Here is a 57,671-nt window from a genome sequence, read left to right as displayed (position 1 = left end):
CAAGGCTACGTTCCGTGTCCTCCGACATGAACTGAGGGAAGAGCAGATGGGGAGCAATCGGGATAGCCCTCTTGACCACGGCGAAACGGCTATAGTTCCTCGCCCTGCAGGTGTTCTTCTCCACGTCCCCGGCATAAGGGGAGCAGATATACACGAGCGGACGGTAGTTCGCCGCCTTTCTCGCGGCTCGTTCCTCCTGCTCGATCTTCATGAGCGCCTCATAGGTGGTGGGATCGTAATATCCCTCGCTGTTGTACTTCATTTCATCCATTCGTCGTCTACCTCCAATTTGCAATAAAGCCTGTAGTTACTGTCAGCCCGCTTATAGAGCGACTTCCGCTCCGTCACGCTGTATGTGACGAACCTGCTGCCGTACTCCCAATCAGGCGGCACGCCGGAAAAGCCGTCTCCCGTTTCCATCTGCGCCTGCAAAAAAGCCCGGAGAAGGAACAGGTAACGGCCGAGAGCCGCCCTGTCATCCCCGGTGCAGTAACGCTTTATCAGTGGGAAGAGCTTCCTTGCGTGTTTCTGGAGGCATGGGAAATACACAGGGACATTGATCGTCATGTGTCCGTTCTCGTAGCGAATCTCCAATACATCCATCTGATAGTCCTCCTTCCGTGAATCGTAAGGAGCCATTGCCCCTTCAAGTCACAGTCAAAGAAAAAAGGCGGGATTTTAACCCCGCCCGAAAAAACTATCAGTCTTTTTTATAAAAATCGGTCTCGTACCCGTCCGCACGGAGCAGCAAGCCCTCCGCCCAGGGCGGCGTCCGTCCCATCTGTTCACATACAGCGTCAAGCGACATCCGCTTGTCCGCCTCTATGATCAGTTCGTCATGCACATGGGCAACGATGCTGCAACACCGCAGTGTCTTCATGGCATACATGAGGATGTCCCTGGAGATCGCCTGCACAATGTTCTCCACGAACTTGGGACCGTAGCTTTCCAGCCGCTCCCACTTCTTCGTCCCGCCGACACCCATGTAGGTCACGCAGTCGCCGCCGAACTGGTTCTCGCCGATCCTCGGTTTCACATAGGCAAGCTGCCTGCCGGACGGGAGCATGATAAACAGCATCCCGCTCTTCCAAGAAAATCGGATATTCTTCACCCTTGTGGGGACGTGTTCACGGACAGTCTTCATAACCGCACGGTCGACATCCCACCAGAACTCTACAATCTTCGGATTCGCCGACCGCCATGCATCCACCAGCGGTTTCAGTTCGTCCTCCTGCATTCCCGCCTCCAAAGCGCCCATCGCTTTCAATGCGCCGACCGAACCGCCGTATCCGCAGGACAATTCGCACTGCTTGCCTTTCTGGCGCAGCTCGCCGTTCTCGCCATGCTTTACCACCTTGCAATGGAACATCCTCTCCGCCGTGGCGCAGTAAATGTCGCCGCCCTCGGCAAAGTTCTGCATCCGCCACTTCTCCCCGGCAAGCCAGGACAGCACACGAGCTTCGATAGCGGAGAAGTCCGACACGATGAACTTGTATCCCGGCTTTGGCACAAACGCTGTGCGAATCAGTTCCGACAGCACCTCCGGCACGTTCTCGTACAGAAGCTCCAACGCCTCGTAATCGCCGCACTTCACAAGGGAGCGGGCTTGTGTCAGATCGGGGATGTGGTTCTGAGGCAGATTCTGCAACTGCACGATACGCCCCGCGAACCTGCCCGTCCTGTTGGCCCCGTAAAAAGCAAACATCCCTCGGCACCTGTTATCGGCGCAAACAGAATTTTGCATTGCCTGATACTTCTTTACGGAGGACTTGGCAAGCTGCTGCCGGAGCGTCAGCACCTCTGCCAGTTTCGGAGGAGCGGTCTTTAACATGGCGGCTACCTCTTTCTTTCCGAGGGAGTCCACCTCCATGCCGTTGTCCGCAAGCCACTGCTTCATCTGCACCACGGAATTTGGATTTTCAAGATCGGTCAGTTCCTGCATAGCTTCAGCCAGTTCGCTCTTGGAGCGTTCATCAAAGTCAATAGCGTTTGTGACCACGTCCATATCGAGCATGATACCCCTGTCGTTGATCTCCTGGTCAATATGGAACTCATCCCATACGAAATCCGGCACGGGATAATTGACAAGCCGCTTCTGTATCGCCATCTCTGTCTCCACATCACGCTTGTTGTATTTCTTGAACATATCCCATTTGTCTGGATCATGGGCAGGGAGGTTCCTTGTCCTGCCGCCGTTCGCCTTGGTCGGCTTGCAGGGAACGCAGAAATAACGGATTAGATCCTTGCCCTCCTTTAGCTTCTGTTCCTCAAGACCGAGAACGGCACCGACCGACTCAAGCGAACGGGGAAGCCCCATGTATGCTGACCAAATCATGGAGCAGCGCCAGCATTCAGGATTTAAGTACCTCGCCATCTCCGTGGACAGTTCGTGGCGGTCATAGAACGGATCGAGGATTACGCCACGGTCGGACAGATAGCGGGAGAGGCAGACGCGCTCGAACTGACAGTTGTACGCCCACTTGATGACGGAATCATCCGTGAGCGCATCAATGACATCCTGCGGTATCTCCTCGCCGCAGGCAAGGTCAACCACTTCCGCAGGACCGCCGTCTACGGAATAACCGAACAGCAATATTTCAAAATCTGGAGCCTCCGCATACTTGTAAACACCGCATTTCTGCAGGTCGTAGCTACTGTAGGTCTCCAGATCGATACTCAATGATTTCATATGCACCATCCTTTTCAAAAGGGCGGCAAAGGTAACTAACCCCTGCCGCCCCGTCCGCATTACTTGTCGTTTTTCTGATTGCGCTTGTTCCTGTAGTACCGTCTCATCTGCTTCCGCTTCTCACGGAAAGACTCATGTACACTGACGAATACCAGCGCGGCAATCTCCGCAAGCAGTAGAACCACGAGCGCGGAACACAGGAAATTGAACACTTCACTAACCATCTTCGTTTACCTCGCTATGTGGCAGACGGCGGTTCCCCGCCGCCCGCCGATATTCAGGATCAGTCGAGGAAGTCCTCGTCATCGTCCGCGAAATCATCCTCCGCACGAGTCTTGCCGCCGAGAGGCTCGCCGTCACGCATCTTCTGGAGATTGTTCAGGCCGCAGGCGATACCCTTGTTGCCGTTGGAGTTGAAGGCATAGAAGTTGATGCTGGCGCGGCCATATACACCGGAATACACCTCAGAATGGTCAATGATTGGCTGCCTGTCCGCATCCACGATTCCGGGAGCCGTGCCGGAGTTGGCGTTTACGAAGTAGCTGTTAGCATACGCCTCGTCATCGGGCCTCTCAAGGTCGCCGTCACGAAGAGGCGTCTTCAGCACGGAGAGTGCGGGTACGGTCTTGCCGTTGCCCTTCAGCTTGGACTCGCCCTCCTCATAGGCTGCCTGGATTGCCGCCTTGATCTTCTCGATGGTCTTGGTGTCGGACTTCGGGATGATAAGGCTCACGCTGTACTTCGGCGCGCCGCCGTTGATGCTCTTGGCCTCCCAGACATTCGCATAGCTCCATCTGGTACCCGCTCCTGTGATAACCTTGGTGGGATTTACAAAATTCTTTGACATGGTATTGTCCTCCTTAATCTTCTTTAAAATCTTCTGCTGCCGTATTCATGACCGGACGCTTGTCCGTGATCGGCACTAATGTCGGTTTGCCCTGCGGCTTATAGGTAAGCCCACCGAGCAGTTCTTCAAATCTGCCCTTGCCGAGCAGCTTGGTCATTGCCGTGATTCCCAGAACCTTGTGTTCATAGGGATCGTATCCGGCATTCTGTACCGTCTGCGCGACGGCGTCATCGTTTGTGTACTTCCTGTTGGAACGACCTTCGACCACTTTCCAGTCCTTCCACTGCTTTCCCTGCAGCGCCGCCTGGAGAGCGAACTCCTTCACGTCGCCCGCCCAGGAGATCAGCTCATCCGCCCTTGCGAGAACAGTCTCGATCTCGGCGTCCTCCAGATTGGTGGGAGGCTCGAAGTCATATCGGGCAAGCTCCAGGTTGTACTCAGCCCGTTTCCTGCAGGTGGCTTTCACCTTGCAGAACTGGCAGTGTTCTCCGGCGCAGTATTCGCCCTCGCCCTTGGCGGCAAGTTCTGCCGTCGGCGCAAGCACCTCCTTTGCCCAGGTGAGCAGTTCCTCCTTGGGGATGGCGAATGTGCTGACATTTTCGCGCCTCGGCTGGAAGATGGTCATGGATACCGTGTCGATATCGTAGATCCCGTCAAACAGCGCCAGCGCGCCGAGCGCATAGCACATCATCTGCGGATTCCTTTCGGCTTCGACCACGATCCCCACACCATACTTGAAATCGATCACCGAGAGCGTCCCGTCGCCGACGATAACGCAGTCCCCGGTACCGAAGCCCTCCGGCACATACTCCGAGAAGTCAAGCTGCTGCTCCACCAGAACGATGGGATCGGCGCATTTCTGCTTTGCCGTCTCGACCTGCTCCTGCACGAACTCCGCATAAGCATTGGTGCAGCCCGCCATCTCCTCATCAAAATAGGTAAGGTTCTCGGTCGGGTCCTTCGCTTTCTCCCCCAGGGCTTTTAGCAACTTGTACTCGCAAAGACTGTGAGCGTCCGTGCCCTGTTGGGCATACTCGCTTGCGGTATCCTTCACTCTGGCACAGGCCAGAGCGGAAGGCGGGCAGGCAAGCCACCTGTGCGCCGAGGATGCGGAAAGCACCGCGTGTTTCTTCTCACTCATCCCAGCACCTCCGCATCCGCAAGCAAAGCGGCGTACTCAGTCTCCGGCACTTCCGACAGCCTGTCTGCGCCGTGCTTGGCAATCAACGCCTTGACCTCTTCCGTGAACCCGGCTCTGGACTTCTCGGCAAGTACCGCCCTGACATCCGCAAGGGTGAGCTGCTTTTCCAGCTCTGCGGGTTTATCAGGCTCCTTTGCGGGAGCGGCCTTTGCCGCCGCCTTCGCCTTGCCCTTCGTTTTTTCGGCAGGTGTTTCCTGTGCTTCCTGCGTTTCCTCGCTGCCGCTGAACATCTCGCGGAGCGTGTCGGAGATGCCGATCAGGATTTCACCGCAGTGGCGCAGTTCATCAAGTTCTGCTGCAAGTTGGCTCATGTTTGACATCTGTTTTTCCTCCTTCCTTGACCTCACTGATGTTCACGGATTCGACTGTCTGCCCCGGAGAGAGGAGATAGACCTGCTGGAAGTCCCCGAAGAGGAACCTCACGAGCCTTGCAGGGAGCCTCATATCCGCCCCGCGAAGCACGGCAGCCTTCTTTCCGTTCGGATCAGTGACATTGATGGTGATTCTGTGTTTCATTGCCATGTGTCACCTCGCTTTCTGTAAGGTCATCTGCCTTACAAGTCACAGTCAAAGAAAATGGGCGGGATTTTAACCCCGCCCGGAAAAATCACATTTTTTCTTTCTGTTCCTCAATCCGAGCCATCGCTTTTTTTAGATGCTTATTGATGTTCGGAATGCTTGTCCCTAGAATGTCCGCCGCCTCTGTCTGCGTGTGTCCCACAATCTTCACCAGGCGGTAAACCTCCCGCTGAATGTCGGTCAGGAACCAAAGGATTCGGTCAAGCATCTCCTTTTCGGTCTCGTCCTCAGTCTCCATGTAGGTGCAGGTTTCGGAAAAAATGCGGCTTTTGTCCAGCTTGTCCTCGTCACCGTCGTCCCCGGCCATGTGGTCAAAGGACAGGTTCCAGTTTGCCGGATACCGCTCTCCGGGATGCTCCGCCTCCCATCTCTTTTTCTCCTCTTTCTCCGCCTCTGTCATCGGCGGGTGGCTGTTTTTGATGTTGTTGTAAACTTCGGCATCGTCCAGAGAGTGCAGGACTTTGATGTCCGCCTCGGTCACACCGTCCTCGCCCGGACGCAGGGTAATGCTTGTGCCGTCATCGAACTGGAATGTGTAAGTGCCTCGCTTGTCCCATCTTGTCTTCTTGGTTTTCATTGATTGTCCCTTCCCCTGATTCTTGGGAAAGGGCATCAGATACAGATAAAGGCCGGAGTGCCCCAGGAGCCACCCCGACCTTACAGCCTGTAAAAGAGTATAAGGAAGAAAGGGTACTCCATATCGCACTATCGCTGCCGCAGCAGCTCGTCCGATATATGTATCCTTTGCCCTTATACGTAATCAGGCATTGAAATATTTTGTTATGTAAAAGCGGTCTGCCCGCTTGTTACCTTGCTTGTCCGGCTCCTATCAGGTAGCCTTGGGAGAAGGGTAAATCTGACGATTTCCTTCTACTTCCTTCCGAGAAATTCAACCCTGCACTGTTCAATGGAAATGAGCAGCCGGTTTTGACGAGAGGATTTTGATATTCCTCAAGTCACAGTCAAAAATATCTACCGCATTTTTAACCTCTGAAATAATTTTTTCCATCTTCGGAATATGTGGTCGCACCGCACTGCTCATCGTCCTACCACATCCTTTTTGCAAATAATTTATTTGATTTTTGAACCCGTTTGTGTTATACTGTTTTTGATATCTTTTGACCCTGCACGCCAGTCGTTTCAGAAGTCGCTTTCATTATAGAAAATGCACCTTGCCGATCTGGGGATGGCTTGGTGCATCATGGTGCGTCGTGGTGCAAATCTTGGTAAAGGAGTGTCAGGCCAACGTGGAATTTAAAACGCTGTTTCCTATCATGAAAAAGCATTTAGCCGATGGCGATGATGTTCCGTACTTCTTCCGCGAGCTTATGGCGATGCTAACGACTGTGACTGAGGACGAGTGGGGAACCGGCAAAGACCCATCTGTGAAGCTGAGTGACGAAACGATTCGAAGCTATACAAAAAGAAAACTGCCCAAGAAACTGGCAAGCTCTATCGTGTATCGACTCACCCCGGAAGTCATGGTTGAGCGGATCAACGAACACAGCGATGCTTCAAGGAGGCTTCTTGCAGACGATCTGAAAGGCTATGACGCAACTCTCAATGCGGATAATGTAGCTGAAGCAATTTCCGGCTGGATGGTCGAAATCGTCCAAGAATCCGCAGGGCTTGTGCCACAGGATGCATTGCAGAAACAGCAGCAGCAACAGCTTGCGTCTGATCTGAAAATCCGATACGGCGATTATCTATTGAGCGAGACAGACGGCTACTGTCCATTCCCCGGCTGCGGAAAACAACTGACCATCACCAACAAAGGCAAGGCGGTTCACACATACGAGGTAAGCCTGATTGACAAGGGCAAGCCCGCCGTGCCGGATAATCTGATAGCGATGTGTCCGCAATGCTATGCTACATATCTCCTGGACGACAGTAAAAAGCTGTCTAGGGAACTGAAAGAAATAAAGAACATATTGTCCACACACAAGCAGAGCGTCCATCTGCTGGATGACCTGCCGCTTGAAAAGGGCATCGTAGGCGTTATTCGAAAGGTCAAAAAACTCGGAGAGAAGGAACTCGTGGGCACATCCTTCGATCCTAAAGAGATAAAGCAAAAGCTCAGTCCCTCACAGGACATGGCTCTTTACATTGCCGTGAACAGTTATGTTACCACCTACTACCCACAGATAAAAGAAATCATGATGAACCTGGACAAGCGCGGAGAAATCGACTATGACGAGATACAGGATCAAATCCACGCTTTTTACAAGAGGCTGAAAAAAGCAAACAAGTCACGTTTGGAGACCTTCAACGAGATTGCTGGCAAGATACACCGCGTCACCCTGCAAGATGAACTGTACTGCCAGATTGTTGTCTCCTATTTCGTGCAAAGCTGTGAGGTATTCGATGCAATTACCAAATAAACTGTATTCATATAAAGCAAGCACCCTGGCGCTGATTCCCAAGGTGCTGACAGAACTGAAAAACGGTCCCGTGGAGGTGAAGGATCTATTCCTCGTGATGAGACCGTCATTGTCCGACGCTACGGATTTCCTGTCAGTCATGGACTGTCTGTATGCGCTGCGGGCAGTGGACATCAATGAGGAAGGAGAGGTATTCTCATGCTTATAGAAATGACCTCGCCGGTCTTTAAGGAAAAAGGGAAAGAGCGGCCTCCGATCCGCTTCAAAAAGGGATTGAACGTCGTTCTTGGAAAAGAGGATGGCGAGAACTCTATCGGCAAGTCCTCAGCCATGCTTGCCATAGATTTTGTTTTCGGCGGCAACACTTATCTTGCCAGCGATGGCGTAAAGCACATAGGCGACCATACGATTTTCTTCACCTTTGCTTTTGATGGAAAGCCATACTACTTTGCCCGCAACACCGCATCACCCGATGATATCCATGTGTGTTCCGAAGGATATCAGCTGACTGGGGATGTCTGGACAAAGCAGGAATTTGCCAACTGGCTCAAAGAGAAATATCACATTGATTTCGCCGGACTTTCCTTCCGTGAAACCATGAGCAGCTTCTTCCGCATTTACGGAAAGGAAAACACGGACGAACGCCGTCCGCTCAAAGGACTCCCCGGCGAGAGTATGCAGAAGTCTATCGACATTCTCGTGAAGCTGTTCGACCGCTACAAGGACGTAGAGGTATTCAACGGGCGGCTGGAGAAGCAGAAGAAAAAACTGGCGGCATACCGAGAGGCAAGAAAATACCGCTTTGTTCCCGACCTGGTAGGCGGCAAAACACAGTATGATGAGAATGTGGCACAGATCCGCAGTCTTCAGGTCGAACTCGATAATCTGACCGCAGAGCAGGTCGAGGATCAGAAGGATGTGGATATAGAAAAAAGCCGTATCAAGTCCCAGCTGCAGGCAAGCAAGCTGCGCCTTGAAACTGAAATGCAGTCCAAGCAGCGTAGGCTGAGCCTGCTGAACATGAGCCTTGAATACGGCCTATACCCAACGGAAGCAGATCTGTCCGCCTTGCAGGAATTTTTCCCAGAGGTGAACATCCGCAAACTGTATGAAGTTGAAAAGTACCACCAGAAACTGGCGGCTATTCTTGACGAGCAGTTTACCGCCGAGCGGCAGTCAGTCGAAGAAGAAATCGCCAATCTGCAGGAGCAGATAAAGGCTTTGCGGGCACAAATCAGCCAGCTTGGTTTTGTCGGAAACCTCTCCAAAGAGTTTCTGGACAAGCATTCTGAAATCAAAGGCCGCATTGACGCCCTGAAAGCGCAGAATGAGGCATACCTCACGCTGACAGACTTGCAGGATGCCCGCAAGAAGGCAGACGAGATGCTGAAACGCGCCATCGAAGATATCCTTGCGGACATCGAGCGTTCCATCAACGAAAAGATGAAAGAATTCAACGACTCTCTTTTCACTGAGTCACGCAAAGCCCCTCATCTGCACTTTAACGAATACAACAGTTACAGATTTGAAACGCCGGACGATACCGGAACGGGCTCCAACTACAAGGGCATGGTGGTTTATGACCTCGCCGTTCTGTATCTTACGGCACTCCCGGCTATCGCACACGATTCCCTTATTCTGAAGAATATCGGTGACGGAGCGGTTGACGGTATTATGAAAATATATGCGCAGAGCAGAAAGCAGGTGTTTATAGCGTTCGACAAGCAGGCGGCTTATATGCCGGATACTCAAAAAATATTAGCTGACAACACCGTGTTGAAACTGTCTGACGGTAACTGTGAACTTTATGGTGAGTCATGGAATAAAGAGGTATCTCAAAATGAAGATGAGTTATAAGAAACTGTGGAAGCTACTGATTGACAAAGATATGAACAAGACGGATTTGCGAAAGGCGGCGGGCATCAGTTCATCTTCCCTTGCGAAACTCGGCAAAGATGAGAACGTCACAACCGATGTACTGCTCCGCATCTGCAAAGCACTTGACTGTGAGCTTGATGACATCGTGGAGATTGAACGAACAGAGGAATGAGGGATGATGCCTCAGACGGCATTGTCGTAACGATAGAAAGGATTGGAAAAGGCTTATGATGAACTCTATTGAACTCTTCAGCGGGACCGGCGGTCTCGCTCTCGGACTTCAGTTGTCCGGGTTCGATCATACAGCTCTTTACGAATGGGATAAGGATTCCTGCGATAATCTGAATTACAATATTCAGCACGGGTATCCTGCCATCAGAGATTGGAAGGTATATCAGACTGATGTACGCACTGTGCATTATGATGGTTATACTGGTAAGATACAGCTTGTTGCCGGAGGACCGCCATGTCAGCCGTTTTCTCTTGGCGGCAAGCACCAGGCATACAACGATAAACGGGATATGTTCCCGGAGGCTGTCCGTGCCGTTCGTGAGGTAAGACCGAAAGTGTTTATCTTTGAGAATGTGCGAGGTCTGCTGCGGAAATCCTTTAGTGAGTACTTCAACTATATACTCCTTCAGCTCCAACACCCAGAGATCATAAAAGCTGAGAACATGACCTGGATAGAGCATCTTGCTCTTTTGGAAAAGCACCATACAGCTGGACACGAGGATGGACTGTCCTATAATGTGGTCTTTCGTTTGCTGAATGCAGCGGATTACGGTGTTCCGCAGATCCGTCAGCGTGTTATCATTGTCGGATTCCGCAGTGACTTCAATGCAAGCTGGGCATTCCCGGAGCCGACACACTCGCAAGATGCTTTGCTGTATTCCAAGTGGATATCTAAGGACTATTGGGATGAGCATGATATGAAAGCACCCTCCGATGTCCCACTCACAAAGGCAAAGATAAAAGCAGTACAAAAATCTGTTGAAGAAGGACTGTGCCCCACTCTGCGGTGGCAAACAGTTAGGGATGCCATTGGCGACCTTCCTGATCCGACCAAGCCGTATGATATTGCACGGTTTCATAATCATGAACATCGTCCTGGCGCAAAGACCTATGCGGGGCATTCCGGCAGTTTGCTGGATGAACCCTCAAAAACTATAAAAGCCGGAGCACATGGCGTCCCCGGCGGTGAAAATATGGTTGTTTTGGATGACGGCAGCGTCCGCTACTATACAGTTAGAGAAAGTGCAAGAATACAAACATTCCCGGATGATTATCTGTTCAGCGCATCCTGGACGGAGAGCATGAGACAAATAGGAAATGCTGTCCCTGTCAAACTTGCTGCCGCTGTCGGCCAGTCCGTTTATGATCAAATGGAAAGGATGATGAAGAATGGCTCCAAGAAATAATAACAAAGTCCCTATTCTGACACCCTACAATCCTCTGGATAAGCGTCACCTTGGCGAACAGGTAGCAGAGGCTCTTCTTGAGCAGGATGTTCAGCCTCTTCCGCCGAGCCGCTTCATCGGAGCCGGCGTATATGCACTCTACTACATAGGTGACTTCCCGGCTTACGCCGCTTTGACCGAAGTCAACAAGGATGATCAGTATCTCTGCCCAATTTATGTTGGCAAAGCAGTACCGGAAGGTGCCCGAAAAGGTGGTCAGGGCGAGGATGTTGATCCCGGCACTGCACTATACAAACGGCTCAATGACCATGCCAAATCCATCGAAGCTGCCACCAATCTTAATCTCGCTGATTTCCGTTGTCGATTCCTTGCGGTCGATGACATCTGGATTCCACTTGCGGAGTCAATGGTCATCGAACGGTTTAAGCCTGTGTGGAACTGTCTACTTGAGGGCTTTGGAAACCACGCACCCGGTCGCGGCCGCAGTAGCATGATGACGCCCTCTTGGGACTGGTTTCATCCAGGAAGAGCGTGGGCAGCAAATCTACAGCCGTTCACGAAATCCAAGGAGCAGCTTGACGCTGAGATTAGGAAATATCTTTCAAATACACTTCTATAATAAGCAATTCATATGAATCGGGTCATTCCACAAACAAAGTGGGATGGCCTGATTTTTTCCTTTATTTGCCTCATTCAATCGTAGGACTGTCATTGCAAGCGCCATATTGCTCTTCTCACATAAGTATTCTGCCGACATAATTAGGTATTTCTCTCCAGTGTGGACAATTCAGTTTCTATTTGTTTTTTTGCGAGATCTGCGATATTTTGCCCATCGCGACATTCACATTCGGTATACTTGTATGTATAGGTTTTTACTGCGCTATCTTTATCGTCTTCACCAAAAGGGAAATATTCCTCATCCACAGCAACCTCTTAAACCTTCTCTATGACTACAGAGCAATTCATACAAGAAAAGCAGTTCCTAAACTCCGGTTTGAATTTGCACCGATGCCTGTTCGTGGTGTAGAATACTGTACCGCAGTAAGTACATTGATACATTTTCAATTCTTTGAAATCAGCCATAACTAGCCTCACGGGCATCTTTATGTTGAAAGTCAGGTCTACTCAATTTATGTAAGACAGGATTCTTTGAGTTTCCTCTTCCGCATATTGTCGCGCTGCAACTTCTAACGGTTGATTCTCGTAGATGCCGAACCCGTATTCCCATGCGCTTTTATAACTATCCTGATTGCTCATCCAGTCTCTTAATTCCTTAAAATACGCAGTATTCAGAGCCGGATTATCCCAATCAAGTGTGCTAACGAGATAATACTGATTTGAGTGATACACCTCATGGCACACGGTTTGAATGACTTCTTCGACAGAAGCGTTTGCCAGATGTTCAGTATTGATCCACATTTCGTTGGATTCATTGTCATATGCGCCAAGTGTGGCTGTGCCGATCATGGCGGAAGCTACGGGAACAGTCGGGATACCGAGTATATTCGATTCAAAATCAACAAGTTCCTGTGTTACGGTTATTCTCTCCTGTATGGATAGCCGACTCCAGTTTTTCTCATTCAGATAACCCCAAAGTTCGGATTTTTTCTCATACAGATTATCCGGCTTGTCACCTTCAGCAACAACTTCGGTCTCGGAAAATAGTTGATTCCACAGTTCTTCCGTAGCCTTATATGTAGGCGACTCAAAGCCGTATACAAAGATTGAGAGCAAACATGGAATAGCACAAAAAACGGCCATTCCGAGCACCGAACATCTCCTGAAAACGAACTGGTATCTCCGGTGCCGCTTTCGTGAGAATATATGCTTCTGCTCATCTTTTTTCAATACGCAGAACAGTGCGATTTCTCCTACAACCACAGTCAATGTAATCAATAGTGCAATTATGAAATGCCACTGAGCAAAGACGAGCATAAGCACAAATTCAACGGGGACTATGTTGAACAGCATCTCCGTTATTGTGCCGTTGCAGGTGCCTCGTCTGAAAGGAGAGCAGCAGAGCCATACTACCGTAACCATAACAACCAATACTATCGACGACCATGTTTCCATATAGAGTCCAATTTCCGGCACACAGAATGCGAACGGCTCTATGAAACTATAGAAAATCATCGCAAGCGGTATGATGATAGATGACTTGTAGATTATTTGTTTCATGCTGCTCCTCCTTGGCAGGTTCGTTTTACTCGTTTACTTCTTCAATATGGATATCGTTCAATGTGCCGGACACCTTGATATGAGTGTAGTCGGGATGATTCCAGGAGAATCTCACAAAGGCATCGCCAAAGTAAGAGTTGGCGTATTGTTTAGGATTTCTTGCGCCAAAAGAACCGGACGAGTTATTTGCTACGACATTGATAAACTCCTGAAGAATCGGCGTATCAATCTCGGTAATATAAAGCTTGCTTTTCTTTGTAGCAAGCTTTTCAATACACTTGACGCAAATCTGAATAATGGCCTCTCCGGAGAGCTTATTGAATTTCAGAACTGCATCCATTCGCCCAAGCACCTCTTTGCGAAACGCACCGGCTTCGGCGAGTTTCTCCTTTGCCGCATTGGAAAGCTGAATAATTTTCAGAGGAGTGCTTAAGTTCTCGGGTTCTTCCTGCTGTGGTTCGGTTGCAACATCAGACGACATAAATCCGAGGTTCTTCTTGTCATCAACGGAAATATTGCTTGTAAAGATCAAAATGCAGTTAGAAAGGTCATAATAGGCTTTCCCGTTGCTGAGAGTCTTTCCGTTTGTTGCCATTCTTCCGGTATCCATGGCTTCCATCAATGCGGTAGCAATCTCCGCATGAGCTTTTTCAATTTCGTTGATCCCATAGATAACATACGGATTGTCTTCCGTTACCGCAAACGGTCCGTCTTCATCATGACCGACAAAACCGGGAGCTGCTCCCGTAAGCCTTGAGATATCGCCTTCGTGTGTATAATGGGTGCAGTCGATGTCGCGGTAGATATAACGCTGCGCTTCCCTAGGAAGCTGACGGTTTATCATGTCTACCAACTGAATGGCTGTCTCGGTTTTTCCTGTTCCGCTGGAACCGTAGAGGAAGATGGAAAGGGGTCTGTCTTTACCCTTGGAGCCAAGGAAGATATACACAAGATGCGCAATCATCTCAAGAACATCCTTTTGACCGAAAATCTCACTTGTCAGATCCAAAAGGAGCTTGTCCTTATCAAGCTTGACAAAACCTTTATAAGGCTCGGGAATCGTGAGAGAGTCTCTGTCATACTTCATTCTCGGAGGATTCGCTCCGAATTCGGTTTGATTGTCCGTTGAACAGGGGGCTTCGTTCGATACGGGCTCTCCTTCCGGGACACAGTCAGTACGGAATTTCAAGAGGAAATCCTTCATGTCATCGAAAGAGTCAAAATCTGCGGTGCCGGAGGAAAGCCAGCGCCCGATTTGAGGACAGGATCCTGTGTAATTTACAGGAGCCTCCACACACCTGATCGATACATGATGTTCATCATAATACCGGAATTCGATTGTGCAAATCGCATTTCCGCACGTGTCGGGCATCTGAACATCATCGAGAATATACAGACCGTTTCCGCTTGTCATCTCCTCGTAGAGTCCGTTGAAGCCGTTGATATTAGAGCATTGTTTCTTCCAATTCAGCATATCTGTTTTTCCTCTCCTTATTCTTCGGGTTTATCGTAAGGGTTGATAATAGTTCTGGTATCCGGAATAATTCTGTCGGGAGCGTTTTCATTACTGGTTCCTCCGCAAAGCGGACAGCCTTTTTCAGGGGTCTGACCGATCGCAATTGTCACGAAGGGGAATGTTAAATCAGTTTCGTTGGCTTCAACGAGTTTTATCGGTTCAAAGGCAGGAGCGTTGAACTCGGACGAACATTTCGTCATGAAATAGTTGCGGTCGGCAAACTTATCCAGCTCATGATAATACGGAGTCAGGGGTTCATCGTAGCAAAAGATTTTAAGTGCCGTATAGGATTTAATGGAATTCAAATAATCCGTTACGCAGACAGCCGCTCCTTCCGAGGAACCTGTACCGGACTTTTTCACCGTCAGTATCTTTTTGTACCTGGACTCCAGGATGCATCTGGGGCAGGAAGCAGTCAGTCCGGGATAGTAGAAAAGCACTTCGTGACCTTTGCCTTTTTCAAAAATCTGTGCCGCAAGATAAGGGATTCCATATTTGACGCTGAGCTGTGCACATCTGTCCTGCGCAAAGAAATTATCGGTACATCCGCAAAGGAGCGTATCACGGAAATCTCCGTTCTTCAGCATAGCCATTTTGAAGAAATCTTCATCCGTAATGGCGTTGTCAAGATATTTCGGGATACAAACAACATGCGCAAGCGGATTGATGTCAAGAATGCGAGTTTTGATAACATCAACCTTAAGTTTCCCGAGCTCCGAGATAAAGGTGCCCTGCGTGGCGATATTGGTATCTTCAACGATATCTCCGTCGAAGAGGATGAATGTGCCTACTCCGCATCTCGCCAGCGTCTCCAAAAAGGGACGTGAACCACCGCATCCAATGCAGATTACTTTCTTCTTTGCCATGAGATTGTTCGGAAAAACGCGTTTAATTCTCTCGAAACGGTTCGGCGCTTTTTTGTCAAGAGCCGCAATGCGGCGCTCCTCTGCAGATTCTGTCTCGATCTCCATGAGCGGCGTCTTCATCTCGACAGATTGTTCGAATGAATAAGGGTAGATTTTGATCTCGCCGTTCAGTTTGGGAGATACCTGCACGATCGGGGTAAAGAATCTTCCGTGAACATTGATGGATTCGATGATGTTCTTTGCCATCAGGAGATCGCCGTGGGATGGACGTGTTACCCCGTTCGGATGGGAATGAATGACTCCGACCAGTTCGATGTCATTATCGTTCCATTCGTGGATCACTTTATTGCACGCCGGAATGTCCATCATGTAAACACCTGCGGAACGCTCGGAGGTCGCATCGAAATAGTAGTGATCAATGTGCACTCCGTCGCTTGAACCCAGCAGACCTCCATATTCGGGTCTGCGGCATCCTATGGTTTTACAGATTTCATCGTATACCTCCGCAGTGAAGGTCCACTTTGTATTCTGAACATTAAATTCGCTCTTTTTCTCTTTGTTTTTCATCTTGGCAAGACACTCCTTTATCTTCATAGTCTTATGATTCCTTTTCTTTTGAGTTTCGGCTGGATGGATTTAAAACTGCCGCCATTTCTGATGTAGTAAGCGGTAATCTCAGACCACGTTTTTGCAATCTCCCGCGCACGCTCGAGACTGTCGATTTTGTATTTCCAGCATATATAGTGTACAGGTGCGGAATCGGACGCAGCCCTTCCTTTATTCCTTTGAAACGCATTGATTTTCCTTAGCATATCGCTGTTAGACTCCGTAAGCCGGTGAATCGTTGTGATGGAATCGGATCTCGATGCTGAAAACTGCTTATAGTCAATATCCGACAGGATGTAAATCCTCCATCCGGTTAATGTTCCGAGGTCGACAAACAGAAACTCTATGTCGAGCAGATAATCGGAGGTGCGGTAATAGTTGTTCTCAAACAGCATCATAATACTCCCTCCTCCTGAAGCTTGACCTGGATGTCCCTGAATGAGCCGCCGTGCTTGATATAGTAAGCCGTGATTTCGCACCATGCACCGGCAACGCGGCGAATAACATCAAGATCGTAGATGGGATCCACACGGCAGACATAAGGCCAGTCTTTCGTCTTATCAATATATCTGTGTGTTCCGTTATCGAGATACAGGTGCGTATCTCTGTAGTCATCAGACCTTTGAGCGGAAACACGCTTATAGTCGATATCGGACATCACATAAGCCCGCCAGCCTAACGGTTTGCCTAAATCAAGCATAAGGAACTCTATATCTAGAGACTTGTCCTTCGTCCTGTAATAGGCGTGTTCGTATCTCATTTGCATCACCCTTTCTAACTTCCGAATATTGCGACAACCAGTGCGATGGCGCCGATTATGAGCAAAGCTTTCAGGATCCATAAGATCACCGCCGCAACGATTGCTCCGGACAGATAAACTCCAACTCCGCCCGCAGCCAGACACAAACTTCCTGCGATCCCCGTTGACAGTTTCTTAAACTTGGTGATCGCCCATACGGAAAACACACTGTATGCGATCAAAAGAATGACCGTAATGATAATCTCAAATGTATCCATAACTCTATCTCCTTACGAAGGCAGGCAGCGGTTTGCCGGTATCGATAAATACCTGCGTGGCATCCGCCCATTTCCTGCATAATGTCTTTGCCTGCTCCGGATACTTGATGCTTCCGGTCCAGCATATCCACCGTTTGTTTGTTGTCTTGTTGTACCATATATGAGGCATATAGTTGGAAGTGTCTCTACCGCGATAAGAAGGAGTACGGCAGATATAGCACTTATACAGATTATCGGATTCTTTTCTGATATCAAAGGTATACATATGATCCTTCGACGGACAAGACGTCTGTGCCTGATATTCATATGAAAACTGAACCGGATCACGCATGGAACGGTATCGGACAGCAAAGGTTACTGCTATTACGATAATCGGTATAAAAGCCAAAATAAACATGCCGTACTCCTCCTATTTATACTTGACGGTTAATTTGGTTATCAGGGCGGCATTTCGCCGTGCCAGCCGTCGCCCTGTTCGTTGAGGTCTCCCTGGCGACCGCCGTGCCAGCCATCTCCCTGTTCGTTAAGGTCGCCCTGTCTGCCGCCATGCCAGCCATCTCCCTGTTCGTTAAGGTCGCCCTGTCTGCCGCCGTGCCAGCCGTCGCCCTGCTCGTTGAGGTCACCCTGGCGACCGCCGTGCCAACCGTCACCCTGTTCGTTAAGGTCGCCCTGTCTGCCGCCGTGCCAGCCTTCAAGCTGATATGTTGCGTTTATCATAAAACTAAGATTACCTTGCATAACTGCACACTCCTTTTCAGTATTATTGTTGATGATAATGTTGCTGCGATTGAGGGAATTAATCATTGTGAAGCTCCTTTCAGATTTTTATCAGTTGATTGTAACGTATGATCTGCTGTCCGCAATATCCATCGCTCTCACATCCTTTCATTCAGCCGGAGCTGTTATTTGATAGGTCTTGTATGTTTCAACCCCTCTGTAAAATTCTGCGGTATTTACCGTCCGCTCCCTACAAATAAAAGTATAATCGATAAATTGTCCAATAAGCAATTCTGAATCTTTCCAAATATTCCAACAACAATCCAATTGAGCTGATAATTGAATGTACATATCCAACGCTTCTTGAATGTGTTGAGTATTATTTGGTACAGCAATCATTTTTTAATCGTCATCATCTAAGTTTGAAAAAAGCTCATCGAATTTTGCCTCCAGCTCTTTCATCAATTCTTCACTGCATACATCGTCATCGCTTGAGTCAGTGCCTCCTGTACTTAAAGAAGAATCATCAGATAAAACCTGTTTCTTAAGTCTTTCAATAAAAGCTTTGTGAGAGCTGTTTTTAATTGGAACGGTTTCACCTTTGAGTTTTCCGAGTTCGTCTTGAAATCTTTTTCTATGCACTTCGTAACTCACCCTTTTCTTCACCGGCTGCCATAAGTTTCTGGTACAGCGGATCTTTTAATGTTTCATATCGGGGAGCTATGACAGGCTGTTGACCGGACTGAAACACAACGACATTTCCCATAGGCATGAACATCACATCGTTCAACGGCAAGTCGAGCATTTTTGCGATATAGGCTGCTGTTTGCTGGTTCATACCTCCGGGGAGATACACAAGAGAAGCGCAGTTATCCAAGATGACGGTGGCATTTTCCTGCCCATAAGTTGCGTCCAGTTGCGACAAACTCTGGCAAAGCATCAGCGATGAAATTCCTGCTGCGCGGAATGTCGAGATGGATTTTTCGTAGTTCTGAATAGCAAAACCGCAGCTGAAGTCGTCAAATACAAGCTTTACAGCACGAGGAAGGTGATTATCTTTTTGTGTTTCGGCAAACTCCATCAGGTGACGGATAGCAATGCTGAACAAAAGATTTGCAAAACCATACTGCGCTGTGCGTACAGGGCTCGTCAGAATAAAGATTGCCGTGCGGTCCGTGGAAAACTCCTCGAAATTTACAAAAGCATCTTCACTCATTGCTTTCTGAATAGATACGGGAAAAATATTCTGAATTGCCTTTTCCAGATCGTCGCGAACACACCCTGCAGTTGCATAGGGCAACTGAGCAAAGGAACTCAGCTTTCTTGCCGCAATAGAATTCGGTGCTTTATTTTGAAGCCACTCAAAGATATAGTCTACGGAGGTACTGATTGCGCGTCCGTCTTCCTTGATTTTTACCTGATAGAAAAGGTCAATTACCTTTTTCATACTCGGAGAATCCGCCGTCATCAGTACATAATAGATCAACCCGGTCATAAGTGACTCTGAAGCCTCGCGCCAGTAGGGATCGAACTTTGTGGCTCTGCTGTATTCCGGATTGCCGTTGGCTATCTGTCTCGCAAGTTCCTGGACGTCATCATCGGAATTTACATAAGATAAGGGATCGGGAATTTTATCACCCTTTTTCGGGTTTGCGAGATTCCATACATGCGTCTTGTAGCCCAGATTTTGAAAATACGCCACTGCGTTGGAAACAACACTCTTTTTGGCGAATGTGCCAATCAGGCTGCTGTCCCTCATGTGACACAATGTGGGAAGGACGATGCTCATCGATTTCCCGGAGCCTGTGCCGCCGAGGATCATCTGATTATCGTTCGGCCGTGTGTGTCCGAGTTCGCTGTCAAGAATTATATTTTTAGCGAGAATGACTTTATCCATGCTTTCCCTCCTCACACGATAGTTGTTTCGATACTGTCGGCAATACCGAATTCAATGCATTCCTCAGCGTTCATGTAGTTATCGTAAGAAATAGCCTTTTCTATTTCTTTTTTGCTGCGACCGGTGCTGTTTGCAAGAAGCTCAACGGTCATTGCTTTTGTTTCGAGAATACTTTCGGCGGTTCTTTTGATGGAAGATGCACTGCCTCCGACACCCCCGGCAATAAGAGGTTCGTGGATCATGATTTTCGCATGGGGACTGACAAATCTGTGTCCCTTTTCGCCCGCCGAGAGCAGAATCGCTGCCATAGAGGCCGCCATACCGATGCAGTGAAGATTGATCTCTGCTTTTAATCCTTTCAGCGTGTCAAGAACCAGCATGCCGGACACAACTTCACCGCCGGGTGAGTTAATGTAGACATCAATAGGCTTTTCAGCATCCTCTTTGATCAGCAGCATCATACATTTCACAAAGTCACACGCCGACGCCGAATTGATTTCTCCTTCAATAAACAGCTTGCGGTCGGTAAGCAAACGGCTTTCAATCGGAACAAGAGAGATCCCGTTACTGCTTTTGATAATGGTGTTCATCAGTCATCATCTCCTTCCGTGCCGAACAAGTCGGTTTTGATCATTGCAGGAACACAGTCTGTGTCGGAGGATTCGTCATTGTCCTCCTCTGGCACACCCAGGCGCTCAGCGAGTTTTGTGAGCATTTCGCTAAACTCGCTTCCGCCTTCACCTTCCATCAATTCGCTCAGGAGAGAACGCATCTCATCTTCCGTCGCTTTCTCGCACTTTTCAACCGCCTCCTTCGCGGTGGCATTGCCATAGATGATGTCAACGATTCCAGCTCCGTAGCGTTTGAACATTGCCGCAGGGCAGTGAATACTATGACGCACCATGTCTTCGGTGGGAGTAATGCCGTCACAGTCGACAAAGCATTTGAAGCGTATTTCGCCATCTATCATGTCAAGTTCGAACTCAGCCATGTTCGCTATCATTTTTTTGTCTTCCTCATCGGCACCGATCGGAGCGATGGCATACACGATGTAATTGCTTTCCTTCACGTCAACGATATAGCTGATTTTCTTGATCTTGCTCCTGAGAGAAAGACCGTATTCAAATAATCCGGATTCCTCATCAAAAGAAAAGTGCCAGTCATCTTCCTTGAGATAGGACTTGATTGCGTTTGCGATTACTTCGGAATAGGTTTTTTCTTTCATTTTCATGTCCTCCTTATGGACGGCGGATTGATATCCACTTGTTTTTGTTATCTTTATTGTACGCCGTATCGTATCCAACCGTAAATAGATTAAATATACATTTGTTCCAACGTGATGTCCAACCAAAAGAATTATCATTGTGGATTATCCAACTGTTCATATTGTTCCTCCGTTCTTATATCAACTGAGCAATGAATACGGTATTCTGCCCGGCGTTATATACGAGCATATATCCCGCTCCGAATATTTTCTGTAAATCATCCATTTCAAAGACATCCTTCTTGAATTCGAGGGTTCTTGATTGGTTGGCGGAAAAGCCGTGCCCGCAGTGGCTGTGAAAAGGATGGAAGAAGGAGCGGCTTCTGAATGTGTTGATTCCCGTGGTATTCGTCACTCTTTCGTACTGGTACTTGGGAAGGAGCTGAATCAACTCGCCTGTTTCTGCACCGGAAGAGAAAACGAGAAGGTAATGCATCTGTTTCATAAACTCCAACGGAGTTATAGTCCGCATATCACTGCTGCGGAGACTTTGAGGAACCGACTCGCAGAAAAGAAGTGATTGTCCGGTTGCATTGAGGATGTTCATTAATTCAACACCGGCCTGCAGGCCGTTCCCGAGATGCAAGATGATGAAATGGTCCTGCGCCCAGCCCTCTATGTATTCGCAGATTTCCAGATAGGCTGCGTAAGGTTTGGTGAAATACAGCGCGCCATTTCTGCGGGGAAGTGTTTCCTGTGCGGAGTTTCTGGTCCATTCGGGATTAAAGGACGAGAACACCGAATTACTATCCGTTGCTGTTCCCAGGAAGAGAAAGGGTTTCTGACTGCGGCGGATGAGCGCTTTGGCGGTCCCGATTCCTCTTGCAGGATTTCCGATGATGCATACCGTTCCGTTTGGAGACACCCCCGTGTTCTCAAAGAGCTGAAACGGGGTACAGCTGCCAAGGTTAACTGCAGGATGATTTCTGGCATTTCGAAGATTTGATGATGTAACCGGTGCGCTGAGTGCCGGTATTTCGGACGGTCTGAATGTATTTTTCATATAGTTTCAAGCTCCTTTCTGTAGCCGTGATAGAAGAACGGTGAATCGCTCAGGTTCGGTATGCTCATAAGGGCGTCGCCTTTATTCTGTATCATTGTAAAATCGTAATCGGCAACTACCTTTCTGTGTTCGTCGTGCTGAATTACCTTCTGCATGGGTGCGTTAAAGCTATAGGATGTAAGGCACTCACCGTATCTGTCCGAAAGAATCGACCGGCTCATAGCATCCTGCACTTTAAGGCAAATGATGTTGGGGAAGAGGCTGAGAAGTGCTTTGGCATCATCCTTTTTATAGCGTCTGGTCATCAGCTGAGCCGACTGGATGCAGGCAAACAGCCTAAATCCCGCGCCTCTTCCGAGGGACATAGAGTCGATGATTCCCGTTTCGGGCAACAGACTGAATTCATCAAGGAAGAACCAGGACCTTCTGCCGTTTTCCTCATCAACAGAGTGTTTCAGAAGAAGATTCAGGATTGTTTGGAATATCTTTATGGAAGCCTCCGAAGCATTGGCGTGGTCGTAGTACAGGAATATCCGTTTTCCGCCCGATTTGAGAGCATCAATTGCCGAGAACTGTCCTTTGTCGGAGCAAAAGCTGCCCCAGAAGCACTCGTGGATAAGCGTGCGGATTTCCGATATGATACCGTAGCCCTGATCCAGACCATCACCGAGATAATCAAGAATGTGTGCAAATCTTTCCGGTCTGGTTCTCGCAACGTCATACCAGGAAACTTCCGCATCTCTGTTCAATGAAACCTTGTCGAGGAAATCAAATAAATGCCAGTTGGTATATTTAACACCTTTCTCTAACCCGTCTTCGTAGACAGCCATAATCGCATTGAAGAGAAGGTCGTTACAGCTGTTTTCAAAGAAAGGTTGAAGATCCGACCGCTGGTCTTTTGTAAGACTTTTCGCAATGTCCCTGGCGGTAAGTTCCGGATTCTTGCTGACAGCAACCTCCTCAATGATATTCCAACAGGAGTTTGGTGCGGTTGCGTCAACCGATATAACTATATCCTGAGGACGTTTGAATTTCAGCAAGTCCTTCTTGGCGCAGAAGATGAACACATTCTCATTCATTTCTTCGGCAGTCCTCAGAATCGGCGTCATGATTTCTTCCATCAAATAGGTTTTGCCTGATCCTACCTGTCCCATTACAAGGGTAGGACATTCGAATACGCTGTCATCTAAAATCAGCCCGTCATTCAGCCTGACGACCGGCGCTCTGAGTCTGCCCTGGAGCTGAGGCGGTGACTGTAATATTGAAAGTCCTTCTAATGTATGCTTGATCATATCAGTGCCCTCCATGGCCGCCGGAAGAACCGTGGCCTCCGCCACCTTGACCGCCCGAACCGTGTCCGCCCGTTCCTGAGCTGCCCGAGCTGTGTCCACTACTCGAACTCGAGCCGGCGGAGCCGTGTCCTGAAGAAGATGCTTGACCTCCGGAGGAATGTCCGTGAGATCCGCCCTGACCGTTTGAAGAATGACCTTCGCTGGATGAACTGTGAGGAGACGGAGCGGGACCGCCTTTATTGCCACTCTCGCGACCGTGGCTCATCGGTCCGATATCGCCCCTCTCGCGGCCTCCGTTATCAAGTCCGCCTTTCTTGCCAGATTGATTATTCATGTTTTTGGCAGCGTTCTTTGAGACTTGATTTGTCTTATCGATAGTTGCCTGGTCAACCTTTATACTGTCCAGAAATTCGTTTTTACCCACTGTTGGTTTTCCTCCTTTATCGGCATTATTATGGGCTTGTGTATTGTTGTTTGTTTGAGCCTTTGGCATCTCGTGGGAATGCGACCTGTTTTCGTGCGGGCTTTCAATATGATAAAGATCGGGGTTGTTCATTCTGTTGTTGAACTGTTCCTGGGTCAGTCCTTCTTTTTCGGCCTTTTCCGCTTCCCTCCAGAATTCGTGCCCGGGTTTATGACCAAGGTCGTACTTGCCGTCAATCGGCTTACAGGTATTAGCATCCAAAAACTGCCCCTTACTATTCTTTTGAGCCCTGTTCTCGACTTCCTGCCGCACTTCCTGCCGGATATACGGTCGATGTAGCATAATCAGTCGTCCTCCTCGTCGAAAGCGAAGTCCTTCGATACCTCGAACGGTGCATTCTCATCTTCACGTTCGAATGCCGTGCCGAAAGGACTGTTGAGAAGCGGCAAAATGCTGTCATCGATTTCAAGAATGGTGTTGATGTCGAAGATAGCGATGTTATCGGGATTATCTGCATATTCCTGATCTTCATCGCCGCAGAAGAATCTCCACCCGCTGTCATTGTGGTCGTCAGGCTGTTCACGATACATAAATCTGACTTTTCTCCTGCCCTCCACGAGCATCTTTGTGGCAAAAACGAAACCGAAATTATTCATCAGATGTTCCTCCTTCAATTTCTATAAGTTGATAATACGGTTATATTTTCGGGATCTTGCTTTGGACCATGATATGTCATAGCGCTTATCCTCCTCTTCGATATATTCCGTCGATGAAGTATTCCGCCTCTGAGGCTGAGCGTGCGCGAACCGGAAAGTAAACACCGAACCGGTCTTTCTTTGTCGCTACCGGGCAGTAACCGAACACATATGCCTTATACAGAGAGCCGAAGACATGACGGACCCGGAGTGTCTCACCGCTTTCGGTATAATATTCATACCCTCCATTCTGCGGAGTATGGTTCCTGCCGATTCTGCCTTCCTTGATTTCAAAAACTATGAGAAGTATGACAAGAACTGCGATTCCGCCGTATGCGAGAATGTTTAATGTGTCGTCCATAACTCTCCTCCTATCTGAAAATTGATTTTACCATCAGACCCATGCCGCCGATAATAACAAGCAGGAACAAACCTATACTGAGCAGCGAAGTCAGAAGCTCACATAAGAACCCAGCGCATACGGGGCAGAGAAGAACTCCCGAAACTCCGAGGCCGGCACTCAATCGCCTCGATGACGGTATCTCTCTGTATCGGATCAGATGCGTCACCGAGGGGATAAGCACAGCGAGATAAAGAATTAACAATATTGTTCGGTACATAACCGGCACCCCTTTCGTCAATCTTGATTTATTTTCCGAACTGATTACGATACTATTGTAAATCCGAGATTGTCCAACCATTAACACGTGAGATGTCCAGACAATACAACCGGATATACAATAATCTCTTGTTTTTGTTTGTTGTATCCAACAGAATAGTATAACTGTCTGCCGGATGGAGGTTAATGGCTGCTCAACTCAAGAATGGATACGGCTCTTGCCGACGATGCATCAAGCAGTACCACCTTTCGGTTCCCGGATGCTGCCGCTCCGTCATAACCGGCAATTATAAGCCCGAGTTTTTCAAAGAAGCCGATGCGTTTGACCTTTCCCTTTTTTAGAATAGAAAGGCGTGTTGTTTTCTGCTGATTGTTTTTCATAGTGTATACCTCCCTTAAGCTGCAAGTTCACGGTCTTCATAAATGACCTTGTTTGCATTGTTGACTCTGTTGTTGTGCTTGACCTGTTCTTTCTGCTCGACTGCCTCACGAAGCACATAGTCGATCATTCCGGGCAGACGGTCGAAGATCTTCCCAATCCTGGGATTGCGGTACATCTTGCGGTCTTCATAGAGTTCCTTAATGGTAAGACTGAAGCCGCAGTCGCCCATACATCTGCCGTTATCACGGAAGTATGCAAAAACCGAGCCGGAGAAGTCCTCTGTTGTGAAAAGGTAAAGACGTTCTTTGGACTTGCTGGATTGATAGTAGAACTTATGCGCTCCCGTCACTGTAACGCACACGATTCTGTCTTTGAGATTAACTTGGGATTTGATTTTCTTCATGAGAAAAACCTCCTAATATTTTTTCAGCAGTTTGCTGTTTACATTTATGTTGTATCACAAAAATCGTCCAACGATCGATAAGACAATTTCCGAAACATTCCAACAAATCAAGCTATCAGAGAGAAATCTCATAATATTTTCCAATATATTTATTTGATACCCACAAGTCGATATCTTGAGTTGCAGTGTACAAGAGAGTTGGCTTTGCCCTTTAAGATACTTCTTTCAGTTTGTATCATCCCATGAAAGACTGAGTTTTTTACTCCAATCAGAATCTTGAAAATAATAGTTCAAAAACTTAAATGAACCGTCATCAATTGAATTACACAGTCCAAGAGTACATCTCGCTCCATCAAAGCAGGTTGTAAGCTCTGACCCTCTTTAACTGGGTCATCTTGTCAAACTCCGATATATCTTCACTTATTTGCTTCCGACCTATTTCGCTGTTATTTTTTAGTCTCCCCCGTTTATTAACTATGTTTATATTCTTAACCTTCCACCAGTATTGTATGGGATATTTAGAACAATATGGAATTGATGTTCTTGGTTTGTTGTCCAATAGATTCGAGATTAATATATATTAAAGCAAAAACATTTCCAATATATTGACAACTGCGAGTTTTTGTATTACAATTAATTTGTAAGGGGGGTGTAACATGAAGTTCGAATCTAGAGCAAATCAAAAAAACAATTTTCCCAAAAAATCCGAACCTGATATTTTCTTTCACACAAAGGGAAGCTATAAGAGCTTCGGAATTCAAAGCCTTTATAAGGATCTCTTTGTAAGCGTAAAATCTTATGCGGATTCTGCATTAATAACATTTCCTGAGGGGCACAAGGAAAAAAAGGGAGAAGAACTTTTAGCGTTTCTCATGCCTGAAGAACTATTTAGATACATTAAAGAACGAGCAAAACAAAACGACTATAAAGAATTTATCGTTGACATCCACAAAAGCAACAAAATAGCCCTTTTTGTGCAAGAGATGTTCCACGGGGACAATGAGAAATACTCAAAAAAGATGTTTGCAGAATGTTTCAGACGGCATTTTGTGGATCTATTAAAAAATGCAATATTTTCACAATTTTTACGTTCCGAATTGGAAAGTATAGCCAAAGTTATTACTCCGGAGAGCATTTCCGAGCCGGCGCATGGTAAGTTTATAAAATTATTAAACGGCGGGCATAAATACATATCTATTGCCATAGCCAATATTTTTGCGTCAGCTATGCTTGGATTATTCTCAATGGAATACGCTGTACCGATTACTGCCCGCAATAAGCGAGGAATTCAAAATGCAAAAACTTATTTGCTAAACGACCTTGGGATGAGGTATATCTGGGTGCCCGAATCAGTAACAACCTCTTTTGAAGAATTGTTCAATGTTCAAAGTTCATTCGATCATGGCGATTTTGCTGCAGCATATAGAAGTGTAGAAAACTGGCTTAAGAGACATGAACAAAATGCGCCAATGAAAGAGCTGGCAAAAGCATATCAGTTAAAAGGTCTTACTCTTTGCAAACTTGCCAAGAGTAAGGAAAGAGGATTTGAAGGTCAAGTAGGGAACGGAATAAAACTGTTGAAAAAGAGTATTTCTACCGGTGCGGCAGAACCGTATGTTTACTGGTTTTTATATAAACACTATGAGGAAGAAGGATCTGAAACTGCTGTCAAGTATTTAAAAACAGCTTTTGCACAAAAGTATGCAAAAGCCGTTGTTGAAGTCGCATTCTTGTATTTAAACGAAAAGACAGGAATAAAAGATATATCTTATGAGGAAATTCTTGCTAAAATAGAACACATTATCAGCCATGAGTCTGCAAACGAAACAACAGATATCGGAAAATGTTATTATTTGAGAGGCAAGTTCGCCAGAAAAAACGGCGATGAATCTGAAGCACAAAAAAATTTTGAAATTGCCGCAAGAAAAGGAAATGAAAGAGCAAAGCAGGAGCTTATCCAGAAAGAGCGAGTTGCGGAAAGAGGGATTTTTCCTTCTTTTTCTAATCAGCCAAAGGCTAAATGCTGTTTTGCAAACACACTAACAGGCACTAATTATCAAGTAATATCTACCTTTCCTAACGATGAATGGGCTTTATTTTCCCCTGTAAAAACAGCGGTTAACGGAATACAATTTGCACGTAATATTGATGAGTTTATCAATTTGCAGCATATAGGGGAGTTTGAATTTTGCCGCCCTCAAATCGTATTCCTTTTCATGAGCGAAGACAAAGAAAAAAACTTAAATGAATGTCTGGAACTTTTAGATAAATTATTCAATGCTGTTATTGAACTATCAGATAAGCAAAAGTGGGAACTAATAGACAACACATATATTTATGTAAGCGCAAAATATGAAACAGCGTCTATGCTCATTGATGCAAACACGAGTCAGATGGGCAATGGCATTTATTTTAAAGTGCATATTGCAGACGAAAACCGTGACACTGTTCATAAACTTCTTTGTGATGTGCCGCTTTTCCTTCCGGCATTGAACGGCGCAAAATCGGAAAACAGTACAAAAGTTATCCTTTTCGGCAGTTCGGAAATGAATTATTGCTTTGTCAAGGAAAGCATTGCCAGCGCATATTTAGGAGCCATACATCCGATAGATATAACGTTATTGGGAGAAAACGCCGATGTATTGGAAAGCAGATTCCAACAGGAATGTCCCGGCGTGTTTGGTTGCCCTGACATCACTTGTATACGGTCAAAGTTTATTAGGTGCAGTATAAAAGAAACGGATTTTCCAAAGTTGATTTCCGGTCAATTACAGATCAATCCTTCCGACAACAAGGCAGTACATAGAAAAGAGCCGGATGACGATATTGCTGAGGCTCTAAAATACGGAAACTACTTTATTGTGGATTATGCAGATGACCTTGAAAATATCCGATTTGCAATGGAACTCAGAACTTGGCTTCTCAGAAGCAGAGATACCTTTGATCGGACCCCATTTATTGGCGTGAAAGTCTCAGAAAAACAAAACTCATATCTCACAAGCCATTTGACTCTTGCAGGGCAGGCTGCAGGTGATTCCTACTACAACAAATATGATTTGTTCCCGTTTGGCATATCAGCCCAGACCTATCATTATAAAAATATCATCGAAGATTCTGTTCTGAATAGAATTGCTCTTCAAATTCACAAATTTTATTATCTGGATAATGACTTAGATAAAAAGGATGAGAAGAAACTGAAAGAGGCATTGGAAGAATGCAAGCGTTCGGCTGAAAACGACTTCTATAGCTTCTCATACAATGCCGATAGCTCGATTTCGACAGCGATAGGACTATGTTACCGTTTCTTTGCGGCAAAGTGCATTCTGGCAAGCAAAGAAGATTATTTGGATTTCGGTGCGTTGAAAAGCCTAGAAGTGTTATCGGAATTTTCAGACCAATTAAACAGCAACAGCAAAGAAGAACTTGCGAAAATTGAACAGAGCCGTTGGAATTCATTTATGTTGATCCGGGGCTGGCTTCCTGCTGATATAAATCAGGTGAAGGCTTATGAAGCACAATCCTCTGGATCTGCCCACAAGCACGTTCTTGCCAAACTGCACCCGTTTATTAGAGAGTGGGATGATCTTGACGATCCGAATTTGGAGAAAGTGCTTGGTATTTTGAAATTAAAATCCAACTATAATAAAAAGCCTCAGGTTACCACTAGAAGAAGCATTGCGGATACCACTAGATTCTTTATAACAGATTCCAAGGAACACGAACAAACGCATTAAAAAAGAGCCAGGGACTTTCATCCTTGGCTCTCTTTGAAGATTGGCATAAATATTCTTCTTTGCATTGTTAAGGTTCTATTGCTTTTAATTGCCGCAGAGAGGCATCTCTCTTTTGCCGGAATCTCTGTTCACATGAAATGTCATCAGTGTTATAATAGAATTCAATTATTGAGTTGTAAGCGCTTTTCAAGTTTGCCAATGCCTCATTCCTTTCATAGTTACCTCTTGACTGTTTAACTAATAACTCAGCAATAGTTATAGTTTTCTTATAGTATTGTTCAGCCTCGGAATCTCTATGCGCTTTTTCACAAACACACGCAAGGTTGTTGTAGCAGTTGTAGATATTTCTTAAATCCTGATAATCTCCAACGCTCTGCAATAACCATTCTCGGATTTCCAAACATTTTTCATAATATTCGATTGAAGATTGATAGTTTTTTGCAAATTCATAGGCCATTCCTAAATTACTATACGTCACGGATAGGTCTCGTCTAAAATCAGGTTTATCTTCATATGTGTAGCTCTTTATATGTTTTATAGCATACGAATAATATTCCATTGCTTGAGATGATTCATTCTTCAATAAGTAAATACTTCCAAGATTGTTACAGGAAATCGTTAGCAAGTGAACAATGTGTTCATTAAGATCGTCCTGACTTTGGCTACAATATTCATAAAGGCGAAGGTAAGCCATCTCAGCATCTGATGGTTTTTGTGCTTTGTTAAAGAGTGCCGCAAGATGCCATAGTTCTTCAGCAAATGACATATCAATCTTGTTTATTTCACTTGCGATTTTGGCTTGAAGTATGCCTATAAGGTTTTGCTGCCATCTAATACTGGCTGATAAGTCTTTTTTTACGCTTTCGCCCATCTCATACATTCGAACAATTTTTTTCAATGCAGCTACAACCCCTTGCCGGGCGGCAGACTCAATGAGACAAGCTCCCCGTTCGGAGTCAACTTCAACATCGATTCCATTCAAAAAGGCTAAACCAATAAAAAAATCATGTTCTGGAGAACGAGGTGATGTCGACAGTGATATCTCTTTAATTTCATTGGTCAGTTTTGTATTAAAGTCTCTTTCGCGCACACGGAGAATGTACTTTACATCGAGCTGTGCCTTCACCTGCTCCTCATCTGTAGGATACATCTCAATAGGTATGATATGTTTTCCTTCACTACGAGCTAAAGGGTATTCAATCTCGGTAACGTAGTTCGACTCCTCGACTAAGTTGGGAGTAATCATGATTGTAAATAGATCACTTGTTTTTAATGCTTTTTCAATCGCAACATTAAAATCCTCCCCAGGAAGCAGGAATTCATCGTACCAAATTGCAATGTTGCGGCAGGACTCATTTTGATGAATCAGTCTCATTAGTTCTTGAGCCAGACTACGGTCTTTTTTTCGATAGCTAAGAAATATATAAGCATCAAAGGCGGCTCTTATCTTGGCAGATAACTCATCCCCGACCAAAACCTCAAGCAAGAATCGTTCTAATTTTTGCTCATATGTAAGCTGATAATTTTCTGCATTCTTTTTATAGATGAATTGAATATCTCCAAATTTGCTTTTATATAGCGCCTCAAGCCCTTCTTCCATCATGATTGGCAAGATAGCTATGGACTTATCAATTGCTGTTTTGATTTCGATATATATAAGTGAATTTTCCAAATCTGTCAGCAGGGTTTCTGATATCGGTATAACAACAAGTTGAACTTGTGATAAAAAGTTTTCAGAAAAAGTCAAGTCATTTCCGAAGTCATTTTTGACAGAAATATCCTCACTATTTTTATACCAGATTGAGCAATTTACTATTTTCAAGATGTCATCTGATATATCTTCAAAATACATTTCCTGATCCACCTTGGTGCTACAGAAATAGACCCTTGGTTTTCCAATGGGGGTTTCATTCTTTCTGTTTTTTACCAGAAGGCTCAGCTTAGTACTTCCTTTCGCTTTGTCCATATTTTCTCGTATCCTGTTACCTTGATTGGTGTCCTCGCTTCTCTAAGTCCCTTTTTATGCGTTCAACAAGAAGGCGGTTCCTGTCGTGTCCATAACTGAAGAAAAGCTCAAGGCCTCCGTCTGAAGATTTGGGCTTTGCGCCTTCAGAAAGCTGTTGTTCAGAAAATGTTTTGTCACAATCTTCACAAACAAATAGTTTTCTCTTTTTGCTGAAATATATATCTTCAGATCCGCAGTAAGGGCAATTATTCATGTTTGCACCTTCGAAAAAATCAACTAATCTGCTCACCGTCATCCGTCGTTGAAATGGAAGTTTTCAACTCGTTGTCTACTCCCAAAACCCCTTTTAAATCAATCGGCTGCAGTGAACCTTCAATAAAGCGCAGAAATCTCTTTCCTCTTTTGTTATAATTGAAAATCCTAAGATCACTGGAAAACCAGATCTCTTGATTGCTGATCTCTGGCAGCGACTTAATAGATTCCCATACTTCAAGCATGTGGTCATCATCCTCACAGACAAGAACTATTATAGGTCTCTGAGGAAAACTAATTTCAGCTTTGCCATGGTAAAGCTGATCCAGGTTGGCAAACAGTAGAGACAATCTTTCAATTTTCTCACGAAGCCATTGTTTATTACTTTCGATCTCAAATTCTTCTACGCGCCTAACCGGCTCCGCTATCATTGGACAATCATTTATCGTTACAGTGGCGTATATCCTTGCGCCAACATACTCTACACCTTTTAGATGAATGATACAGCTTGTCTCATAATCTTCACCTATTTCGTCCTTATATGTCTTTAACCAATAAACCAGCCACTGATTGGCAGTCAAAAAACGCTTAACCGTATTACCGTCCTGAAAAATATCAAAAGCATTATATCGGGTAGCGTTCTTACCCAATTCATGTAAAAGAATACTGCCATTTCGCCCCAGTGTTATTATTCTCATTGTAGAGTAATTACTGCTATCTAAGCTCCCGTCATCATTTACCGTCACGAATCTGGTTAATGTTATCATCTGGTAATTCGCCATTCTGTTTATTATCTTGCTAAGTTTCGCTTGAGTAACTTCGTTTCTCCAGCCAAATGATACATATCCTGCTTTTATCAGGTCAACCAGCATCGTGCTTGAAACATAGCGAAGCTTTGCGATCCATTCCAGAATGTTTATTTCAAACGGGCCAATGCCGCCTAAAGACCCTTTGTTAAGTGCAGATACTAAATCAAAGAGTTTCTTTTTAGAATCTGAGCCACTGCTGTCTGAAGAGTCAACGGCTCTCAGTACGGTTCTCGGATAGAAAATGAAAGATGAGTTTTCGGCGTTTTTGATACGCCCAAGCTCGTTTTTTTCTTTTGCCTGTTGTTTGGGACCATGTATGACCAGATCGCTTTTTGTGGATGGCTCGTCATCCTCAGACAAAACCGTTTTGTCTATTGGTTTCTGATGGCTTTCTGGGACTTTGCCCTCAACTTTAAATGATTTATTGTATTCACTTGTTATTAAGGAGCACAAATCATACCATGTCAATCTGCTATCATTCCAACGTCCCATCCATTTGGGCGTTGAAATAACGACTCGCTCTTCTCCTTTTGTTTTCTTTATTCTGAATCCTTTAATTGTGCTTTTCTTGTGCGGCAGATTAACATCAGCCATGCAAGATGTAACTTCCTGAACACGACGAAATTCTATGGTGGCTGAATCAGATATGTATTCATAATCTTCACCTAACACCTGTCTCCTATATTCATTTGTGACGATTTCAACTAACTGGTCCCATTCGATGCAGGTTTTATTCCAGTAATAGTTCATTTCTCTGGGCATAAAAACCTGTATGATATCCTTTTCTTTTGTGTGCACAAGGTGGATACCATCTATTTGTTCATTTGTAGACGTAATAGTAGCCATCGCATCAGCCTCAACCCTGACAACTGATGAATAGAAAGTGCAAATCTGTGTCCCACCTGTATTAGATCTATCTGATTGTTTTTTTGCTGATGCTGCCGCCAAGTATTCTCGTGTGACTATCTGTCGCACCTCACTCCATTGTACCTCCGTGTACGACCATCGGGTATGCATCCATGATGGCATATGTACCATAATACCGTCACCAAGTCCGGGCATAACCTTTAAATTGCTAATCACGACGCCTGTATCACGAAGTGTTATATCGGCCAAACAATTATTCTTTTCATCAAAGCTATGCAATTTTACCAGTATCGGCTGATCATTGATTGATTTCCTATACTCTTCAGTTATTTGTTTTCTAACTTCTGCCCATTCTACTTCTTTGAAGCTCCATGAGGTTCCCATGCCAGAGGGCATATGAACCATGATTCCTCCGCCGGGGCCCAACTTAACTCTAAAGCCTGAAATCTTATTGCCGGAGGGCGGAAGTACAACGTCTGCATAGCAATTTCCCTGAACATCAAATTCATAAAGAGAAACGCTCATATTATTCGGTGATGTCATGAACTATGCCTCCATTCTGAATCAGAAAATTGATATTTCGACGATTGCTCATATCTCCATGAATGCCATTAAATGAACACCCAAAAATCCAAATGCCGGTGTAATTTGAATATATTAACTTTCGATACGGCGGAAAACGCTCTATTACTAACAAAGATGAATCCATCTTGTAAACCCGTTGCTCATCGTCATCACTATATTCGGGAATATCGACAAATTCATATCTCCATCCTAGCGGTTCAATACGATCCGTTTCGTAGGAATAACGCGCTCCAAATGGGAAACGCTTCCAAGGCAAAAATGCCATCTGGATACTGTTAGTTAATCTATCACGAACCCACACACAACCAGTTTTACTTCCGGTAAATCGCATGTTCTGAACTATCAGTTCATGGTTGAGTTTTTTTACTTCTCCATTTGAAGAAAAAACATAATATCCATTTCCCTCATAATCTTCAGAGACTACCCCTATCTGTTTAATTTGTGATCCTTGTAATGCCGATTCCTCTGAAAAATCTGAATCTAAAACTATCAAATTAGTTCCAGAACCAACCGCGATCCCATTTCTCAAATAACATGCACACTGGATGTTCGCCGAGAATACTTTTCTGTTAAGCACATCAAAAGATTCTGCATCATACTCGACCAGTAAATTTTGAATTGCCACTAAGACTCTCGAACCATTCTCATTATACTGAATGCAGCATATGCTTCCGCTTCCTGTAGCACCAGCGTCTCTTAGACTCATATATTGAGTAGCCCTCGTTTTCTCTTGAGATTCCTTGCGCAACCTATTATCATCATCCAATTTCTTTTTTAAAGTTGGAGGAAGTTCCCAAGAAAGAGTTCTATCATCGAAACGGGCTACGGAAATCAGTTGCAGCATATTGCTTCTGATAAATTCTTTTCTTCGAGGATTCCATTTTGCACATCTTGCCGGTACGTCATAAGATAGTTCTGATGGCAGTTTGTTTCCGTGAACATCGCACCAAATCAAGGGCTCCAAGTCAAACGAAACATTGACCTCATTATCTTTGGTGAACTGAACATACCTGAAGTTTTTGCTTTTGCTGTTATTACCGTAGCTGCTTACAACGGCTTTCTTTTTTACAGAATAGCAGAAAACAATATTTTCATACATGATGGCCAACATTTCATTGTTGTCTTCCCACGCAAGATCAACAACAGCACTAGATTGCAATTGAATTGAATCAATCCAAACGTGCTTAGCTACACTGTAAACCTTAACCACTCCATTTTTATCTCCACTAAAAACTCGCGATATGCCATCGAAAACAATTGCACTTATTTGTGCTTCGTGTCCATCAGACAGAAAATTAGTTCTATCTATCCAAGCTCCGTCAAAGATGCTGGAATAATATTTGTCCTCATACCAGATTGTAAATCGGCACTTATTAAGCCAGCACTTTCTGAGATCAAGATGAGAGAAATCACACCACGCCATAAGATTTTGACGACCGATTTTCATAATGTTAACAATGTTGGCCACGGCGTTTTGCGTAGATTTGCCAGCTTTGTTTCTCCACAGAGACAATAATTGTTCGGCAACACTCTTTTTCGATGCAGATACGCTCTCTTTATCAGGGAATTCCCATCCTTGTTCTGATAGTATTGGTTGAGCGTTCTCTTCATGCAATATGTCAGAAACAAAGCCAAGAATTTCATCAGAGTATGTTCTTTGCTGCAAAACAGATTCCACTGCATTCATTCGCTCAGCATCCTTGGCAAAAGATTTCATTTCATTTGAAATGTGAAATGCAGCAAAATAATCACGGAAACTTTGATGCAGAAACTCATAGCCCGAATCTGATTTATGCAGGAAATGTAGTGAACCCTCTGCAAGAGCAATTAATGTGTCAGCATCGATTCGACTTCTTCCGCGAATTAACTTGCGAAGTTTATCGCGCTTATACCAAGAGTATCTTTCGCCTTCATCGTTTATTTCATCTATGCTATCCCACACGTCATCTTCGCTCAAATACAAAGATTGCTTTTCAATCATTTTGTATGCGAGAGATGGCAACAAGTACTCTAATAACACAAGATGAGCTGCTCTGTCAAAGCTTTCTTCTTCCGCAGCTCGATATAATTGAGTTTGAAAAAAATTGCTCAGTATCTTCCCCGCAGTATTAGGGTTTTCTTCGAGAACAATGCCTTCTATATTCTGATATTTATCTTTATGCTTTTCAACATCCGCAAACAAAGTCAGCATTAGCGGGGTCCTTATGACAGATAGCACTTTTTCGTCTACGACAGACGGAAGCCCCATGTTCTGTAAATACAAGTTAATGGCTTCTTTGTTCAGAGGCTGCATCTCGAGTGATACAACGTTTTCTTTAAGACTGTGCATCAACGAATTATCAAACCATCGTGATGTCATAACAAGTTTGACACCGCAATAGGCATCAATATAGGTCTTCTTGATAATCCTTTTTACAAATAATTCTATATAACTCAGGGAGACTTCATTAATCCCATCCAGCAAAAGAACAACATTGGGAACCGTTGTATAAGGCACACTCATCAAATCTCTGAGATCTCGCCACAATCTTTGGTTGCCACCACATACAATGCGTTCCAAATATTGATCCAATGTCAAATCAGCATCTATTTTACTAAGGGGAACATAAATTGCATTTATTCTTTTTCCAAGTAAGTATTCACAAGTCTTAAGCAAAGAAACAGTTTTCCCTGCACCGCCTTCTCCGGTAATTAATATGTGCTTGTCGTGATCTGCTTGTCCATCTACTTCGGAGAAGAATTTGACTAATGATACATCTTTATTATTGTCATCTTTATACAGTACATTTATTTCTGAGTTTCTAATAGCAGGGAACAATTCGCTTCTTATTTCATTTAATGCATAGTTTCCGCTTTGTTCGTATTGCCTTTCATGATAAAGGCGTAAACGCGCAATAATATAATCAGGAGTACTGATAGGAGGATAATCGTTTATATCGCCACTGACCGAGTACCTCTTTAATTGCTCCATGGGAACACTGGCTATGATTTCTAGGGCAAATGATTCAATACTACTATCACTATCATCAATTCCAGAACCAAAGCCAAGAATATTATGACCAGCACTAAATGAGAAAAGATAAGCATTTTGCCTGTTTGTGTTCTCACTTACATCATCTATGCAAACAGCCAGTATGCTTTTCTGCTTATCGATAGCACGGTCAAACTCATGAATACAATAGGGCTTATTTACATAAGTCTTCGAGAGAAATGCTATAAAGACTATTGATTTGTCAATAGCGCTATCTATTGCAGCATTAAAATTTTCCTGGGCGCGCAATTCGTCTTTATCAATCCAACTAGAGAAACCGGCTGCGCAAATTGAATCAGCGATTCTTTCCACTAAGGCGCTGTCATTATGCGAATAAGACAGAAATACATCGGCATTTTTAGATTGTACGTTTCCAACGCTCATTATTTACACATCCTTATCCTCGGTTTAGGTGTTCTTCCCCTCTGAGTGTCTCAATCTTATGTGCTTATGTGAGGCTCTCGCTTATTTTTTTTAAACGGAGTCCAGCATATCCTCAATCCAGCAAAGTCTATTTCTATTTTCGTCTTCCGCCTCTTTCATGAGATCATCATAATGCTTTCTTAAGCTCTCACGATATGCGGTTCCAGATCCGGTTGGAGGATTATTGCTCATATTTCTTGCCTCCTTAAATCATTAATGATTTTAAATCCCTAATTCATCCATCTGCTTAAGCATCGATAATGCTTCTGGAGCACCATTCTCAGCAGCATGCTTAAAGCACAGATAAGCTTTATCTTCATCAGGTTCACAACCTCTTCCCGACAAATATAATGTACCTAAAACAAATTCAGAAGGGGCGTCCCCGCAATCAGCAGCATATTTGCAATAATTGAATGCCTTTTCATAATTATGGACCTCAGGGATCTGGTATAAAAGGGCTAAATGTGCTGCTGATAATACATGCCCCCGTTTGGCTGCCATTTCAAAGTACTCAATTGCCAGCGTAAGATTTTTCTCCACATGTCCATAATTATACATATATCCAAGCATATATTGCGCGTTGGGATCTCCATTTTCTGCAGCAATATGATAATACTTTTGAGCTTTCGCGAAATCTTTTTTAAATGAACCCGCCGGATTAAAATAAAGTGTGCCTAATTCAAATGCAGCCATTATGAAGCCGTTATCAAGCGCCATTTGAAAGTACATTGCCGCCTTTGTATAATTCGGCATAAACGGAATGCTTAATACACCTCGCTTGTACATAAGTCCTAATTGATATGCCGCATTAGGATAGGTGTCTGCCATTTCTTTATAAATATCTGCAGCTTTATTAAATTCTCCGTGCTCAATATAGAACTTGCACAATGTATCCTTGCGCGGGTTGTCCAACGAATCCAATATAGAAAGAAAGTACTCTTCAGTTTGATCGTAATTATAAATGCATCCACTACCTATACTGCGCATAAATCCAACCTGACCAGCAGAATACAAATCACCCTGTGCAGATTTAACATGATATTCATAACTTTTCTCATACGATTGATTTTCGCGAGGCATACTACCTGCATAATACATGCGGGCTATAAATTTATCAGCAATAGGAGTATATTCACTTTCGGTAGCAGAAACCTTCTTAAACCACAATGCAGCCTTGCGCTCATCTTTGCCGCCGGAAACCCCATAATAATAATAGATTCCTGCGCTCAGCATTGCGCATATATCTCCATCGTTCGCTTTGACCAGTATATCCTCTAATGACTTATCAGGATCAAATAACTCACTTGAATTGTATACATCTCTAAATCCGTTCTTTCCGTCATTTTTAGATAACAAAACTTCACAAAGAAGAGAATACGGTGAATTGACATATTGTTCAGGGAAAACATATGCATCTATATTGGGAAAAAATGAAATATTATCCGGGAGTTTAGATGCATCGTCAGGCATCGTCACGCCATTAATCAGTAATGGAATTATGTTTTTCCCAAATTTCTTTGCGCAAAGTAGTTCATCCCTTATCCAACAGATTTTATCATTTGATTCCAATTGAGCAATATAATCTTCTGTGACAATACAAATAAAATCTTTACATGCGCTTATTGCTTGCTTCAGTCTTTCAGGAAAATCACCACTCCTCGCTTCATCAGGGTTAAAATAAACACTATACCCAGAACGCTTCAAATCATTCGTTATCCTTGTAGCGAAGTTGTTTCCCACGCCATCATTACGATATGAAATAAAAATATCCTTCTTCGTTTTCATCATATTCACCATCCATTGCCAATCACGATGTGTCACCTATCATGACGGTTATCAAACATTGAGTTATTTAACCAAGCTTATAAACGTTATAAAAGGCGGAGCATCTCTTAACTTTTAATCATCCTTTTTTGAAATGGTATAACCCAATTTAACGATTAGCTTTAGTGTTTCAAACGCAGTATTCCTATCGTAGTCTTTTTCACTTTCTGGCAACTTGTCATATGGGATAAGGAGCGGAGTAGTTTTCTTCTCTGCATCCTTTTTCTCTCCATAAGTCCATCCTTCGGCGATACGACCGACAGCCCATACATCATGAACATTTTCAGCTATTTTCTCCGTAAGAGCAAGCAATTCCTCCGGCAAAGAAATATCACTAGTATCAACAGGTTTAGGATTGTACATGTTATTTATCCTCCTCACTTGCATAAGTTCCATTAATGACCTTTAAAAGAGTATGCCCGATGTTATTGATCTCATCAGGTCTCCAAATAGTCACCACATCCATCATGTTACCACGACGACGCTGCATTGCATTTACAGGCGTACTTGTATAGAAGGGCTTTTCCTGTGTGTCTGCAACAAGAACAGCAGTAGCGTTAATTCCAAACTGATCCTTTAACTCAGCAATCTTGTAGTAGAATTCCTGTTCAATGTCCAATCGAGCTTTACACTCCACAAAGAGAGTCCTGAACCCTTTTGTCAGTATGCAATCGAACTCACTCTTGACATCGGTTCCCTCCCAGTCAATCTCAAAACTGCTGACGACATCATCAAATCTGCCAAGTTCTTTAACCTTGTGGTAAGTATAAACCTCAAGCATCTTCCCGGCTGTTGTGAGCAACTCCTTGATTCTCTGCGTAGCATAGGTAAAGCTTAGTTTGCCATCGGCAGCAAAGAGATTGATAACATACCCTCTGTCACGGAAGTATTCCATCAAGCCTGTGATTTCGGCGGCTTTCCCTGCACTTACCTGAACGCCGTTTACAACAAGGTCGTCAAAAGCAACATTAGCTTCTCTACTCTTTGTATTAAGATGAACGCTTATGAAACCGGGAAGCATCAATGCATAGATGTTTGAAAACAATCTATCGTACTCGTTTCGATACCCGCACCGGTCAATAATTACAACCTCGCAAGAGTCGGTCGTATAACTGCTGACTCTGCTTCCTTGCTCAACAATCTCCTGACTTCTCAAAAACCGAAGGACCTTGGTAACACTTTCACTGCAGGCGAAAGGCAGAATGTAGGTATATCGTTGTTGATCTGTCTCCTTGTCTCTGGGGGCCTTTCGCTTGAATGAAGCAATGATATCATTTTTCTCGGAATAGGCACCAAGCGTGTCACAAAGCGATTTCCACGCAGAGCTTTTTTCCCGGTATTTCTTCCACAGATCTTTGTAATCTGCATAGAATTCGGGGTGATTGCTACTCTCGCTTGATGAAAGTCTAAATGCTGCCATATCTGTAACAGTTATGTATGGCGTCTTTCTGATAAAGCCCAGCATCTCACAATTGGAGATATCATGAAATTTCATGCTACATGAGTCAAACTGATAGCAAGGAAATAATTTATAAAACCCTGCACCCTGAAGCATATAAGATAGTGTGGTAGTATTCTTTTCCACAGCGAACAGTGTCTTACCCGTACGCCTATGATTCAAGTAAGCCGTCAAGTTTTCGTGAACTGCTTCAATCCCTTTAATTGCAATTCGCTTGACCTGTCTGATGCGTCCATTGCCGAGTTGAACTATGCTTTTCTCATATTCCTCTGTTACAAAGGGGGCAACAGCATCAGGGTAAAGGAGAATAAATTCAACGACAGCCTTGAAGTTCTTTTTCCGCATGTATTCGATGACATATGGAATTGATTCGCTGAGTTCATTAAGCGATTGCCTTTTCTCGATATAATATAGGTATAGAATTCTCGATGGACTGACTACAGTTGAAGCTGCAACATTACCAAAAACTGCAGTGTTATCGCCTGTTGAAAAAGGAATAGCAAGATAGGCGTTTTCAGTATAGGTAAGGATGAAAGGAATGTTGTCAACCAAAGCTACATCATCCTGTTTCCAATCCCTGTATTCCATGCTAGCAAGAACGGGATAATAAACGGTTTCAAAAGCCTTGATCTGTTCACGAACAGCTTTTTTACGCTCAACAGGGAGTCCCTCGGAGGCATTAATAAAGGCCATTTTCAGGCTTCTATACTGACGAACCTTACCCATATCTCCATTCCAAACGTCCTTCAGGCAAGTAAACCACTCCTGGAATGCTACCAGGGCTTTTTTGTTGCCTTCTATGAGTGACCTAATTGCAGCTATGCTGTTACCTGAAAGGAGATTCTGCTTCTTTGCTTTTTTTGCTTTCCTGGCATAGACACGGTGCAGTTCGACTGACATTCGATCCAAATCATCAAGCTGACCAAGATCCGTATCCGAAGCCTTATCCCATTTATCATAGTTATCATTGGATCTGAACTCCGTTGCAAGCTTCTGATCTGGTCTGCTCCTGACAATACACACATGCCTCTTACGCTTCTCATCCTTGGTAATGCCAGTTGCACACTCTTCGAGATCGGAGATATGTTGCCATCCAAGGCAAAGCTTCTCCGCAACCCATCTGCGATGCTCAATCCAGATCAGCTCATTTTTCAGCCCGCGATTGCTTTTATCTGACAGTATTCCTCCAAATCTCCTCGCTGCTTCAACAAAGCCAGTCGTTTCCAAGTCAATTCCAATACTATACAACTTATACTTAAGCGAAAGGACACTGGATACGCAGGAGCTATGGTTATAATCCTTTCTGTATCCCGCACGTACTGCTCCGTAATTGACATTTAGGTTTTTCTCCCAAACCAAGTGTGTATTGAACGCCATTCGCTCAACTTCAAGATATGAAGGAATTCGCTTTATATCGGCATTAATAAAGAGCGGATAAAGGAATGACAGCTGTTCGTCAGACGATGTGCTCTTTTCGCATATATAACTGATAGAGCAACTCATTTCAAAAACTTCAACTGCGGTTCGACAGGCATCACCAGCCGCCCTGTTCAACATATCATCGCCCAGTGCAATAAAAACATAATGCGGTCTCCTCAAGTCATATTGTTCGCACATTATTGTCTGAAGTATATCTGCATTTTCATTCTGATCGTTCCCAGCAAGTTGGCAAGATTCAAATGAAATGCGACCATAATTGTCATCGTCTTCAGACAATGTGCCGTCTATGTCAAAAAAGCTGGGCAGTTCAGGTCGTTGTGCGAGATAGGCCGTTTTCTCGTTTTCACTATCCGTTATGACCGTTACGTTTAACTTCTTATTACGAATTTGGCCGCTTTGCAAGGAAGCGTCAAGAAATTGCTGCCCGTGTACTCCAAATCCAATTATCAGGACATTAAGGCTGTCATCGGATTGTGAACAACATGCGTATAGCGGATGTGCATACAGATGATATTGAATAGCCAAAAAAGAATTGTTAAGTTCCTTCATATGTTGATCCTCCTATAAAAGTACAGTTCCTTTGATTCTGCTTTACCGCTCCTCGTCAGGGTAATACTCAACTATTTCACCAAAGTCTGTATCTAAAACCTCACATATCCGCTCCAGAACCTGCATGGTTACCTCTTGATCCTTCTTCATTCTCGTTAAGGTGTTTGGCGCTATATCAGCTTGTTTTCTTAACTCTGCCGTTGTCATCTTTTTGTCAATTAGCAACTTCCATAGCCTGTTATAAGAAATAGCCATACTTTCACTCCATTCTTTCGGCGTTTTCATTTTCAACTTTTCATCGTTAACATATATTATACACTGGGCCGTTCGTCTTTGTCAAGCCAAAACTCGCAACTTGTTGCGATATATTCTAATGCAATAGCAAGGACATCGCATCGTATTTCGATCAAACCGCTTACATGGGACGAGTCCAGCATAAATCTTGAACAGCAGTATTTCCACACGGTTCCTCATTTCGCACGCGATTTACAGCCATTCTCGCTCACGAATACAAGACTGGACAACAGATGAGATGATGCCCAAAACAAGAATAACCTCGACTGATTGATCTGTCGTGGTCGTTGTCAATCTTGTCAAACATTTTAATTTTTCCTATGGCTGTTGTCAGAGGGTGTTGTCAAATGGATTTCTGCTGTTGCCGTTTTTTCCTGTGGGTGTTGTCGTTTTATCTGCTGCTGTTGTCAGCGCCATCCTCGCTTTGTCGTGATACCACCAGCAGATAAACATAAAGAAAGGGCTGCCGGAGAGTCTCTAATCCCCGAAAGTCCTTGATTTCAAGCCATTCTACCGTTCTGACAACGGCATTTATTTGTATCAATTCTTGGGTTTACATTTCGGCAAAGATGCCTGCAAATTCCCACTCCGGATTCTTTTGAATGTATTCTGTATAGTGAGAAACCTGTGCCTCATAGCTGGTAGCCTGCTCATCGCTGTCAGTACTGACACGGCAGTACGCTGCGACTCGAAGCTTCGGTTTTGTGTCCTGACGGGCAGTGTTTCCGACCTGCCTTCTAGCAGGGATCACCATAACATTTCCCATTTACAGCACCTCGCTTTCAATTAGGCTGTAGAGATATTCTGCTTGCTTTTGGGGATTCGGGTCATATTGTGTGCTAGGTTTCATTGTGAAAACAGTCGGTATCCGAATGGATCGATGCTGCTTTTTTCTATGATTACGTCCAAGTTTTGTGGCTCGACGTTTTCGCTCCTCCTGAGCCGCACAAAAGGTTTTGTGGTCAATAATAGGCGGATAAAAATCATCCCCAAGGTAATGCTTGTTTTCCAAAATACGCTTAACCGTTCCGTGATAGGCTTTAATCCCGGCCTCATTTGCGGCGGTTTCCAGAGAAAGCCCACTGAGATAAGCGGAATATAGCGTTTTGATTTTTGCGGAATCGATCTTGTCAACAACTGCGACACCGTTTTCTATCCGGTAGCCAAAAGGTGTATGTCCCATTCACTCACCAATCCTTTCTTTGAGAGTAAGTCCGCATTTTAGAACAAACCAGATTTCACTGCGGTTGAATACCTGAATGTGATCTACAAAGCTGGTAAAGAGCGTTTCATCAAAGGATTGCAACATATCGCTTTGTTCTGCAAAACGAAGCAGTTTTGCGGTTTCACTCAGTTTCGATACATCGCCGGTCATATTTGTGTTAATGGCTTCTATGTTTGCCCGGTATTCATCCGCTTGGGCAAGAAGCGCATTGTTTTCCCGGTTATAAAGCACCTGATCGATATATCCCTGGGTCGTAAGCTTGGTGAGGGTTTCTCTTTGCTCCAAGTTCTGCTCCAGTAAACGCTCTAACCGCTGAATCTGGCCAAGTGCTTTGTCCTTTGAATTGTTTGCAATCGTCCTCTGATACGGTTTCAAGACCAGCTTGTGGCTGTAGATCAGCTTATTCAGCATGGTTACAAAAGCCATTTGTAACGCATCATCCCGGATGTACTTCATAGAGCATGATGCCTTATCGGAAAGATGGGTATTACAGCACCATGCGGCATAGTTTTCATATGAACCGGAATGAATCCGGCGCTTGAAAGTATCACCGCATTCACCGCAGATGATCTTCCCAGAGAAAGCATATCGTTTTTGGTATTTTGAGCCACCTTTTCCAATGCCTTTCTCCTTGGATCTTTGTGCCGTAAGGCACTGTACCGCCTCAAAATCCTCACGGCTTATAATTGCCGGATGATGCTCAGTAACCATATACATATCCTGCTGTCCGGTATTTCTGTGCCGAACAAATCTTTCATCGGTATAGGTTTTTTGGAAAATGACATCTCCCACATATTTTTCATTGGATAGGATTCCACGAATCGTGGTAGGAGTCCAGCGGCCGCCCTTCTTTGACGGTATATTTTGCGCATTGAGTTCTTTGGCAATCGTCTCTACGCCTTTGCCTGAGAGCACGTCAGAAAATATATGCTTGATGATTTCTGCCTGCTTTGGTTCGATGACAAGGTTGTTTCCGTCCCAAAGGTAACCGTAAGGCGGATAGATCAGTTTAAAAGTTCCATTTTGAAAGCGCCGCTTTATTGACCATTTTACATTGTCAGAAATGGAAGCGGATTCACTCTGAGACATACTGCTGAGAACCGATAAGAGAACCTCGCTTTCCATAGACCCTGTATCAATGTTTTCCTTCTCAAAGAAAACCGTGACATTGAGCCGCAGGAGTTTTCTGATAATTTCCAGGCAGTCGGCAGTATTGCGCGAAAAGCGGCTGATCGACTTTGTAATGACGTGATCTATTTTCTTTGCCTTGCAGTCGGCAATCATCCGAAGAAGTTCCATGCGTTTTTCCTTCTTGGTTCCACTGATTCCTTCGTCATAATAAATCCCGGCAAATTCCCAGTCAACTCGAGCGGAAATATATCGTTCATAGTGATTTTTTTGGGTATCCAGACTTTCCAACTGTGCATCGTTGTTCGTGGAAACACGGCAATAGGCTGCCACTCGCAGTTTGGAGACTGCGGTTGGAGCGGCGGCAATTTTTGTGACCCGTTTCATGCGTCACACCTCCCTTCTGTAGTGTCACATATTAACTCTAAAAGCATGGATAATCAACTTATTTTCGGCATAATCTCCACCAAATCCGGTGAGAATGTGTCACGGTTAATCTGCGTTAATTTGTTAAATTCGGACAAGGAAATAAGTCCATTTGCCAATAATTCATCTGCTGCCTTTTGTGCCAAATAGTATTGGTAGTCTTTTTGCAGTTCGATTGGATTCATTGTATTTTCACGCATAGCGAAACCTCCATCTGAGGGATTCCCTCAGTACCCAATGGAAACGAGAAGTCCGTTTTGGCGGGAAAACACAAAAATAAGCCCACCGAACCGAAATGGCTCGATGGGCTTTGGAATTAGTTGGGAATTTTCAGTTTCTGACCGCTGAAGATGGTGTCGCTGGTCAAACCGTTGAGCGTTTTGATCTCCTTGTAGCGGGAACCGCTACCGAGGTATTTCACGGCGATACCCCAGAGGGTGTCGCCTTTGGCCACGGTGTGGACACGATAAGTAGTGGCACCACTACCGCTCACAGGAGCCAGATCAGACACACGAACCGGGGACATGATAGCATTCGTACCGCTCTCATTCTTGTTGATGACAGCACGATCACCGGAAACCTCCTGCACATACCAGTTTTGATTTCTCACCCAGGTGGGAATGGTCTGTCCGCCATAATACTTGATACCTGTGATCTTAACAAGGTCACCCGTTTTGATGGTTGTGCCTGTATCAGGATTTGTGGAAGGCTCAGAAGTACCGCCACTAAGCAGTGCTTTGACATCTGCTCGGAAGGTATCCATGCTCTTTCCGTGCTTGGGGAACCAGTGCATCACATCACCGTGATTGGATGCGATGCCCTTCTTATATCCCTCGTTATGGCAGATGATATTCTGCTCGGTCAGACCGTACTGCTTGCAAAGGTAGGCGCACAGTTCCACGGCTTCCTTGTAAACCTTGTCGAAATAGGTCTTATCGGTAAGCCCGTCCTCACAGATTTCAAAGCCGATGTGCGTATCGTTGGCAGAACCACCTGCGTGCCATCCACGGTGATTCCACGGTAAAGTCTGGTATGTTGCAATTGTTCCGTCATTAAGTTTACCTATAAAAGCATGAACACAAACCTCACTGCCTCCGGGATGATATGTGTTCCAGTGATTGTTATAGATGTTTTTCCCCAGAAGTCCGTCGTCAGGACCTACATATCGTTTAAGCCACGGATTATTTGCCCCTGTGCTGTGAACCATGATGCCCTTTACCGTGATTTTTTCTCCTGCTTTGTAGCAGGCATTTGCAGTAAGAATAAGCTTATGTAAATTCATATTATTTTTCCTCTCTATTATTCAGCTGTTTAAGTATTTCCTTTAATTTTTCGGGAACCGGCAGACCGATATGTGAGGCGTTTTCCAATATGGACACGCCCTCATTTGAGAGATAGAAAAATACCACCACGTTTCTCAAAATGCCTGCCTGTCCCAATATGTAAATATCCAAAAGATTTCCGATTCCCACCAAAGCGAAGATGAGAACCTTTTTGCATATGCCTTTAAATCCCACCTCGCTTGAAAGTTCCTTATCGGCTATGGCGCACATTATTCCCGTTATGTAGTCTATTACCACAAACGCCATAAGTGCGTAAATAAAGCCGTCGTTTCCTCCCAAAAACCAGCCGACAAATCCCCCGAAAGCGGAAAAGCCTATTTGTATTAAAGTCCAGATTTGTTTCATTATATATGTTTATCCTCCTTAAATTATGATTTTTGAACCCAGGCGTTCCAGGATGAGTTTACCTTTGACCTGACATACATGGTAAACGGACTGTCACGCTTGGTATATCTTTGAATAACCACATTTGTACTGCACGAGAAAACCTCAAGCATACCGTAGTTTGTACACGGATAGTTTAAGCTTGTATCTGCCGCATATCTTCTAAAGTAAATCCCCGGCGCAGTCAGGTCATTAAGGTTTGTATCGTCTGGAATTGCTTCCATAACCAGTCCCATAATATTAAATCCGTTCATCCTTATTTCCCCTTCAACATCGAGGGCGGACTGAGGATTGGGCGTGTTTATTCCCACTTTTCCTTTTCTTAAAGCGATAAGCGGTGTTCCTTGTGGCACAACAAAATAAATATCCAGCGCAGTTGATGTGTACAGTCTGTCCTGAATCTGAAGATGGAAGTCATAGGAATAATTGGCGTCAAGATTACAAAGCTCAAGGTTTTCATAGGAAAAGGACGAGCCGTTTATATCGGCTGTTGAAAGTATGCTGTAATAGCTTCCGTATGAACTTTGATTTGTCTTTTTGTATCGGTAGCGGATATATCTCACCGTGTTTTTCATAGTTCCGTTTATTGTAACAGGAGATATTGAACCGCTGAATTTTAACTGCATTTCAGATTCAATATCGTTGGTTCGCCTAAGTGTAACCGATGAGATTTTTGGCTTTTCATAGGCGATAACCGTTATTGTTACTGACTTGGAACAGGTATAGCCTCTTGAGTCTGTAACCGTCAGAACAACCTCCACACTTCCGGAAGCAGTAACAATCCCGATTGTCAAATCTCCGGATACTGTGTTTGAAACGGAAACTCCGTTGCATGAAGCTGTGTAATTTTCAATAGACGCTCCGTTTTTGGCTGAGGCGGTTCCCGGTGTCACTGTAAGTGTTGAATAGCCCTGTATGAGATACTGGCTGTTGCCTGTGATGCTCACCGTTGTGCTGTTGCTGTCCCTGTATGAAAAACCGCTGAGTGTTGGCGCTGAGTTTGCCTCTGTTGTCTTTACCTCGGCTGTAAACGTCGATGCAGTTCCAATCTGTGTTGAACCGTTAAAGGTTGTAAGCTCAAATACCGCTTTAAAAGATTTAAAACCTGACATGGCGTTTAAAAGCGTTGTTCTCTGCGATGAGGTTAGGGTTACTGTGCGGCTCGCCGTTCCTAAAGACCACTTCAAGCTTGATATTGTAAGGTATACCGAGTTTCCGTTTTTGATTTTCAGTGTATGTGTGTAGGAGGCGTTGTAAACTGTTGTGTTGAGATAAAGATATACCGTGCTGCTGTCAGCCGTCACATCCTGAACGCTGTTTATCTCCGTACCTCCCAGAGTTTTAACAGATACACTTTGAGAAACTCCGTAAACCCGGTTTGATTTTTTCCTTGCCCTGACCTTTACTGTATAAGAGGTGTTGGCTGTGAGATTTGATATTGTCGCTGAAGCGGATGTACCTTCGGCAGTTGAAAACTGCGTCCAGCTTGAGCCGTCATTTACGCTGTACTGCCAAATATCGCAGACAGCCGAAGATGTGGCAGAAACAGAAAACCCCTTAGCGGTTATACTGTTAATAGAAAAGGAAACCGTGGGAGCGGTTCGGTCTATGTTTGTCAGTGTCATGGTTCCGCCGTATTCCAAAGAACCGTAAATATACACACGTGTTGAAAATCCCACTGTTACTGTTTTGCTTCCGTCTGAATTATGTGGAACATTTATGGTTCCGCTTACGCTTCCCTTTGCGGCAGGGAAAACTCTGTCGCTCCAGTAGGTTCTGCCCTTTGAGTAAACTGTGGTTCCGTTTATTGTAACGGTTGTGGCGTCAACAGTGTAATAGGTTTCTATTCCTCCGGCGGAAGTCAGTGTCCAGCTGAGTGTTGAGGAATTCCCGGGCGTGTCTACTGTTTCGGTTATTGTAAGCTGTAAATATCTGCCCTCATATGAAGAGCTTGTCCATGAAGCCATAATAAAAATCACCTCGCCTGTATTTTAAGTTTTATGTGAGCAGTGAAGGGATTCCAAAGGGACCACCGTCCCTTTGGCAGGAAGTTTGAAGGACAGAGTCCTTCAAGGTCTTAATCAAGAACAACGATATTAAGCCCCTGAGAGGAATCTTCCAGAGGCACAAACTTTGTTTTCCCCACCGTAAGCTCTCCGTTTACGGTGGTTTTCTTTGTCAGTGTTTCGTCCTTATTGAGGGTAAAAATAACCTCGTCGTTGTAATATCCGGCAAACTCCGTGTTGGTTATAACTGTTTTCTGAGAAGAAGCGGAGTTTGAAACCTCAATACCCCTGCGGTCTATTTTGACCTCGGAGGTATAAATCTCGTTGGGAGCCGGCGTCCACTTTCTGGGAATAGCGCCCTCGGTGAGCGTTATGTCTGAAAGGTAAAGAGAGCTTCCACGGCTGTAACAGAAAAGCTTTATAGTCGGGTCTGTCACGTCGCTGAGAGTCAGCGAAAACTCTGTCCAGCCAAAGGAGGGGACCTGATTAAAAACATCCTCGGATTTATTGCCGTTGTAGATCACTTTCACATACCCCGAATAGTTTGACGTCTTTTTCGCCTTGAGCGTTATGGTATAAGTCCCCGGCACAACGCTGTAAACGTACTGGGTGAGATTTGAAGAAGATCCCAGCACAATAGCAGAGTCTGAAACCGTATTGTTTTGTGTGTCTGTGGAGGAGTCAACGGACACGGTTCCCGAGTATTCCCAGTCGTCGGTAATGCCGTTAAGTCCGGCTGAGTTTTTAACATAGTTTATCCCTCCCATGTACTGCTCTTCAAAGGTCAGTGTAAGTCCGTCTACGGTCTGGGAAAGGTTTGAAAGCTTTTTTTCCGAGCTTAAAAGGTTTTCTTCAATCACCCCTTGGCTGTCGGATATTGTTTGTATCGTTTCGGTGAGAGAGGAAACATAGCTGTTAAGTCCGTCGGCGGTCGACTGAAAGTCGGAAATCCTGTCGGTGTTGACGGAAACCTCGCTTCTCAGACTTTCAAGACCGTTCTCCTCAACCCATTCCGAGCCGTCCCACACCATTGTTTTTGGCGGAACCTGTGTCGTGTTTACCCAAAGCTGACCGAAATAGGGATTGTCCGGCGGTGTGTCCGAGGTTATCACATCGCATATATTGGTTATGGTGAACTGTGATGTTGCTCTCATGCTAAAGCTCCGCAACCACCATAAATGTGGCTTTTGTATCAACGTCCGCCGTTCCTACTGAAAGAGTTTTTCCCATCTTTGAGCCGTTTGTTCCCCATGAAGTGTCTATTGAACCGTCCTTATCGTACTTTGTCCAGGTGTATGTTCCTATGCCGGCTGAATCAATCTCCATTCCTGCCTGATAGCAGACTGCGGTCAGTGTGGTTGAACCCTGTCCGTTTTTGAAAACATCTCCGCCGGTTGAGGTTATGATTATCTGAATCGGGTCTGAATTATCGATAAAGGTTGCCACATCATAAAACTTTGAATTGTATGTGCTTGAGGTTGAATCCGTGTCCTTTGCCATACACTTAAATACCGCATAGCTTTCAACCGCCGCCGCATATATGGTTATGGTGGATGTTGCGGTTCCGGTATATTTTCCTGTTGTGTCGGAAAGCTTTTTCCAGCCTGTGCCGAAGTCAGAGTCATATCCCGTTGAGGAGGAACCTGTAACGCTTGGGTCCATCAATGCCCATTTGTAGGTGACGTTGGTTGTGTCTACACTGCTTCCTCTCCAAAGCTCGGCTGCGGCGGTCAAGGTCGCTATCTCGCTGTTTTTGAAAACATTGCCCTTGGGTGTTGTCACCAGCAGGTCGACAATACCGCCGCCGTTTACAACTCTTGAAAATGAGATTGTGAGCGGGTGCGTTATTGAAAGTCCCGTTGATGGGTCTTTATAGGTTATGACGCATCGGTAATCAATGCCCGGAAGTCCTGCCATCACGTTTCCTTTTACTGTGAGAATATGGCTTTTTGTTCCGCTTAGAGAATAGGAGCCGGAAGATGTTATTGCGGTGGAAGAGCTTCCGATATACCATTTTACAGAGGTGACCTCATTTGAAGTTATTTTATCTGTAGTTGTTCCTATAACATAAAGGCTTGGAGTCAGCACCAGATTGGATGAAGTCCAGTCCGGCGAATATGTGTTGTTATCCGGGTTGAACATCTGTGTTTTTGCAAGGTTTGAGCCTATGTAACCCGTAAGGGTCAAGGCGTCGTTATAGTCAATAATTGTAAATTGTCCCTGAGCTTTGCTCATAAGTACCTCCTGTTTTATTTGTATTATTATTAAGACCTTGAAGGACTCTGTCCTTCAAACTTCCTGCCAAAGGGACGTGGTCCCTTTGGAATCCCTGTTTTTGTTACAACAGGCTTTTTCTTGTGGTTGGGTCTATCAGGTCACAGAAAAAGGTCGCACGAACTTTTACATCATCTGAGGTTATGGTTATCTCCTTTGTTCCTCCGTAATGTTCAGAATTCCAAAGCTTATCATCGTCGCTGTCATCTGAAACCCTTGTCCAGATAAACTGATTATTATCAAGGCTTTCCGTTATATTCTCATCCCAAGAATAGACAGTGGCGGTAAGAGTTGTGCTGATATTCCCGTTTTTGAAAATGTTTCCATTTGACGAGGTTATAACCAGTCTGTACATTTTCTTTTCTTCAATCTCCGTGACCCTGTCGCTTATTTCCGTCACCGTTGAAGAGGTGGCGTAGGCTCTCAGGTGAACCTCTCCGCTTTCCAAATCCCACCATGACGAGCCGTCCTGAGATGAAATAACACCTGCCTTTATGATGTTTGCAAGCAGAGAACCGGTTGTGATAAAGTCAGCCACTATCTTTCCGTCAGAAGTGATTGCCGTCTTATATGGTCCGTTATAGCCGTTGGAACTGAATCCGAATCCTGCCGAGTTCCATCTCCAGACATTAACGGCGCTTTCTATGCTGGGTTCATCGAGAATCAAAAGTTCATATGGTCTGCCGTTTTCATCGCAGTTTATCACAACATATCCGCCTGTCTGTCCGGTTATTAAGGCAGTGGCATTGTTTACCGCCGACTGTAAAAGCTTGGGAAACCTGCCTACCGTATTTTCCACCTTTTCCACCGAGGACTGAACCTGTGATATGGAGGTTATCATGCTGGACTTCTCATTTCCCAGCGTTATGCTTGAGTACCTTTCTGCCAGTGAGTCGTAAACCGTTTCAATGACCATAGCCGAAACGCTGACTCCCAAAGAGGTGTGACGGACTGTCACAGTGTCGCATAGGTTCACACGCTCCAAAAGCGCTGAGTATTCCGGCTGTTTCCACAAGGGTTCAAAGGAGATTTTAACTGTGGGAATTGTGTAGCCCAAAGGGTTGTTTTTTATGTAGTCCTTTGCCGCTCCACGGAGAAGCTCTTCCGTGATTACCGCCCCGTCCTCGAATTTATCCGTAAAATCCATAATCAAAGTTTTTTCTCTTGTCATTTCCGAGGACACTATTGGCAGAGTTTGTTCGGGCAGGGTTACGACTTCCTCGGTTTCTGAATTCTCCGGCGTATATACGGCATAGGGTAAAAGAGAAGTGTAAACGCCGGAATTGTCCTCGTCCTGTTCAAGGTCTGTAAGGTTTTTTCCGTATTCGATTACAACTCCTGTGTTTTTCCCACGGTGAGTGTGGAACTTCACCGTAAAGTTGTCCCATTCAAACTCGCCGTGCCACTTTGAAAGCATTGAACCATCCGAACCGCCGAGACAGGCACGCACACTTTTGGGCTTCTCAACAGTAAAATCCTTATCTTCCGAATAGTCCGTCCAGCCGGTAAACCTTGCATCGCCCGATAAAAGCTGATTTAAAATCAAAGAGGGCGAACGGCTGTCTGTGGAAAAGGGCATAACCGGAACATTGGCAAGGTCATAGGAAATATGCTGACCGTAAACCGAAACTAATCCGTTTATGGGTTTTGTGATCCTGTAAATCCTGAAAGCCTGTGGGTTTGCGGTATCGTTTGGTTTTACCTTGATTATCGCTTCCTTTGTAATCAGCGAATAGTGCTGACCGGTTACAGGATATTTTAAAAGGCACTCAAACACACCGTTTCGCTCCTCTGTGACCTCGCAGGAAACAGTGTCTGTAAGAGCGCCTAAACCGAAGGTCGAAAAATCAACGGCGTTTGCCGGAAACAAAACAGGAATCATAGACAGCACCACCTCCTCTTGGACAAAATAAAAGAGCCGATTTCTCGACTCTTTTTAATGTTTTGCTAAATTTTTAAATCACGTAAAGCGGAAAGTTGATCTCGTTTTCCGTAAAGCACAGCTGTTATCCAAACCGTACTGTCGCTTTCTTTAATAAAGAAATACACGATAAAGTTTTTAATAACCATTTTTCGTATACCCTTTGTTCGCCAAGGTTCATCAATAATAAGAGGGAATCTCGAAGGCATGGTATTCAGCTCAGAAATTTTTTCCTGCAATAAGCTTGACCATCTTTTTGCTGTTTCAGGTTCTAAAAGTACATGTGATATATATGAGATAATTTCATAAATCTGTGCTGTAGCTTGATTCGTGATTTTTACTTCATATTCCATTTAAATGTCCTCGTTTATCTGTTTAAAAGCTTCGTTTATGCTCTTTCCGTTGCCTGAGATTGCTTCATTATAACCCTTTTCCATCATTGCATCAAACTGTTCCGACGTCATTGTATCAAGAGTCTGGGGGTTATGGACGGAGAGAGAAAAAGGTATGCCGCCGGTCATAATGATTTGCCTGTAAAGCGTGTTGATTAGTACGGAAACCGGCATACCTATTTGTTCCAGCACCGCTTCCGCTTTTTCTTTAATTTCAGGCTGAACTCGAACTGTAACATTTGCACTTTTTTTAGACATATAAATCAACCTACCTTTCAGTTAAATAATAGCATATTGTATAGCAATTTGCAATACATTTTTAAAGACAACACCACTTGGGTGTTACAGTGATTTGTTCAACATTTCCTATGGTTGAAATGAAGTTTTCGCCGCTGTTGAGCACCGGGAAATCTTTACCTGTTACCTTCTGGTTTAAAAGCTCTGTTTCCCAATAGAAATTCATCTGCTCGCTGTCGCAGGAAACTCCCTTTTCAATATCCTTAAAGCTCCATGTTTTGTTAAAATCCTTGTTTTGAACCGTCAAAGAAAAATCACCCGACCCTTTAATTTCTATTATGGGCATTGAGGGGAACAGCTCTGGGTTTAATATCTTTCCTCCGTTTTCTATTACAACAGGACTTAATCCCTCAAGACTGTATCTGAAAGGCTTGCAGTTAAATGTAACTGTAAACACGCCGACTCTGTTTAACTGCTCCTCAATCTCAAGATTCTGATGTATTACTCCGTATCGAATGTAGTTTTTGTCATAGGAATCTGTTATTTTGTGGTATCTGTCCGGTTCCGAGTAAAGCCAGCCTTTTATTTCTTTGAGAGTTTTTGATAAATCGGAAACAGTTTTCCTCGCCAGAAAAACGGTATAGGAAATTTTGACATTTGAAAAACGCTTGTTTGATATTATCAGATCGCCGTTTCTGCCGGGAATCGACTGAAACTCTATGTCGTATTCGGGAGCGGAAAAAACATTCTTGCTCTCAATATGGAGCTTAAACTCCTCGGAGCTTCTCCCGTTGTAGGTAAAATAACTCATGCAAATACCGCCCCTTTCCTCATGGCAAATTGATTTGCGGTTTCCATAACCTCATTGGTAAGCTGACGTATATCGTCAGAGCTGTAATTGTTGAAGTTTGCAATGTTTAATACTATTGTAAAGCCGTGGGATTTTTCGGAGGACAAGCCGTCATAAGCCGAGCGGATATTGCCGCTTAGGTCAAAGTCTGTGGGAAGTGAGCTGTTCATATCCTTTGAAAGACCGTTCATAACTCCGCTTATGTCACGGCTAAGATTCTCGGTTGCCTTGACTGCCAAATCACCTTCGCTGTCAATGGAGCCGGCAAGACCTTTTACAAGCATTTCGCCAACCCATGCCATTTCCTTGGAAGGAGAATTTATGCCGAAGAAACTGCATATTCCGTCCCAGATTCCGGAAATCCAGCCGGAAACCTGATCCCAGAGCCAGCTGGCAAGTCCCGTTATACCGTCCCACAGCCCCTTTACAATGTTTCCTCCTATATCGGTTATCTTGTACATGAGGTTTCCGAATGCCTCTACAATCCCTGTGATAATCTGAGGGACTGCCTTTACTATCTCGACGATGATTGTCGGAAGATTTTCAATAAGTGAAATAAACAGCTCCACGCCTGCGTTTATAATCTTGTCCACATTTCCGGACAGGGAATCAACTATGCCGGATATAATCTGAGGCACAGCCCCAACAACACTTACTATTATCTGGGGAAGATTTTGAATCAAGGAGGTAAGAAGATTAAATCCCGCCTGAACTATCTGAGGTATGGAGTTGATTAAGGCGTTAACTATGTTGTTTACTATCTCGGGTATGGCGGCTACAATGGCGTTGATTATCTCAGGAAGAGCCTCCACAAGAGAGGTCAGAAGGGTTATTCCCGTGTCTATAATCATGGGGATTGACTCAAGGAAATATGTTACTATTCCTCCTATTATCTCCGGAAGAGCCGCTATGACTATGGGCAGGGCATTTAAAATACCCTGTGCCAAGCCGGTTATCAGCTGTAGTCCGGCTTCTAAAATCATCGGAAGATTTTCAACCAGAGTTGTGACAATCTGAGTTACGACCTGTACTATCGCCGGAATCAATGTGGGCAGAGCGGAGCTGAGTCCTGTGGCTAAAGCAGTAATAATCTGCAAAGCCGAATCCAAAAGCAAAGGCAGAGAGGTGATAAGCCCGTTTACAAAGGTTAAAATCACATTCAAAGCGGCAGTTGTCAGCTGAGGAAGAGCCAAAGCGATGCCGTTTATTATGTTGATTAAAATATCCGTTCCGGCTGTTAACAGCGCCGGAAGGCTTTCGGTTATGGCAAGAAGAATCACAGGAAGTATCTGTGAGATTTTCTCCATAAGCAGCTCCGTAAGTCCGGCAATACCCTCTGCCAGTATGTTGGCGGAGTCTGCTGTTCCGGTAAGAACTCCCTGTAAGCCCTCGCCAATAAGCTCAACAAATGGAAGCATCTCCTCTAAAACACCGGCAGCCATAGTTTTAAGTGTGGTCATTATTGGTTCTGCAACGGCTCCCAGCTGGGCATATGCGTCGGTAAGCCTTGCCTGGGCTTGCTGGGCTTCGATAACATCGCCGTTTAAAACCTTGTAGTTTTCCGCCGCCTCCTGATACAGACCGTTGAGTGTGTCTGTTATGAGAGCCGCACGCTCCTGTTCCGAGTTACAGCCGTCAAGTGAGGACTGGAAATTCTCCTCGCTTACTCCTGCCCAGTTTAAAGCGTCAGCCAAAACTCCGGTAAGCTGTCCGGTTTTGGCGGTTTCATTTGAAGCCTCCGTCAGACCCTCAATGGGCAGACTGTCACCGAAGGTTGCCCAAACACCGGCGGCAATGTCCGTCCATTGGGATAGCTCCTGTTCAGATTTACAAAGCTTTGCCAGATGGTTTACCGCCTCGACACTTCTGTCCTCTTCGCCTAAGATAGAATAAAAATCGGTGTAAGCATTTCCCGCCTGCTCTGCGGTAAAACCTGCTGTAGTAAAGGCAGTATCAAGCTTTGCTTGGTCTTCACGGTGTTCTCGGGTAGATTCAGCAAGGTCTAAAAACTTTTTTGTAAGTCCAACCAGGGCGGCACCTGCGGCAACAGTGGCGGCTCCCACGGTTACCGCCATTCCTTTTACCGCTGTGCCTATATTTTGTATGGCTTTTGAGGATTTTTCAGCATCATCCGAAGCATTTTTAACCTCATCTCCGAACTCGTCGGCTTCCTTACCGGCGTCTGAAAACTCATCACCTGTATTTTTAAGACTTTTTTCATTTTGCTTTAGCTCACGCTCCATATCGTTGAGAGCGGCCTCAGCGTTGTTCAGCTGGATCTGCCAGTTCTTTGTTCTCTTGTCGTTTTCACCGAAAGAGTTAGATGCATTGTTCAAGGCAGAGCGAAGTGTTTCGATTTTCTTTTTCTGTTCATCAATTT

61 protein-coding genes and 1 pseudogene (1 of these 62 running past the window's edge) are annotated in these 57,671 nt (G+C 44.8%); 8 read left to right on the top strand and 54 right to left on the bottom strand.

From position 1 onward, the window contains the following. The 8 genes from B5F08_RS08245 to B5F08_RS08210 all read right to left on the bottom strand — a co-directional run. Window positions 1–271, bottom strand: partial view of a DUF7768 domain-containing protein gene (locus tag B5F08_RS08245; protein ID WP_087378217.1) — the 5' portion only. 176 nt of this gene lie to the left of the window's left edge; only the first 271 of its 447 coding nucleotides appear in the window; it begins with the start codon at window positions 269–271; the stop codon falls past the left edge of the window. After that, window positions 259–603 carry a hypothetical protein gene (locus tag B5F08_RS08240; protein WP_087378215.1) on the bottom strand — a complete coding sequence of 115 codons (345 nt, stop codon included), beginning with the start codon at window positions 601–603 and terminating at the stop codon, window positions 259–261. Before B5F08_RS08240 ends, B5F08_RS08245 begins: the two co-directional genes overlap by 13 nt. Window positions 604–700: 97 nt before the next feature. Continuing rightward, a complete protein-coding gene (locus B5F08_RS08235) occupies window positions 701–2,689 on the bottom strand; it encodes a DNA polymerase (RefSeq protein WP_087378214.1) in 1,989 nt (662 codons plus the stop codon). Between the two features lie 283 nt (window positions 2,690–2,972). After that, window positions 2,973–3,536: a DUF2815 family protein gene (locus B5F08_RS08230; protein ID WP_087378213.1), complete on the bottom strand. Its 564-nt coding sequence runs from the start codon at window positions 3,534–3,536 to the stop codon at window positions 2,973–2,975. Between the two features lie 13 nt (window positions 3,537–3,549). Continuing rightward, complete coding sequence (locus tag B5F08_RS08225) at window positions 3,550–4,677, bottom strand: DUF2800 domain-containing protein (RefSeq protein WP_087378212.1); 1,128 nt, start codon at window positions 4,675–4,677, stop codon at window positions 3,550–3,552. Then, window positions 4,674–5,057, bottom strand: coding sequence for a DNA ligase (locus tag B5F08_RS08220; protein WP_087378211.1), 384 nt, complete (start codon window positions 5,055–5,057; stop codon window positions 4,674–4,676). Before B5F08_RS08220 ends, B5F08_RS08225 begins: the two co-directional genes overlap by 4 nt. Next, on the bottom strand, window positions 5,023–5,259 hold the full coding sequence (locus B5F08_RS08215; RefSeq protein ID WP_087378210.1) for a hypothetical protein: 237 nt from the start codon (window positions 5,257–5,259) through the stop codon (window positions 5,023–5,025). Before B5F08_RS08215 ends, B5F08_RS08220 begins: the two co-directional genes overlap by 35 nt. Before the next feature lie 85 nt (window positions 5,260–5,344). After that, on the bottom strand, window positions 5,345–5,929 hold the full coding sequence (locus tag B5F08_RS08210; protein ID WP_087378209.1) for an RNA polymerase sigma factor: 585 nt from the start codon (window positions 5,927–5,929) through the stop codon (window positions 5,345–5,347). Between the two features lie 721 nt (window positions 5,930–6,650). Here B5F08_RS08210 and B5F08_RS08205 point away from each other — a divergent pair. The 7 genes from B5F08_RS08205 (at window position 6,651) to B5F08_RS13120 (ending at window position 12,082) form a co-directional block, all read left to right on the top strand. Then, the gene (locus B5F08_RS08205; protein ID WP_242968368.1) at window positions 6,651–7,697 is read left to right on the top strand and encodes an ABC-three component system protein; all 1,047 of its coding nucleotides are present in this window, start codon (window positions 6,651–6,653) and stop codon (window positions 7,695–7,697) included. After that, on the top strand, window positions 7,624–7,905 hold the full coding sequence (locus tag B5F08_RS13680) for an ABC-three component system middle component 7 (protein WP_330395809.1): 282 nt from the start codon (window positions 7,624–7,626) through the stop codon (window positions 7,903–7,905). The genes B5F08_RS08205 and B5F08_RS13680 overlap by 74 nt, the downstream gene beginning before the upstream one ends. A 65-nt stretch (window positions 7,906–7,970) precedes the next feature. Further along, window positions 7,971–9,554: a DUF2326 domain-containing protein gene (locus B5F08_RS08195; RefSeq protein ID WP_242968365.1), complete on the top strand. Its 1,584-nt coding sequence runs from the start codon at window positions 7,971–7,973 to the stop codon at window positions 9,552–9,554. Then, the gene (locus B5F08_RS08190) at window positions 9,538–9,747 is read left to right on the top strand and encodes a helix-turn-helix domain-containing protein (protein WP_087378201.1); all 210 of its coding nucleotides are present in this window, start codon (window positions 9,538–9,540) and stop codon (window positions 9,745–9,747) included. Before B5F08_RS08195 ends, B5F08_RS08190 begins: the two co-directional genes overlap by 17 nt. A gap of 55 nt (window positions 9,748–9,802) precedes the next feature. Then, window positions 9,803–10,993 (top strand): DNA cytosine methyltransferase, encoded by a 1,191-nt coding sequence (locus B5F08_RS08185; protein WP_204245174.1) that lies wholly within the window; start codon window positions 9,803–9,805, stop codon window positions 10,991–10,993. Then, window positions 10,977–11,612: an Eco29kI family restriction endonuclease gene (locus tag B5F08_RS08180; protein ID WP_087378199.1), complete on the top strand. Its 636-nt coding sequence runs from the start codon at window positions 10,977–10,979 to the stop codon at window positions 11,610–11,612. Before B5F08_RS08185 ends, B5F08_RS08180 begins: the two co-directional genes overlap by 17 nt. A 206-nt stretch (window positions 11,613–11,818) precedes the next feature. Next, window positions 11,819–12,082: a hypothetical protein gene (locus B5F08_RS13120; protein WP_158096263.1), complete on the top strand. Its 264-nt coding sequence runs from the start codon at window positions 11,819–11,821 to the stop codon at window positions 12,080–12,082. Between the two features lie 36 nt (window positions 12,083–12,118). On the opposite strand, the gene B5F08_RS08175 is transcribed toward B5F08_RS13120, so the two are convergent. The 22 genes from B5F08_RS08175 to B5F08_RS08080 form a co-directional block, all read right to left on the bottom strand. Further along, window positions 12,119–13,171 (bottom strand): hypothetical protein, encoded by a 1,053-nt coding sequence (locus B5F08_RS08175; protein WP_087378197.1) that lies wholly within the window; start codon window positions 13,169–13,171, stop codon window positions 12,119–12,121. A 25-nt stretch (window positions 13,172–13,196) separates the two neighbouring features. Then, window positions 13,197–14,645 carry an AAA family ATPase gene (locus B5F08_RS08170; protein WP_087378195.1) on the bottom strand — a complete coding sequence of 483 codons (1,449 nt, stop codon included), beginning with the start codon at window positions 14,643–14,645 and terminating at the stop codon, window positions 13,197–13,199. A gap of 17 nt (window positions 14,646–14,662) precedes the next feature. Next, window positions 14,663–16,120, bottom strand: a complete 1,458-nt coding sequence (locus B5F08_RS08165) for a ThiF family adenylyltransferase (RefSeq protein ID WP_158096262.1) — start codon at window positions 16,118–16,120, stop codon at window positions 14,663–14,665. Window positions 16,121–16,143: 23 nt separating this feature from the next. After that, the gene (locus B5F08_RS08160; protein WP_087378192.1) at window positions 16,144–16,557 is read right to left on the bottom strand and encodes a hypothetical protein; all 414 of its coding nucleotides are present in this window, start codon (window positions 16,555–16,557) and stop codon (window positions 16,144–16,146) included. Further along, on the bottom strand, window positions 16,554–16,925 hold the full coding sequence (locus B5F08_RS08155) for a hypothetical protein (RefSeq protein WP_158096261.1): 372 nt from the start codon (window positions 16,923–16,925) through the stop codon (window positions 16,554–16,556). The genes B5F08_RS08160 and B5F08_RS08155 overlap by 4 nt, the downstream gene beginning before the upstream one ends. 8 nt (window positions 16,926–16,933) lie before the next feature. After that, on the bottom strand, window positions 16,934–17,176 hold the full coding sequence (locus B5F08_RS08150; protein ID WP_087378188.1) for a hypothetical protein: 243 nt from the start codon (window positions 17,174–17,176) through the stop codon (window positions 16,934–16,936). 4 nt (window positions 17,177–17,180) lie between these two features. After that, window positions 17,181–17,573, bottom strand: coding sequence for a hypothetical protein (locus B5F08_RS08145; RefSeq protein ID WP_087378186.1), 393 nt, complete (start codon window positions 17,571–17,573; stop codon window positions 17,181–17,183). 41 nt (window positions 17,574–17,614) lie between these two features. Next, window positions 17,615–17,914: a hypothetical protein gene (locus B5F08_RS08140; protein ID WP_143256375.1), complete on the bottom strand. Its 300-nt coding sequence runs from the start codon at window positions 17,912–17,914 to the stop codon at window positions 17,615–17,617. 147 nt (window positions 17,915–18,061) lie between these two features. After that, on the bottom strand, window positions 18,062–18,292 hold the full coding sequence (locus tag B5F08_RS08135; protein ID WP_087378182.1) for a hypothetical protein: 231 nt from the start codon (window positions 18,290–18,292) through the stop codon (window positions 18,062–18,064). A 3-nt stretch (window positions 18,293–18,295) separates the two neighbouring features. Beyond that, window positions 18,296–18,547, bottom strand: coding sequence for a hypothetical protein (locus tag B5F08_RS08130; RefSeq protein WP_143256374.1), 252 nt, complete (start codon window positions 18,545–18,547; stop codon window positions 18,296–18,298). Continuing rightward, window positions 18,528–19,790: a type IV secretory system conjugative DNA transfer family protein gene (locus B5F08_RS08125; protein WP_087378179.1), complete on the bottom strand. Its 1,263-nt coding sequence runs from the start codon at window positions 19,788–19,790 to the stop codon at window positions 18,528–18,530. The genes B5F08_RS08130 and B5F08_RS08125 overlap by 20 nt, the downstream gene beginning before the upstream one ends. 11 nt (window positions 19,791–19,801) lie before the next feature. After that, complete coding sequence (locus B5F08_RS08120; protein WP_087378177.1) at window positions 19,802–20,380, bottom strand: ClpP family protease; 579 nt, start codon at window positions 20,378–20,380, stop codon at window positions 19,802–19,804. Further along, entirely contained in the window at window positions 20,380–21,015 is a 636-nt protein-coding gene (locus B5F08_RS08115; RefSeq protein ID WP_087378175.1) for a hypothetical protein, read from the bottom strand. The genes B5F08_RS08120 and B5F08_RS08115 overlap by 1 nt, the downstream gene beginning before the upstream one ends. Before the next feature lie 13 nt (window positions 21,016–21,028). Further along, window positions 21,029–21,175, bottom strand: coding sequence for a hypothetical protein (locus tag B5F08_RS13275; protein ID WP_158096260.1), 147 nt, complete (start codon window positions 21,173–21,175; stop codon window positions 21,029–21,031). A 15-nt stretch (window positions 21,176–21,190) separates the two neighbouring features. Beyond that, window positions 21,191–22,057, bottom strand: coding sequence for a hypothetical protein (locus B5F08_RS08110; protein WP_087378173.1), 867 nt, complete (start codon window positions 22,055–22,057; stop codon window positions 21,191–21,193). Then, window positions 22,054–23,349 carry a type IV secretion system DNA-binding domain-containing protein gene (locus tag B5F08_RS08105; protein WP_158096259.1) on the bottom strand — a complete coding sequence of 432 codons (1,296 nt, stop codon included), beginning with the start codon at window positions 23,347–23,349 and terminating at the stop codon, window positions 22,054–22,056. Before B5F08_RS08105 ends, B5F08_RS08110 begins: the two co-directional genes overlap by 4 nt. Window position 23,350: 1 nt before the next feature. After that, window positions 23,351–24,115, bottom strand: coding sequence for an HNH/ENDO VII family nuclease (locus B5F08_RS13380; protein ID WP_242968361.1), 765 nt, complete (start codon window positions 24,113–24,115; stop codon window positions 23,351–23,353). Between the two features lie 2 nt (window positions 24,116–24,117). Then, on the bottom strand, window positions 24,118–24,429 hold the full coding sequence (locus tag B5F08_RS08095; protein ID WP_087378169.1) for a DUF2185 domain-containing protein: 312 nt from the start codon (window positions 24,427–24,429) through the stop codon (window positions 24,118–24,120). 85 nt (window positions 24,430–24,514) lie between these two features. Further along, the gene (locus B5F08_RS08090) at window positions 24,515–24,829 is read right to left on the bottom strand and encodes a hypothetical protein (protein WP_087378167.1); all 315 of its coding nucleotides are present in this window, start codon (window positions 24,827–24,829) and stop codon (window positions 24,515–24,517) included. 10 nt (window positions 24,830–24,839) lie between these two features. Next, window positions 24,840–25,088: a hypothetical protein gene (locus B5F08_RS13115; RefSeq protein ID WP_143256372.1), complete on the bottom strand. Its 249-nt coding sequence runs from the start codon at window positions 25,086–25,088 to the stop codon at window positions 24,840–24,842. Window positions 25,089–25,270: 182 nt separating this feature from the next. Next, window positions 25,271–25,468 (bottom strand): hypothetical protein, encoded by a 198-nt coding sequence (locus B5F08_RS08085; protein ID WP_087378165.1) that lies wholly within the window; start codon window positions 25,466–25,468, stop codon window positions 25,271–25,273. A 14-nt stretch (window positions 25,469–25,482) separates the two neighbouring features. Next, window positions 25,483–25,872 carry a hypothetical protein gene (locus B5F08_RS08080; RefSeq protein ID WP_087378163.1) on the bottom strand — a complete coding sequence of 130 codons (390 nt, stop codon included), beginning with the start codon at window positions 25,870–25,872 and terminating at the stop codon, window positions 25,483–25,485. Between the two features lie 656 nt (window positions 25,873–26,528). On the opposite strand from B5F08_RS08080, the gene B5F08_RS08075 reads away from it, so the two are divergent. Then, window positions 26,529–29,606, top strand: coding sequence for a tetratricopeptide repeat protein (locus B5F08_RS08075; protein ID WP_087378161.1), 3,078 nt, complete (start codon window positions 26,529–26,531; stop codon window positions 29,604–29,606). Window positions 29,607–29,673: 67 nt separating this feature from the next. On the opposite strand, the gene B5F08_RS08070 is transcribed toward B5F08_RS08075, so the two are convergent. From B5F08_RS08070 to B5F08_RS13265, 24 genes and pseudogenes are all read right to left on the bottom strand, one after another. Next, window positions 29,674–31,572 (bottom strand): TIR domain-containing protein, encoded by a 1,899-nt coding sequence (locus B5F08_RS08070; RefSeq protein ID WP_087378159.1) that lies wholly within the window; start codon window positions 31,570–31,572, stop codon window positions 29,674–29,676. A gap of 16 nt (window positions 31,573–31,588) precedes the next feature. Continuing rightward, window positions 31,589–31,861: a transposase gene (locus B5F08_RS08065; RefSeq protein ID WP_158096258.1), complete on the bottom strand. Its 273-nt coding sequence runs from the start codon at window positions 31,859–31,861 to the stop codon at window positions 31,589–31,591. After that, the gene (locus B5F08_RS08060) at window positions 31,845–34,043 is read right to left on the bottom strand and encodes a hypothetical protein (RefSeq protein ID WP_087378155.1); all 2,199 of its coding nucleotides are present in this window, start codon (window positions 34,041–34,043) and stop codon (window positions 31,845–31,847) included. Before B5F08_RS08060 ends, B5F08_RS08065 begins: the two co-directional genes overlap by 17 nt. Then, the gene (locus B5F08_RS08055) at window positions 34,027–37,500 is read right to left on the bottom strand and encodes a TIR domain-containing protein (RefSeq protein WP_087378153.1); all 3,474 of its coding nucleotides are present in this window, start codon (window positions 37,498–37,500) and stop codon (window positions 34,027–34,029) included. Before B5F08_RS08055 ends, B5F08_RS08060 begins: the two co-directional genes overlap by 17 nt. 90 nt (window positions 37,501–37,590) lie before the next feature. Beyond that, window positions 37,591–37,731, bottom strand: coding sequence for a hypothetical protein (locus B5F08_RS13270; protein WP_158096257.1), 141 nt, complete (start codon window positions 37,729–37,731; stop codon window positions 37,591–37,593). A gap of 30 nt (window positions 37,732–37,761) precedes the next feature. Further along, a complete protein-coding gene (locus B5F08_RS08050) occupies window positions 37,762–39,327 on the bottom strand; it encodes a TIR domain-containing protein (protein ID WP_158096256.1) in 1,566 nt (521 codons plus the stop codon). 111 nt (window positions 39,328–39,438) lie between these two features. Further along, window positions 39,439–39,726 carry a RyR domain-containing protein gene (locus tag B5F08_RS08045; protein ID WP_204245173.1) on the bottom strand — a complete coding sequence of 96 codons (288 nt, stop codon included), beginning with the start codon at window positions 39,724–39,726 and terminating at the stop codon, window positions 39,439–39,441. Window position 39,727: 1 nt separating this feature from the next. Next, on the bottom strand, window positions 39,728–42,811 hold the full coding sequence (locus B5F08_RS08040) for a Card1-like endonuclease domain-containing protein (protein ID WP_087378149.1): 3,084 nt from the start codon (window positions 42,809–42,811) through the stop codon (window positions 39,728–39,730). Between the two features lie 42 nt (window positions 42,812–42,853). After that, window positions 42,854–43,066 carry a helix-turn-helix domain-containing protein gene (locus B5F08_RS08035; RefSeq protein ID WP_087378147.1) on the bottom strand — a complete coding sequence of 71 codons (213 nt, stop codon included), beginning with the start codon at window positions 43,064–43,066 and terminating at the stop codon, window positions 42,854–42,856. A gap of 369 nt (window positions 43,067–43,435) precedes the next feature. Beyond that, a complete protein-coding gene (locus B5F08_RS13630) occupies window positions 43,436–43,558 on the bottom strand; it encodes a hypothetical protein (RefSeq protein ID WP_275532168.1) in 123 nt (40 codons plus the stop codon). A gap of 106 nt (window positions 43,559–43,664) precedes the next feature. Next, window positions 43,665–43,871: pseudogene (locus B5F08_RS08030) on the bottom strand (recombinase family protein); the annotation flags it as partial. After that, the gene (locus B5F08_RS08025) at window positions 43,872–44,288 is read right to left on the bottom strand and encodes a recombinase family protein (RefSeq protein WP_087378145.1); all 417 of its coding nucleotides are present in this window, start codon (window positions 44,286–44,288) and stop codon (window positions 43,872–43,874) included. Continuing rightward, complete coding sequence (locus B5F08_RS08020) at window positions 44,289–45,845, bottom strand: recombinase family protein (RefSeq protein WP_087378143.1); 1,557 nt, start codon at window positions 45,843–45,845, stop codon at window positions 44,289–44,291. It abuts the gene before it with no gap. 53 nt (window positions 45,846–45,898) lie between these two features. Beyond that, entirely contained in the window at window positions 45,899–46,084 is a 186-nt protein-coding gene (locus tag B5F08_RS08015; RefSeq protein WP_087378141.1) for an SHOCT domain-containing protein, read from the bottom strand. A 116-nt stretch (window positions 46,085–46,200) separates the two neighbouring features. Continuing rightward, entirely contained in the window at window positions 46,201–47,166 is a 966-nt protein-coding gene (locus B5F08_RS13745) for an N-acetylmuramoyl-L-alanine amidase (RefSeq protein WP_087378139.1), read from the bottom strand. A 1-nt stretch (window position 47,167) separates the two neighbouring features. Continuing rightward, window positions 47,168–47,572, bottom strand: coding sequence for a phage holin family protein (locus B5F08_RS08005; protein WP_087378137.1), 405 nt, complete (start codon window positions 47,570–47,572; stop codon window positions 47,168–47,170). A 23-nt stretch (window positions 47,573–47,595) separates the two neighbouring features. Then, window positions 47,596–49,578: a DUF859 family phage minor structural protein gene (locus tag B5F08_RS08000; protein WP_087378135.1), complete on the bottom strand. Its 1,983-nt coding sequence runs from the start codon at window positions 49,576–49,578 to the stop codon at window positions 47,596–47,598. Window positions 49,579–49,688: 110 nt separating this feature from the next. After that, entirely contained in the window at window positions 49,689–50,771 is a 1,083-nt protein-coding gene (locus B5F08_RS07995) for a hypothetical protein (RefSeq protein WP_087378133.1), read from the bottom strand. A gap of 1 nt (window position 50,772) precedes the next feature. Further along, window positions 50,773–51,852, bottom strand: coding sequence for a hypothetical protein (locus tag B5F08_RS07990; protein ID WP_087378131.1), 1,080 nt, complete (start codon window positions 51,850–51,852; stop codon window positions 50,773–50,775). Window positions 51,853–51,955: 103 nt separating this feature from the next. Next, window positions 51,956–53,773 carry a phage tail spike protein gene (locus B5F08_RS07985; protein ID WP_087378129.1) on the bottom strand — a complete coding sequence of 606 codons (1,818 nt, stop codon included), beginning with the start codon at window positions 53,771–53,773 and terminating at the stop codon, window positions 51,956–51,958. 65 nt (window positions 53,774–53,838) lie between these two features. Beyond that, the gene (locus B5F08_RS07980; RefSeq protein ID WP_087378127.1) at window positions 53,839–54,165 is read right to left on the bottom strand and encodes a type II toxin-antitoxin system RelE/ParE family toxin; all 327 of its coding nucleotides are present in this window, start codon (window positions 54,163–54,165) and stop codon (window positions 53,839–53,841) included. After that, window positions 54,166–54,462, bottom strand: a complete 297-nt coding sequence (locus tag B5F08_RS07975; protein ID WP_087378125.1) for a type II toxin-antitoxin system RelB/DinJ family antitoxin — start codon at window positions 54,460–54,462, stop codon at window positions 54,166–54,168. A 61-nt stretch (window positions 54,463–54,523) separates the two neighbouring features. Then, window positions 54,524–55,252, bottom strand: coding sequence for a distal tail protein Dit (locus B5F08_RS07970; protein ID WP_087378123.1), 729 nt, complete (start codon window positions 55,250–55,252; stop codon window positions 54,524–54,526). Beyond that, the coding region (locus B5F08_RS13265) for a phage tail protein (protein WP_087378121.1) at window positions 55,249–57,671 on the bottom strand (2,423 nt) is incomplete at its 5' end. The genes B5F08_RS13265 and B5F08_RS07970, both read right to left, overlap by 4 nt.

The organism is Anaeromassilibacillus sp. An172 (genome assembly GCF_002160515.1).
Taxonomy (GTDB): Bacteria; Bacillota; Clostridia; order Oscillospirales; family Acutalibacteraceae; genus Limousia; species Limousia pullorum.
Note: the sequence above shows the minus strand (reverse complement) of the source record. Positions and strands in the feature narration are given on the sequence as shown.

Bases quoted from the DNA above. Each gene is read 5' to 3' on its own strand.
- B5F08_RS08035 (WP_087378147.1), bottom strand. From the start codon at position 43,066: ATGGCTATTTCTTATAACAGGCTATGGAAGTTGCTAATTGACAAAAAG.
- B5F08_RS08055 (WP_087378153.1), bottom strand. From the start codon at position 37,500: ATGAGCGTTGGAAACGTACAATCTAAAAATGCCGATGTATTTCTGTCT.
- B5F08_RS08185 (WP_204245174.1), top strand. From the start codon at position 9,803: ATGATGAACTCTATTGAACTCTTCAGCGGGACCGGCGGTCTCGCTCTC.
- B5F08_RS07980 (WP_087378127.1), bottom strand. From the start codon at position 54,165: ATGGAATATGAAGTAAAAATCACGAATCAAGCTACAGCACAGATTTAT.
- B5F08_RS08160 (WP_087378192.1), bottom strand. From the start codon at position 16,557: ATGATGCTGTTTGAGAACAACTATTACCGCACCTCCGATTATCTGCTC.
- B5F08_RS08090 (WP_087378167.1), bottom strand. From the start codon at position 24,829: ATGGACGACACATTAAACATTCTCGCATACGGCGGAATCGCAGTTCTT.
- B5F08_RS08175 (WP_087378197.1), bottom strand. From the start codon at position 13,171: ATGAAACAAATAATCTACAAGTCATCTATCATCATACCGCTTGCGATG.
- B5F08_RS08015 (WP_087378141.1), bottom strand. From the start codon at position 46,084: ATGCGTGAAAATACAATGAATCCAATCGAACTGCAAAAAGACTACCAA.
- B5F08_RS08240 (WP_087378215.1), bottom strand. From the start codon at position 603: ATGGATGTATTGGAGATTCGCTACGAGAACGGACACATGACGATCAAT.
- B5F08_RS08075 (WP_087378161.1), top strand. From the start codon at position 26,529: ATGAAGTTCGAATCTAGAGCAAATCAAAAAAACAATTTTCCCAAAAAA.
- B5F08_RS07970 (WP_087378123.1), bottom strand. From the start codon at position 55,252: ATGAGTTATTTTACCTACAACGGGAGAAGCTCCGAGGAGTTTAAGCTC.
- B5F08_RS08150 (WP_087378188.1), bottom strand. From the start codon at position 17,176: ATGGATACATTTGAGATTATCATTACGGTCATTCTTTTGATCGCATAC.
- B5F08_RS13745 (WP_087378139.1), bottom strand. From the start codon at position 47,166: ATGAATTTACATAAGCTTATTCTTACTGCAAATGCCTGCTACAAAGCA.
- B5F08_RS08045 (WP_204245173.1), bottom strand. From the start codon at position 39,726: ATGTACAATCCTAAACCTGTTGATACTAGTGATATTTCTTTGCCGGAG.
- B5F08_RS07995 (WP_087378133.1), bottom strand. From the start codon at position 50,771: ATGAGAGCAACATCACAGTTCACCATAACCAATATATGCGATGTGATA.
- B5F08_RS13270 (WP_158096257.1), bottom strand. From the start codon at position 37,731: ATGAGCAATAATCCTCCAACCGGATCTGGAACCGCATATCGTGAGAGC.
- B5F08_RS13680 (WP_330395809.1), top strand. From the start codon at position 7,624: ATGAACTGTACTGCCAGATTGTTGTCTCCTATTTCGTGCAAAGCTGTG.
- B5F08_RS08085 (WP_087378165.1), bottom strand. From the start codon at position 25,468: ATGAAAAACAATCAGCAGAAAACAACACGCCTTTCTATTCTAAAAAAG.
- B5F08_RS08110 (WP_087378173.1), bottom strand. From the start codon at position 22,057: ATGAAAAATACATTCAGACCGTCCGAAATACCGGCACTCAGCGCACCG.
- B5F08_RS08165 (WP_158096262.1), bottom strand. From the start codon at position 16,120: ATGAAAAACAAAGAGAAAAAGAGCGAATTTAATGTTCAGAATACAAAG.
- B5F08_RS08060 (WP_087378155.1), bottom strand. From the start codon at position 34,043: ATGACATCACCGAATAATATGAGCGTTTCTCTTTATGAATTTGATGTT.
- B5F08_RS08040 (WP_087378149.1), bottom strand. From the start codon at position 42,811: ATGAAGGAACTTAACAATTCTTTTTTGGCTATTCAATATCATCTGTAT.
- B5F08_RS08080 (WP_087378163.1), bottom strand. From the start codon at position 25,872: ATGAAGAAAATCAAATCCCAAGTTAATCTCAAAGACAGAATCGTGTGC.
- B5F08_RS08020 (WP_087378143.1), bottom strand. From the start codon at position 45,845: ATGAAACGGGTCACAAAAATTGCCGCCGCTCCAACCGCAGTCTCCAAA.
- B5F08_RS13380 (WP_242968361.1), bottom strand. From the start codon at position 24,115: ATGCTACATCGACCGTATATCCGGCAGGAAGTGCGGCAGGAAGTCGAG.
- B5F08_RS08120 (WP_087378177.1), bottom strand. From the start codon at position 20,380: ATGAACACCATTATCAAAAGCAGTAACGGGATCTCTCTTGTTCCGATT.
- B5F08_RS08095 (WP_087378169.1), bottom strand. From the start codon at position 24,429: ATGAATAATTTCGGTTTCGTTTTTGCCACAAAGATGCTCGTGGAGGGC.
- B5F08_RS08225 (WP_087378212.1), bottom strand. From the start codon at position 4,677: ATGAGTGAGAAGAAACACGCGGTGCTTTCCGCATCCTCGGCGCACAGG.
- B5F08_RS13115 (WP_143256372.1), bottom strand. From the start codon at position 25,088: ATGTACCGAACAATATTGTTAATTCTTTATCTCGCTGTGCTTATCCCC.
- B5F08_RS08135 (WP_087378182.1), bottom strand. From the start codon at position 18,292: ATGATTGCTGTACCAAATAATACTCAACACATTCAAGAAGCGTTGGAT.
- B5F08_RS08215 (WP_087378210.1), bottom strand. From the start codon at position 5,259: ATGGCAATGAAACACAGAATCACCATCAATGTCACTGATCCGAACGGA.
- B5F08_RS08170 (WP_087378195.1), bottom strand. From the start codon at position 14,645: ATGCTGAATTGGAAGAAACAATGCTCTAATATCAACGGCTTCAACGGA.
- B5F08_RS07975 (WP_087378125.1), bottom strand. From the start codon at position 54,462: ATGTCTAAAAAAAGTGCAAATGTTACAGTTCGAGTTCAGCCTGAAATT.
- B5F08_RS08190 (WP_087378201.1), top strand. From the start codon at position 9,538: ATGAAGATGAGTTATAAGAAACTGTGGAAGCTACTGATTGACAAAGAT.
- B5F08_RS08115 (WP_087378175.1), bottom strand. From the start codon at position 21,015: ATGAAAGAAAAAACCTATTCCGAAGTAATCGCAAACGCAATCAAGTCC.
- B5F08_RS13630 (WP_275532168.1), bottom strand. From the start codon at position 43,558: ATGTTTATCTGCTGGTGGTATCACGACAAAGCGAGGATGGCGCTGACA.
- B5F08_RS08205 (WP_242968368.1), top strand. From the start codon at position 6,651: ATGCTAACGACTGTGACTGAGGACGAGTGGGGAACCGGCAAAGACCCA.
- B5F08_RS08005 (WP_087378137.1), bottom strand. From the start codon at position 47,572: ATGAAACAAATCTGGACTTTAATACAAATAGGCTTTTCCGCTTTCGGG.
- B5F08_RS08145 (WP_087378186.1), bottom strand. From the start codon at position 17,573: ATGTTTATTTTGGCTTTTATACCGATTATCGTAATAGCAGTAACCTTT.
- B5F08_RS08050 (WP_158096256.1), bottom strand. From the start codon at position 39,327: ATGATGAAAACGAAGAAGGATATTTTTATTTCATATCGTAATGATGGC.
- B5F08_RS07990 (WP_087378131.1), bottom strand. From the start codon at position 51,852: ATGAGCAAAGCTCAGGGACAATTTACAATTATTGACTATAACGACGCC.
- B5F08_RS08070 (WP_087378159.1), bottom strand. From the start codon at position 31,572: ATGGACAAAGCGAAAGGAAGTACTAAGCTGAGCCTTCTGGTAAAAAAC.
- B5F08_RS08000 (WP_087378135.1), bottom strand. From the start codon at position 49,578: ATGGCTTCATGGACAAGCTCTTCATATGAGGGCAGATATTTACAGCTT.
- B5F08_RS08180 (WP_087378199.1), top strand. From the start codon at position 10,977: ATGGCTCCAAGAAATAATAACAAAGTCCCTATTCTGACACCCTACAAT.
- B5F08_RS07985 (WP_087378129.1), bottom strand. From the start codon at position 53,773: ATGATTCCTGTTTTGTTTCCGGCAAACGCCGTTGATTTTTCGACCTTC.
- B5F08_RS08155 (WP_158096261.1), bottom strand. From the start codon at position 16,925: ATGCAAATGAGATACGAACACGCCTATTACAGGACGAAGGACAAGTCT.
- B5F08_RS08105 (WP_158096259.1), bottom strand. From the start codon at position 23,349: ATGATCAAGCATACATTAGAAGGACTTTCAATATTACAGTCACCGCCT.
- B5F08_RS08220 (WP_087378211.1), bottom strand. From the start codon at position 5,057: ATGTCAAACATGAGCCAACTTGCAGCAGAACTTGATGAACTGCGCCAC.
- B5F08_RS13275 (WP_158096260.1), bottom strand. From the start codon at position 21,175: ATGAACAGTTGGATAATCCACAATGATAATTCTTTTGGTTGGACATCA.
- B5F08_RS08235 (WP_087378214.1), bottom strand. From the start codon at position 2,689: ATGAAATCATTGAGTATCGATCTGGAGACCTACAGTAGCTACGACCTG.
- B5F08_RS08025 (WP_087378145.1), bottom strand. From the start codon at position 44,288: ATGGGACATACACCTTTTGGCTACCGGATAGAAAACGGTGTCGCAGTT.
- B5F08_RS08210 (WP_087378209.1), bottom strand. From the start codon at position 5,929: ATGCCCTTTCCCAAGAATCAGGGGAAGGGACAATCAATGAAAACCAAG.
- B5F08_RS08125 (WP_087378179.1), bottom strand. From the start codon at position 19,790: ATGGATAAAGTCATTCTCGCTAAAAATATAATTCTTGACAGCGAACTC.
- B5F08_RS08230 (WP_087378213.1), bottom strand. From the start codon at position 3,536: ATGTCAAAGAATTTTGTAAATCCCACCAAGGTTATCACAGGAGCGGGT.
- B5F08_RS08140 (WP_143256375.1), bottom strand. From the start codon at position 17,914: ATGCAAGGTAATCTTAGTTTTATGATAAACGCAACATATCAGCTTGAA.